This is a genomic window from Arthrobacter sp. UYCu712 (assembly GCF_040547005.1).
Taxonomy (GTDB): Bacteria; Actinomycetota; Actinomycetes; order Actinomycetales; family Micrococcaceae; genus Arthrobacter.
In genome coordinates, this window is the sequence record NZ_JBEPOZ010000007.1 from 113,123 (window position 1) to 170,029 (window position 56,907).

Below are 56,907 nucleotides of genomic sequence, written 5' to 3' on the forward strand. Positions count from 1 at the left end.
TCCACGAACGGCACCTTTTCCGGGGCCACGAGCTTGAGCGCATTGCTCATGCCGTGACCTTCCCTGACTGCGGGGTGCCGGTGACGGCGCCGGCCAGGAGTTCCTCGAGCCGCTCGTACGCTTCGGACAGTCCGTCTTCCATGCCGGACTGGGCCATCCCGTCCCGGGCCTCCAGGCTTGGATAGACAGCGTGGGCCGTCAGCCGGGTCCGCCCGCCGCCGAGATCCTGGAAGGTCGCGAACTCGATGCTGACCACGTCCGGGTAGCCGTCGAATTCGAAGGTCTGGATGGCGAAGTCGTTCTCACGGACCGTGTGGAAGATCCCGCTGAAGCGGTACGCTGCGCCGTCCGGTCCGATGTGCGTGTAGAGGTAGCTGCCGCCGGTACGGAAATCGTAGTGGTCGATCTCCATCCGGAGCCCTCGCGGGCCGAGCCACTGGGCCACAAGGGCGGGTTCCTTATGGGCACGGAAGACATCTGCAACGGGGAAGTCGAACTCCCGCGCGAAATCGATGAAGGGCAGTCCCTCCGGGACAGTGACTGTCAGGGCGTTGGTCATGATGAGTCCTTTGCCTGTGTGCCGCGTGCCGCGGCGTTGGATTGGAGCACGGCGTCAAGGCTGCGGAACTGCCCCTCGCGGACCAGCCGGTACTGGTCGATCCATGCGGTGAGCGCCTCCAGCCGTGCTGGGTTCAGATGGACGGGCCGGCGCTGGGCATCACGGGTGCGCGTGACCAGGTGCGCCTGCTCGAGGACCTGGATGTGTTTCGAGACCGCCTGCTTGGTGATCGCGAAAGGTTCCGCCAGTTCGTTCACGGTGGCCGGACCCCGGCTGAGCCGGGCGATGATGCGGCGGCGGACGGGGTCGGCGAGGGCCAGGAAGGCCGAGTCGAGCATCTCGTCGTCGCGGGCTGGCAACTGGTGTCCCACCTTTCCGTCATCCGTCGCCGTCAATCTGATCAATCAACGGACAATTCATCGTAATCAACTAATCCATTGATCAATCTATTGGTTGTTCAAGGCTACGCCTGGAGGCGCGTGTCCACAATCCCCTATCTGCCCTGAGGCTCTTGTGCTATCGGAAAAATCTTTGTTAGTATGTCAGGACAAAATAGCGAGGAGCAACGAGTGCCTCTCGTGCGAATAGACGTCAACCAGGGCCGGAGCCCCGATCGGCTCCGGGTGCTCAGCCGGAGCATCCACGACGCCATCGTGGCCGAATGCGGCATTCCGGAACGGGATTATTTCCATGTGCTGACCGAGCATCCGCAGGGCCAGATCTTGGCCCAGGGTGCCGGGCTCGGATTTGAGCGGACGCCGGACGTCGTGATGATCCAGATCTTCACCCAGGCCGGACGCGGACAGGAGGCCAAGCAGTCCCTGTTCGCCGCGATCGCCGCAAACCTGGCAGCCGCCGGGATTGCCGGCGAGGACGTGTTTATCGGCTACGTCGAAAGCACCGCGGGGGACTGGTCCTTCGGTTTCGGCCGGGCCCAATATGTCACCGGCGAACTCGCCTCGCCGGGGCGCTAACCCTGGAGTGGCCGGGGGTTCTCCCCGCCATGCGTCAGGGGCGCGCGCAGCGACGTGCGCCAGGGGTGCAAACTGCCGGGAAACCCGGCCTGTGTCAAGTTGTAAATATGTCAGTACAAACCTTTGACAGTACATGGATTGTAAGGCAGAGTAGTCGATGTGGTCCGGCTCACTGCGGGGCCGCCGGAACCCACTCCGGACCACGCATGCTGACATGCTGCCGCTGTGTAAAGGTACAGAGTTCACACCAGAAAGGTCCACGATGACCGTGACCCACGAACTGCTCACGATCGGGCGCATCAGCGTTGATATCTACCCGAATGACATCGGGGTGGATCTGGAGGATGTCACGTCCTTCGGGAAGTACCTGGGCGGTTCCCCGTCCAACGTGGCTGTGGCCGCGGCCCGCCATGGCCGCCGCGCCGCCGTCATCACCCGCACCGGCGACGACGCCTTCGGCACGTACCTGCACCGCGAGCTGCGCAAGTTCAAGGTGGACGATTCCTTCGTCACCGCTGTGAAGGAATGGCCCACCGCGGTGACGTTCTGCGCGATCAAGCCGCCGGAAGACTTCCCGCTCTACTTCTACGGGCGGTTCCCCACGGCCCCGGACCTGCAGATCAAGGCTGCCGAACTCGACCTCGACGCCATCAGGAACGCCGGCATCTTCTGGTCCACCGTGACCGGCCTCTGCCAGGAACCGAGCCGCGCGGCGCACCTCGCGGCCCACGGGGCCAGGCCCCGCACCGGGCTGAAGCCTGGCCAGCACACCATCCTGGACCTCGACTACCGGCCGATGTTCTGGGCCTCCGAAGCGGAAGCCCGGGAACAGGTCGCCAAAATCCTCCCGCACGTCACCGTGGCGATCGGCAATGACAAAGAATGCGCCGTCGCCATCGGCGAAGGCACCCCGGACGAGCAGGCCGACCGGCTGCTCGCGGCCGGCGTCATAATCGCCGTCGTGAAGCTCGGCCCCGAAGGCGTGATGGCGAAAACCCGCACCGAACGGGTCGTCTCCGCCCCGGTCCCGGTCCAGACCCTCAACGGCCTCGGTGCCGGCGACTCCTTCGGCGGGGCCTTCTGCCACGGGCTGCTCTCCGGTTGGCCGCTCGCGCAGGTCCTCGACTTCGCCAACGCCGCCGGCGCCCTCGTCGCCTCCCGGTTGTCCTGTGCCGACGCCATGCCGACGCCGGACGAAGTCACCGCGCTGCTCGCCGAGCGCGGCCGCCCGGTACCGGGCACCTACGCCACCGAAGGAGCAACCCTGTGAGCCTCCATCCCGGTTCCGCCACCGCTTCAGTGCCCGCTTCAGTCAACGATGATCCGCGCCGCTACGCGCACCTGAGCGCCATCCGGCTCGAAGACCCGGACGCGATTGCCCGCGCCGCGAAGGCGCGCCGCCGCCACCCGGGCCCGAAATCCGGAATCCAGAACTTCATTGTCGCCGCCGACCACCCGGCCCGTGGCGCCCTCGCAGTCGGCGACGACCCGGTGGCGATGGCGGACCGCCGCCAGCTCCTGGACCGTCTGCAGATCGCGCTGGCCAACCCGGACGTGGACGGCATCCTCGCATCCCCGGACATCATGGATGACCTGCTGCTGCTCGGGGTGCTCGACGGCAAGCTCCTCTTCGGCTCGATGAACCGGGGCGGGCTCTCCGGCCTGGTCAACGAGCTCGACGACCGTTTCACAGGCCACACGGCCGCGGCCCTGGAAGCGCTCGGAGCCGATGGCGGCAAGATGCTCACGCGCATCTGCCTCGGCGACCCGGACACGGTGGCGACCCTCGAAGCCACCGCCAAGGCGATCGACTCCCTGGCCGAGCGCAAGCTCATCGCCATGGTGGAACCCTTCCTCTCCGTCCGGGAACACGGCAAGGTCCGCAACGACCTCTCGACCAATGCCGTGATCAAGTCGGTGGCCATCGCTGAGGGCCTCGGCTCCACCAGCGCGTACACCTGGATGAAGCTCCCGGTCGTGGCCGAGATGGAACGCGTCATGGCGGCCACCACGATGCCCACCGTGCTGCTCGGCGGAGATCCGGACAGCAGCCAGGACGACGTCTTTGCGAGCTGGGAAGCAGCCCTCGCGCTGCCCGGCGTCCAGGGACTCACCGTCGGCCGTACCCTGCTCTACCCGCAGGACGGCGACGTCGCCGGCGCTGTGGCGACTGCAGCCTCGCTGCTGAACCGGGCCGTCCCGCGCACCCTGTCCACCCGCACCGCAGAAGTATCGGAGTAACGTCCCATGGGAATTGGATCTGCATCAGGAACCCGCAGAATGACGGTCGCCCAGGCCGTCGTCGAATACCTGTCCAAGCAGTACACCGTTGACTCGATCGGCGGCCAGGACTACCGCGAGCGGCTCATCCCGGGCACCTTCGGGATCTTCGGCCACGGCAACGTTGCCGGCGTCGGCCAGGCCCTCAAGCAGTACCAGCAGCTCGATCCGACGATCATGCCGTACTACCAGGGCCGGAACGAGCAGGCCCAGGCGCACCAGGCCGCCGGCTACGCCCGCCACACCCGACGCCGGCAGACGTTCGCGATCAGCACCTCGATCGGGCCCGGCTCCTCGAACCTCCTCACCGGTGCCGCCCTGGCGACCACCAACCGGCTCCCGGTCCTGCTGCTGCCCAGCGACACTTTCGCGACCCGAGCCGCTGACCCGGTGCTGCAACAGCTCGAGCAGCCCCACGGCTACGACATCACCGTCAACGACGCCTTCCGGCCGCTGTCCAAGTTCTTTGACCGGGTCACCCGGCCCGAGCAGTTGTTCTCCGCCTTCCACCACGGGCTGCGCGTGCTGACGGATCCGGCCGAGACCGGCGCCGTCACCATCTCGCTGCCCCAGGACGTCCAGGCCGAGGCCTTCGATGTACCCGAGGAATTCCTTGCCGAGCGCGAGTGGCGGATCCGCCGCCCGGACGCCGACGACGAGGACATCCGCCGCTCCGCCGAGGCCATCCGTGCCGCCAAACGTCCGCTCATCATCGCCGGCGGCGGCGTCCTGTACGCCTACGCCAACGATGAGCTCGCCAGGTTCGTCGGGCTGACCGGCATCCCGGTCGGCAACACCCAGGCCGGCGTCGGCGTCCTGCCCTGGGACCACCCGTTCTCACTCGGTGCGATCGGCTCCACCGGCACGACGGCGGCCAACGCCATCGCCGCCGAAGCGGACCTGATCATCGGGATCGGCACGCGCTACGAGGACTTCACCACGGCGTCCCGGACCGCTTTCCAGAACCCGGACGTGCAGTTCATCAACATCAACGTCGCCGCGATCGACGCGTACAAGCACGGCACCTCCCTGCCGATCGTTGCTGATGCCCGCAAGACGCTCGTCAAGCTGAACCAGGCCCTCGGCGGCTACCGGATCGGCGCAGACCTGGAACAGCAGATCGCGGCGGAAAAGACCCGCTGGAACACCACGGTCGACGAAGCCTTCGACACCCGCTTCACCCCGCTGCCTGCCCAGAACGAGATCATCGGCGCCACGAACCGCGCCATGGACGCCCGGGACGTGGTCATCTGCGCCGCCGGGTCCCTCCCCGGTGACCTGCACAAGATGTGGCGCGTCCGGGACCCGTTCGGCTACCACGTCGAATATGCCTACTCCTGCATGGGCTACGAGATCCCCGGCGGCCTCGGCGTCAAGCGCGCAGCCCTCGCCGAAGCCGCGAGGGGCGGGGCGCAACGCGACGTCGTCGTGATGGTGGGCGACGGCTCCTACCTGATGATGCACACCGAACTCGTCACCGCCGTCGCCGAGCGGATCAAGCTGATCGTGGTCCTGATCCAGAACCACGGCTACGCCTCGATCGGCTCGCTCTCGGAGTCCCTCGGTTCGCAGCGCTTCGGCACCCAGTACCGCGCCCTGGACGAGGAACACCACAGCTTCGACGACGGCGACCGGCTCCCGGTGGACCTGGCCCTGAACGCCGAAAGCCTCGGCGTGAAGGTGATCCGGATCGAACCGGGGGAGAAGGTCATCGCCGAACTCGAACAGGCCATCCGGGACGCCAAGGCCGCGCCCGAACGCGGCGGCCCGATCGTCATCCACGTTGAATCCGATCCGCTGCTGGACGCCCCCAGCTCCGAATCATGGTGGGACGTTCCCGTCTCCCAGGTCTCCGAGCTCGACTCCACGAAACAGGCCTTCCAGACCTACACCGACCACAAGGGCCGCCAGCGCAAGCTGCTCGGCTGACCCCGGGCCCCTGACCCCGGCCAGCGAAGGCCACCAAGACTCCAACCCCCAAGGACATTCCGATGAGCACCCTCACCACCACCAAGACCATCCATCACTTCATCAACGGCGCCGAAACCGCCGGCGTTGGTGACCGCACCCAGCCTGTCTACAACCCCGCCACCGGCGCCGTCACCGCAGAGCTGCGGCTGGCCAACCGGGCGGACCTGGACGGCACCGTCGCCGCCGCCCGCGCCGCCGCCGATACCTGGGGCGACTTCTCCCTCGCCAAGCGCACCGCCGTGCTGTTCAAGTTCCGTGAGCTCGTCGCGGCCCACGTGGACGAGCTCGCCGAGCTGATCACCGCCGAGCACGGCAAGGTCCTCTCCGACGCCAAGGGCGAAATCGGCCGCGGCCTCGAGGTCATCGAATACGCCTGCGGCGTCCCGACCCTGCTCAAGGGCGACTACTCGGACCAGGTCTCCACCGGGATCGACGTCTTCTCCTTCCGCGAGCCGCTCGGCGTCGTCGCCGGCATCACCCCGTTCAACTTCCCGGTCATGGTCCCGCTGTGGATGGCCCCGATGGCAATCGCCACCGGCAACGCCTTCATCCTCAAGCCCTCCGAACGCGATCCCTCGGCTTCGATGCTGCTGGCCAAGCTGTGGAAGGACGCTGGCCTGCCCGACGGCGTCTTCCAGGTCCTGCACGGGGACAAGGATACGGTCCACGGACTCCTGACCCACCCGGACGTGGACGGCATCTCCTTCGTCGGCTCCACACCGATCGCCCAGTACGTCCACGAAACCGCCACCAAGCACGGCAAGCGCGTCCAGGCCCTCGGCGGCGCCAAGAACCACGCCATCATCCTGCCCGACGCCGATCTCGACAACGCCGCAGACCACCTCGCCGCCGCCGCCTTCGGCTCCGCCGGCGAGCGCTGCATGGCCATCTCGGTCGCCGTCGCCGTCGGAGACGCCGCCGACCTGCTGGTCAAGAAGGTCCAGGAGCGCGCCCTCGCCGTCAAGGTCAACAACGGCACCGCGCCCGACGCCGAAATGGGCCCGGTCATCACCTCGGCCTCCAAGGAGCGCATCGTCCGGATCGTCACCGAAGCCGAAGCCGCGGGAGCGGCCATGGTGGTGGACGGCCGCGACCTCGTTGTCCCGGGCCACGAGGACGGGTTCTGGGTCGGCCCCACCGTCATTGACCACGTCAAAACCGAAATGACCGCGTACAGCGAGGAAATCTTCGGCCCCGTCCTGGTCGTGGTCCGGGTCGAGGACCTGGACGCCGGCATCGCGCTGATCAACTCCAACCCCTACGGCAACGGCACCGCCATCTTCACCTCCTCCGGCGCCAACGCCCGCAAGTTCCAGCGCTCCGTCGATGTCGGCATGATCGGTATCAACGTCCCGCTGCCCGTCCCGGTGGCACACCACTCCTTCGGCGGCTGGAAGGCCTCGCTCTTCGGCGACAAGCACATCTACGGCCCGGAAGGCGTCTCCTTCTACACCCGCGGCAAGGTGGTCACGTCCCGCTGGCCCGAACCGACCCACGCCTCGGGCGCCTCCTACAACTTCCCCTCCAACTAGTCCCCACCGCCGCCCTAGCCTCGCAAGTCCCCACCGGCTCCCAGCCTTCGCAAGCTCAGGCAGGGGCCCTCGCCGGTGGGGCCCCACGGACAGGGAACCCTGGCGGCGTGGGCCCACCCGACCAACCACGATCGATTGCTCCGTAACGGCCGTTTTGAGCGTCCAAAACGGCACTTGCGGATCAATCGATGAGAAGGAATCGACATGACTGAGAACAAGCTGATCATCGGCACCGCGCCGGACTCCTGGGGCGTCTGGTTCGCGGATGACCCGAAGCAGACCCCGTGGGAGCGGTTCCTCGACGAGGTGGCCGAATCCGGCTACAAGTGGATCGAACTCGGCCCGTACGGCTACCTCCCCGACGACCCCACCCGGCTCGCCGAGGAGCTCAAGGCGCGGGGCCTGTTGGTCACTGCGGGAACGGTTTTCACGGCCTTCCACCGCGGCCTGGACCAGTGGGAGACCGCCTGGGAGCCGGCCCGCAAGGTCGCCGAACTCACGGCGGCCATGGGCGGCGAGCACATCGTGGTCATCCCGGCGATGTGGCGCGACGACGTCACCGGAGAAGCCGTGGAAAGCGGTGAGCTTACCGATAAGGCCTGGAGCGACCTGTTCGCCGGCCACAACCGGCTGGGCAAGACCCTGCTGGAGGACTTCGGCCTGAAGCAGCAGTTCCACTCGCACGCCGACTCCCACGTCGGCGCGCAGGAGGACATCGAGACCCTGCTCGCCGCCACCGACCCCAAGTACCTCAACCTCTGCCTGGACACCGGCCACGCCGAATACTGCGGGGCCTCCAGCCTCGAGCTGATCAAGAACTACCCCGACCGGATCGGCTACCTGCACCTCAAGCAGATCAACCCGGACATCCTCAAAAAGGTCAACGAGGAAAAGATGACCTGGGCCGCCGCCAACCTGGCCGGCGTCATGACCGAACCGCCGAACGGCCTGCCGGACCTGCGCGCCGTCATCGAAGCCGTCGAGGCGCTGGACCGGCCGATCTTTGGCATCGTGGAACAGGACATGTACCCCGTCGCCTTCGACGTCCCGATGCCGATTGCCAAGCGGACCCGCAACTACCTGCTCTCCTGCGGCTCCCGCACCGCCGTCAACTAGAACCAAAGGACAAGAAACCATGACCAAGACACTCCGCGTAGCTGTCATCGGCGCCGGCCGTATGGGCGCAGACCACATCCAGCGGCTCAACACCCGCATCCACGGCGCGGAGGTTGCCGCCGTCGTCGACGTCGACCTCGCCCGTGCCCAGGCAGCCATCGAAGGCATCCCGGGCGCCGTGGCCCTGGCCGACACCGAGGAGGCGCTCAACAACGGCGACGTCAACGCCGTACTGATCGCCACCCCCGGCTTCCTGCATGAGGACATCCTGCTCAAGGCGATCGCCAAGGACATCCCGATCCTGTGCGAGAAGCCGCTCACCCCGGACGCCGCCTCCGCCTGGAAGATCGTCCAGGCCGAGGAACAGCTTGGGCACCAGCGCATCCAAGTTGGTTTCATGCGCCGCTTCGACGCGGAATACGCCGCGCTTGGCAAGATCATCCAGGACTCCGAACTCGGCGAACTGCTCATGCTGCACCACCAGCACCGGAACCCCACCACCCCGGCGGGCTTCACCAACGAGATGCTGATCAACGACTCCGTGGTGCACGAATTCGACGCCATCCGCTTCTTCACCGGCGGGGAGATCACGTCTGTCCAGGTCCGTCTCGGCAAGGCCACGAAGAACGCCCCGGCCGGCCAGCATGACCCGCAGCACGTCCTGATCGAAACCGAATCCGGAGTCCTGGCCGACGTCGAGATCTACGTCAACGCAAAGTTCGGCTACGAGGTGGCTACCCAGGCCTCCTTCGAGGACGGCATCGTCAGCATCGGTGGCGACCAGGGCCCGTACACCCGCGCTGCCGGCCGCTGGGGTGGAAACGTCACCCCCGGCTTCGAGGAACGCTTCGGCGCCGCGTACGACGTCGAAATCCAGTCCTGGGTGGACGCCGCCCTCCGCGACGAAATCGGCGGTCCGACGGCCTGGGACGGCTACGCCACCGCCGCCTGCTGCGAGGCCGGCGTCGAGGCGCAGAAGAACGGCGAAAAGGTCGCCGTCAAGCTGAACGCCAAGCCTGACCTCTACCGCTAGGAAGAACGCGAAGGGGGCCGCAGCCACCTTCGCGTTCTTTCCGGTCCCCTGCACAACCTGACTGACCCGCAATGGAGTGTTCCACGTGAAAATCGCACTTGATCCAACGCCGTTCCACCACTCGCACAGCCTGCTTGAATTTCCCCGGGTGGCGGCGGACCTGCGCTACAAGTGCATGCAGATGACCCCGCACGCCGATCTCATCCCTTTCTACAACCACCCGAAGGCCGACGACGAACTGGTGGGCCAGCTCAACAAGGGCTGCAAGGACGCCGGGATCGAGATCGCCTCGGTCCTGCCCGTGCTCCGCTGGTCCGGGCCGGACGAGGGTGCCCGCGAAGCGGCCGTCCGCTACTGGAATCGTGCCATCCAGATCACCGCCGCCGAAGTCTCCCGCTACCAGCTGGACACGATGAACAACTACATCGCTAAAGCACGGTAGCGGCCGCCCTATGAAGCAAACGGAAAACACGCTCACCAGTCCTTCCGCCCAGTCCGCAGCCGGTCCTGCCCGCACGGCCGGTGCTCCCGCGAATCCCAAGGGATTCATGCGGCGGGTTGCCCTGTTCTCAACCTTCGGCGGCCTGCTCTTCGGCTACGACACGGGAGTTATCAACGGCGCCCTGCCGTTCATGCAGCGCGACCTGGGGCTGAACCCGCTGACTGAAGGCCTGGTCACCTCGACCCTGCTGTTCGGCGCGGCCTTCGGCGCCATCACCGCCGGCCGGTTGTCCGACCGCTTCGGCCGCCGCAAGACCATCATGGCGCTGGCCCTCATCTTCGCCGTCGCCACCATCGCCTGCTCCCTCGCCCCCACGACGGAGCTGCTGGTGGCGGCCCGGACCGTCCTTGGGCTGGCGGTGGGCGGGGCATCGGTGATTGTGCCCGTGTACCTTGCGGAGATGTCCCCGGCAGCCCAGCGTGGGCGGATCGTCACGCAGAACGAGCTCATGATCGTCACGGGCCAGTTCCTGGCGTTCACGTTCAACGCCGTCCTGGGCAACGCCTTCCCGGAGGCGTCCCATGTGTGGCGCTGGATGCTGGTCATCGCGACACTTCCGGCAGTCGTGCTCTGGTTCGGAATGCTGGTCCTGCCCGAAAGTCCCCGCTGGCTGGCGGCGGCCGGGCGGTTCGGTGAGGTCCTCGAAGTGCTGCGCAAGACCCGCGCATCGGCCGATGTCTCGACGGAATTCGATGAAGTGCGGCAGGCGGCCCGGGAAGACTACCAATCCAAGCTCGGCACCGTGCGGGACCTCACCGTGCCCTGGATCCGCAGGATCTTTGTGGTGGGACTGGGCATGGCGGTCATCAACCAGATCAGCGGCGTCAACGCCATCATGTACTACGGCACCTCGATCCTCTCCAGCTCCGGCTTCGGGGACCAGGGCGCGCTGCTCGCCAACGTCGTCAACGGCGTCACCTCCGTGGCCGCCGTCATCGTCGGCATGTCCCTGATGACCCGGGTGCGCCGGAAGTCCATGCTGACCGTCGGCCTGGTCGGCACGGCATCCTCGCTGCTGGCCATCGGCCTGATTTCGATGCTGATCCCGGAAAGCATGCTCCGGGGCTACCTCGTGCTGCTGTTTATGGTGACTTTCCTGGCGTCCATGCAGTCCTGCATCGGCACGGTCACGTGGCTGACGATGTCCGAAATCTTCCCGCTGCACGTTCGCGGGATCGGCATGGGCATCTGCGTGTTCGTGCTGTGGATGATCAACTTCCTGATCGGATTCTTCTTCCCGCAGATGGTCGCCTGGATCGGCGTTTCCACGACGTTCTTCATCTTCGTCGCCCTGCAGCTGGCAGCGATCGTCTGGGTGAAACGAGTGGTCCCGGAAACCAAGGACAAGAGCCTTGAAGACCTGGAGCACTACTTCAAGAACCTGGCCGCCAAGGAACCTGTCACTGCCTAGACCTGCAAGCGCCCGCCCCCGGCACCACCCAACTAGCTCTGTTGCGAGTTAGTTGGGCCGACCCCGGGCGGGGTTTTGTGTGTCCGGGGCGCCAGGGCTGTGCCTAGACGGCGGCATGCAGGGTAGGGAGGGCGTCGACCAGTGCCGCCAGTTCCGGCACCTCCTGCGCCTCGGCCAGCGCACGCTCCAGCGTGGCGTCGTGGCTCGGCCGGGCTTCTTCCAGCAGCTGGATGCCGCTCTGCGTGAGCTCCGTGTAAATCCCGCGGCGGTCGTCGGCACACAGGATCCGGGTGAGCAGGCCCCGGTCCTCGAGGCGGTTGACCAGGCGGGTGGTGGCGCTGGCGCTCAACGCGGTGGCGCGGGCCAGCTGCTGCATCCGCATGTGCCAGCCGTCCTGGCGGCTCAGCGCATCCAGCACGGTGTACTCCACGACGGACAGCTGCGCCACGGACTGCAGCGAGCGCTCCAGCTCCGCCTCGATCAGCCCGTGCAAGGCCGCCAGGGTCCGCCAGCCTTGCGCCCGGACCTCGACGGCGTCGTCCTTGATGCCCATCAGTTCTTCCCTTCAGATCAGCCTGACCGCCCCGGAAACCCCGGAACCCAGCAGCCCATAAATTAGTTGCTTGCGCGGCATAGTTGCTTGTGCAACAATAAATAACGCGTCTGCAACTAATAGCTTACGCTTCGCTTTTCTTTCCGTACAGTTTTTGAAGGAGCTCCTCAATGCCTATTGGCCTGATAGCGCTCGCCCTCGGCGGGTTCGGGATCGGACTCACCGAGTTCGTCATCATGGGCCTGCTGCCCGAAGTGGCCGCGGACTTCCAGGTCAGCGAGGCGACGGCCGGCTGGCTCATCTCCGGCTACGCCCTCGCCGTCGTTGTGGGGGCCCTGCTCCTGACCGCCGCCGTGACCCGGTTCGAGCGCAAGCCGGTGCTGGCCGTGCTGATGGTGCTGTTCATTGCCGGCAACCTCGTCTCCGCCATCGCGCCGGACTATTTGCTGATGATGGTCGGCCGCATCATCGCGGCGCTGGCGCACGGCGCCTTCTTCGGCATCGGTGCCGTGGTTGCCGCCAGTATGGTCGCACCCACCAAAAAGGCCGGCGCGATCGCCATCATGTTCACCGGTCTGACGGCGGCCAACGTCCTCGGCGTCCCCTTCGGCACCATGCTGGGCCAGGCGGCAGGCTGGCGGTCCACCTTCTGGGCGATCACGGGAATCGGCGTCCTCGCGCTCGTGGGCATCCTGGCCCTGGTCCCCAAAACCGGGTCCGGCGACGCTGCCTCGGGCGGCTTGCGCGGGGAACTCCGCGCCTTCCGGTCCGGCCAGGTCTGGCTCTCCATCCTCGTCACCATCCTCGGCTACGGCGGCATGTTCGGTGCCTTCACCTACATCGCTTTCACCCTTACGGAGGTCACCGGATTCTCCGCCGCCACCGTGCCGTGGCTGCTCATCCTGTTCGGCGTGGGTCTCTTCATCGGCAACACCGTGGGCGGCAAGGCGGCTGACCGGAACGTGGACCGCACGCTCCTCGTGGCCCTGTCGGCGCTGGTGGTCGTCCTCGTGGTCTTCGCCCTCACTGCCGGCAACCAGCCCATGACCATCGCCTCCATGGTGCTGCTGGGCGGCTTCGGCTTCGCCACGGTCCCCGGACTGCAGATGCGGGTCATGAGGTACGCCACGACTGCACCCACCCTGGCGTCCGGCGCCAACATCGGCGCCTTCAATGTGGGCAACGCCCTCGGCGCATGGATGGGCGGTGCGACCATCACCGCCGGCCTCGGCTACACCTCGCCCATCTGGGCGGGCGCCGGAATCACCCTGCTGGGCCTGGCGGTCATGGTGTTCGCGGCAGCTGCCGCGAAGCGTCACGACACCGGACGGGGCAATGCAACCGGGGTTGCCCGCGAGCCGGAAAGTGTGGAACTCCAGCGGGCGTAGCGGCCTCCACCGCAAAGAACAACGACGACGGCGGCCAGAGGCTGCCGTCGTCGTTTTGGCGTTTCCGGATGCCGCGGAAGGGCCCGCAAGCGGGCGGTTCTTTACGCCTGATTCCGGTCAAGTTACGTGATTACATCCTAATGTCAGGACAAACTATTGACATGAGTGAGCTAAGTCACCATGATCGAGGTAGGCAATATTCCGGTAGCTGCAAGGTAGCAGCCCGGAGCTGAAATCAAAGGAGATTCACGGTGGCTAAATTTTCCTGGCGCAAGGCGACCCTGGTAGCTGCGGTTGTGCCGATGCTGGCATTGAGTGCGTGTTCAAGTACCGGAGGAAAGCCCGCAGACTCCGGCAATGCGGCCGGCGGCGGACAGGTCGCCACGACGGAACGGATTAAGATCGCCCTGATCACCCACGCCGCGGCAGGGGATACATTCTGGGATATCATCCGCAAGGGCGCCGAGGAGGCGTCGGCGAAGGACAACGTGGAACTCCTCTACACGTCCGATCCCGAAGCCGGACGCCAGGCCCAGCTCATCCAGCAGGCCATCGACCAGAAGGTGGACGGCATCGCTGTCACCCTCGCCAAGCCCGAAGCCCTCAAAGACGTCCTGAAGAAGGCCACCGACGCCGGCATCCCGGTTGTGAGCCTCAACGCCGGCGAGGATGTCTCGGCGCAGCTGGGGGCGTTCACCCACTTCGGCTCGAATGAAAAACTCGCCGGTGAGGCAGTCGGCACCAGGCTCGCCGCGGAGAACTTGAAGCACCCGGTCTGCGTGATCCAGGAACAGGGCCACGTCGGCCTTGAAGCCCGTTGCGCCGGCGTCAAGGCCAAGGTGCCTGGAACGGAGATCCTTTACGTCGACGGTAAGGACATGACCTCCGTCCAGTCCACCGCGACAGCCAAGCTCCAGGCTTCAAAGGACGCCGACGTCATCGTTGGCCTCGGTGCCCCCTTCACCCTCACTCTCCTCAAATCGGTCACGGACGCTGGCAGCGCCGCCAAGGTCGCAAGCTTCGACCTGAACGCGGACCTGGCCCAGAAGATCGTGGATGGCGCAGTTCTGTTCACCGTGGACCAGCAGCCGTGGCTGCAGGGCTACATGTCAGTCGACGCAATCTGGCAGAACAAGCGCGGCGGCTTTAACATCGGCGGCGGCCAGTCGGTCCTCACCGGCCCGAGCATCGTCGACAAGTCAACTGCTGCTGATGTCCTGAAGTTTGCCCAGCAGGGTATCCGCTAACAGCCCGCTGGCCGGGCCTGCTCACGCCGGCCCGGCAGCAAGGAGAATCATCATGACCATCACCCAGACCAAGACAACGTCAGCGGCGCCCGATGAGCGCGTCGCCAAGCGCAGTCCGTTCCAGAAACTTCTCGGACGTCCCGAAGTCGGTGCCCTGGTGGGCGCCATCGTCCTCTTCATCTTCTTCGCGTTGGTTTCCCCGACCTTTACCCAGCCCAATGCCTTCGCGACCGTGCTGTACGGCAGTTCGACGATCGGGATCATGGCGGTGGGTGTCTCCTTGCTGATGATCGGCGGGGAGTTCGACCTTTCCACCGGCGTCGCCGTGATCAGCTCGGCGCTGACGGCGTCGATGTTCAGCTGGTACTTCACTACGAATGTCTGGGTCGGCGTCGGCCTGGCCCTGGTGGTCTCCTTGTCCATCGGCTTCATCAACGGCTGGATCCTGATGAAGACCAAGTTGCCCAGCTTCATCGTCACCCTGGCCACCTTCCTGATGCTGACCGGCCTAAACCTGGGCCTGACCCGCCTGATCGGCGGCTCCGTGTCGTCCCCCTCCATCGCCAACATGGACGGGTTCGCCTCGGCCCGGGCGGTGTTCGCGTCCTCCGTGAACATCGGCGGCGTCGAGGTCAAAATCACGGTGTTCATCTGGTTCGCTCTCGTCGCCGTGGCCACCTGGGTGCTCATGCGGACCAAGGTGGGCAACTGGATCTTCGCCGTCGGCGGGGACGCGAACGCGGCCCGCGCCGTGGGTGTTCCGGTCAAGGCCACGAAGATCGGGCTGTTCATGGCCGTCGGCTTCTGTGCCTGGATCCTGGGCATGCACAACCTCTTCGCCTTCGACACCGTGCAGTCCGGTGAGGGTGTGGGCAACGAGTTCCTGTACATCATCGCCGCGGTGATCGGCGGCTGCCTGCTGACCGGCGGCTACGGTTCGGCAATCGGCGGCGCAATCGGCGCGTTTATCTTCGGCATGGCCAACAAGGGCATCGTCTATGCGCAGTGGAACCCGGACTGGTTCAAGTTCTTCCTGGGCCTGATGCTGCTGCTGGCCACCATTGTCAACCTCATCGTCAAGCGCCGCGCGGAACTCAAGTAGAAGGGGCCGGAGAAATGAACGCCAACGAGATCGACCAGCAAACGCTGCTCCAGAATGAAACAGACCCCCTGACCCACACCCCCGTGCACCTGCTCGCCCTGGAGGGCGTCGGCAAGCACTACGGTAATATCATCGCCCTGAGCGATGTCACGATGGCCGTGGACAACGGCCGCGTCACGTGCGTGCTGGGCGACAACGGCGCGGGCAAGTCCACGCTGATCAAGATCATCGCCGGACTGCACCAGCACGACGCCGGAGTGCTGAACATCATGGGCGAGGAACGGAAGTTCGGCTCGCCGCGGGACGCGCTGGACGCCGGCATCGCCACGGTCTACCAGGACCTTGCTGTGGTGCCCTTGATGCCGATCTGGCGGAACTTCTTCCTCGGCTCGGAGCTGACCAGCGGTTTCGGCCCGTTCAAGAGCATGGATGTCGAGAAGATGAAGGACATCACGCTCAAGGAACTCGCGGCGATGGGCATCGACCTCCGCGACGTGGAGCAGCCGATCGGCCAGCTTTCCGGCGGTGAACGCCAGTGCGTCGCGATCGCCCGGGCCGTGTACTTCGGCGCTAAGGTCCTGATCCTGGACGAGCCCACCGCTGCGCTGGGCGTCAAGCAGTCCGGCGTCGTGCTCCGCTACATCCTGCAGGCCCGCGACCGCGGCCTCGGGGTCATCTTCATCACCCACAACCCGCACCACGCCTTCCCCGTCGGCGACCGGTTCCTGCTGCTCAAACGCGGCAAATCAATCGGCTACTACGACAAGAAGGACATCACCCTGGACGAACTCACCGCCCAGATGGCCGGCGGCGCCGAACTCGCCGAACTCGCCCACGAACTCGAACAACTCGGCGGGCACAGCGACGTGGTGAAGGAAGTCCAGAGCGAAGTGGCCGAGGTAGCCGAGACCACCGGCAAGACCTACTAATAGCTGCCGTCCCAATTCTTGAAAGGAAAAGCCTTTGGCTTATCTGAATCACAACCCGTCCGACGTCTTCCGGCCCGTGCGGATTGGACTGATCGGCTCCGGCTGGATGGGCGCCTTCCACGCCGAGAGCATCGCCCGACGGGTCCCCGGTGCCGAACTGGCGGCCATCGCCGATCCCAATGTCGAGTCCGCCACCGCGCTGGCATCCGTCCTGGGTGCAAGCAAAGTGACGGCCGACGCCGCCGACATCTTTGCCGACCCGGAGATCGACGCCGTGATCATTGCGAGCCCGGCCCGCTTCCACTCGTCCCTGATCGCCCAGGCTGCCGGCGCCGGGAAGCATGTGTTCTGCGAGAAACCGGCCGGGCTGGGGCTCGACGAGCTCGACGCCGCCCTGGCCGCCGTGGAGGCAGCCGGTGTGCACTTCCAGATCGGCTTCAACCGCCGGTACGCGGAGGACTTCCAGGCCGCCAAGAAGGACCTTGCCGCCGGAACCGTCGGGACGCCGCAACTGCTGCGCTCGCTGACCCGGGACCCCGGCACCGGAAGCATCCCGCACGCGGCCCGGGTCCCGGCGTGGACCGTCTTCCTGGAAACCCTGATCCACGACTTCGACACCCTGAACTGGTTCAACGAAGGCGCCGAACCGGTGGAGGTCTACGCCATCGCCGACGCGCTCGTGGAGCCCGGGCTGCGGGACCAGGGCTTCCTGGACACGGCCGTCGTGACCATCCGCTACAGCAACGGTGCCATCGCCGTGGCCGAGGCAAACTTCAGTGCCCTTTACGGCTACGACATCCGCGGGGAGGTCTTCGGTTCCAAGGGCATGGTGCAGGCCGGGCGCGCCACGGAAACCGCCGCCCGCCGGTACACGGCCGAAGGGATGGCGGCCGACACGCCACGGCTCAACGTCGAGCTCTTCCGGCAGGCCTATACGGACGAACTCGTTGACTTCACCGACGCCGTGCGCGCGCGGCGGAACGGCACGCCGCCGCCGTCGGCCGGCTACGCACTCACGCCCGGGGCGGCGGATGCCCGGCGTGCGCTGGCTATCGCGCTGGCGTGCATCGAGTCGGTGAAACGCGGCACCCCGGTGGCCGTCAACGAGGCGGCAGTCCTCTGATGCGCCTGGCCGTTTGCGCGGAGATGGTCTTTACCGATCTCCCGTTCACTGAGCGCGTGCGCAGGATCCACGAGGCCGGCTTCGACGTCGAACTCTGGGACTCGCGGACCAAGGACATCGGTGCCCTGAAGTCCACAGGGGCAGTGTTTTCCTCCATGACGGGCTACACCGCCGGCAGCCTCGTCGACCCCGAGACGGCCGATGAGGTGGTGCGGACGGCGGAGTCCCTGATTCCCACCGCCCTGGCGCTCGGTGTGAGCCGGATGGTGGTGCACCCGGCTGAACTCATCGACGGCCAGGCGGCGCGTCCCGTCTACCGGTCCAACGGACACATGTGGAGCACGGGGGCGCGGACCCTGGAGCGGCTCGGCCGGCTCGGCGGGAAGTACGGGGTGACGTTCTGCCTGGAGAACCTCAACACCATCCTCGACCACCCCGGCATCCCGCTGGCCCGCGCCAAGGACACCCTGGCGCTCGTGGCAGCCGCCGGCCACCCCAACGTAAAACTGATGTTGGACCTGTACCACGCCCAGCTGGGGGAGGGGAACCTCATTGAACTGGTCCGGACCGCCATGCCGCATATCGGCGAGATCCAGGTGGCAGATGTTCCGGGCCGCTGCGAACCCGGGACCGGGGAAATCAACTACGCGGCTGTCGCCAGGGCACTCGCGGCGGCAGGCTACGACGGCACAGTGGGAATGGAAGCCTGGGCCAGCGGCGACAGCGTTGCCGCGCTGGAAGCTTTCCGGGCCGCATTCACCGTGCCCGCACTAGACATGGGAGTAGACGTATGAAAGACGTAATTCTCGGACTGGTCGGGGTGGGGCGGATCGGCGTTATGCATGCCAACAACATCGCCGGGCTCAACGACGTCCTGAATCCGCAGGGCATCAACGTCCGGCTCCGGCTCACCGACGTCGCCGAAGACCACGCCCGGGCCGTCGCCACCGGCCTCGGCGCAGAATTCCTGCCCACCGTGGAGGCGCTGCTCGCTTCCGGGCTGGACGGACTCGTCATCGCCACGGGAACCGGGACCCATCCGGACCTGATCAAGGCCGGCGTGGACGCGGAAATCCCCGTCTTCTGCGAGAAGCCCGTAGCCCTGAACGTGGCAGACGCCCTGCCCGTACTCGACTACATCCGGGACCGGCAAGGCGTTGTCCAGATCGGCCACCAGCGCCGCTTCGACGCCGGCTACCAGGAGGCCCGGCGCGCCTACCAGGCCGGGGAACTGGGCTGGATCCACTCGCTTCGCGCCGTCACCTGCGACATGGCGCCGCCGCCGGTCGAGTTCCTGGCCAGCTCCGGCGGGCTGTTCCGGGACTGCTCGGTGCACGATTTCGACATCCTGCGATGGCTCACCGGCCGGGAAATCGTCGAGGTGTACGCCAGGGGTTCCAACAACGGGGACCCCGCCATCGGAGAAGCCGGCGACGTGGACACGGCCCTCGCGCTCGTGACATTCGACGACGGCACCGTGGGAACGGTCTCGGCCACGCGGTACAACGGGGCGGGCCACGATGTACGGCTGGAGATCCAGGGCTCCAGCCGCTCACTGATGGTCGGGTTGGACGAGAAAACGGCGCTGGCCTCGGCGGAGGCCGGGATCACGTTCCCGGCCGGAGAACCCCACCGCACCTTTGCCGAACGGTTCCACCAGGCGTACCGCTCCGAGCTGGCTGCCTTTATCGAGTTGATTCTGGGCCGCCGGGAAAACCCCTGCACCCCGGAGGATGCCGTGGCCGCCTCCCGGGTGGCGGACGCCGCCCAGGAATCCCTCGCGACCGGTGTGCCGGTCCGGGTGGTCCAGACAGTGGCGCACTAAACCGGTGCTCCATCCCGGGTCCGTCACCGGGGTGGAGCGCCAGGGACGAAAGAACCCCCGGAGCCCAAGGGCCCCGGGGGTTCTTTCGTGCGGGTCGGGCCGTGCCGCGTCAGGCGTCGAACGGCAGCCGCGGGTCGAGGTCCTGGCCCGCCCAGGTCTGCCGGATCCAGCCGTGGTGCGGGTCGTCGCTGATGAGCCAGTCCCGGACCGGTCCGGGGCCAGCCATCACGTTGAGGTAGTACAGGTCATAGCCGGGGGCAGCCATTGCCGGGCCGTGCCAGCCGTAGGGCACCAGCACGACGTCGCCGGTCCGCACCTCCGCGGAGACATCGATGGGCCGCTCGTCCGAGGCGTAGACGCGCTGGTAGCCGATCGCGTCGTCCGTTCCCGGACGCGCCGGGGCGCCGGGGGCGACCCGGGTCTCGAAGTAGTAGATCTCTTCGAGGCTCGTCTCGCCGTCCTTCTCCTCGTCATGCTTGTGCGGGGGATAGGAGGACCAGTTGCCCGCCGGCGTGAGGACCTCGCAGACGATGAACCGGTCCGCCTCCAGCGCCGCGGGCGTGCCGAAGTTGTGGACCTGGCGGGAACAGTTGCCGGCCCCGCGAAGTTCAACCGGCGTCTCCGCGGCCGTGACGAGGCGGGTCGGGTAGGAGGCCTTGGCCGGGGCGGTGGCCACGGCGACGCGTCCGCCGTCGGCCGAACTGATGGTCACAGCTTTGCCGGTCCCCGTGTAGAGGACATCGCTAGGACCGCTGAAGACGCTGTCCCGGCCGGCCAGCCGGTAGTCTGCGCCGTCGACGGACACCGTGAAAGACCCGTTGAGCGGGACCACAATGCGTTCCTCGTCCGCGGCGGGAAGTTCGACGGCGGCCGCGGCCCCCAGCGTGGCGACCTTCAGCCCCGTGTGGGCCCAGCCCTCCACCTCCAGCGCGGAATCGGACGTTCCCAAGGAGACGTCCCATGTGCCTTGGGCGGCGGTGCCGAGCGGATAGACCCAGTTGGCCATGAGTTCTGCCCTTTCATTGTCGCGCCGGAGGAAGACGCGGGTGGTTACGGGGTGGGGGTGATCACGACGACGGGCCGGGCAACGCCGAACGGCAGGCGCTGTCGCCCGGCGCTGAACGCCTGCCTCTGGACTCTTATCTTTGGACCAGGGTCATTTCGAAGCTGTACGAATCCGCGCGGTAGACGTGGTGGCCGGTCTCCACCTGGCGCCCGGTGTCATCCACCGCGGTGCGCTCCATGGTGACAAGGGCGGAGCCGGGGCTGGTTTCCAGCAGGGGGGCCTGGTAGTCGTTGGCGATCATGGCGCCGATCCGCTGTGAGGCGAGCCGGAAGTTCACGCCGCCGTTGCGGAGGATCCCGTAGAGGCCTTGTGAGCTCAGCAGCGCCTCGTCGATGATGGTGATGTCATCGCGCACCCAGTTCTCCATCAGGGCCAGCGGTTTTCCGCCGACCTTCCGGAGCCGGGTGAAGTGGTACACCTTGGCGCCGGCAGGAAGCTGCAGTGCCGCCCGGGTGGCGGCGTCGGCCTCATCGTGGGAGAAGCTCAGCACCTCGGTGGTGGGCTTGCTGCCGTTGTTGCTGAGGTCATCGAAGAGGCTGGAGAGTTCGAGCGGGCGGCGGACCTGGCTGGAGACCACCTGGGTGCCGACGCCGCGCTTGCGTACCAACAGGCCCGAGCGGACCAGTTCGTCCATGGCCTTGCGCATGGTGGGGCGGGAGAGGTTCAGCTGCGCGGCAAGGTCGATCTCGTTGTCGAGACGGCTGCCCGGGGGAAGCCTGCCACCGTGGATCGCGGCTTCAATGCCTTGGACCACCTGGTGGTAGAGCGGCACCGGGGAGGACCGGTCGATGCTGATGTTTAGCGGATTAGCCACTTTTTGAATAGCCACTGTTGAAGCGCTCCCTTGTGCCCCGGACCGGAGCCCGGTGGGGCCGCCAGTCATTTGTCCGGCATATGTTCGCTTGATAGGACATACTGCCTAAGTTGATAGTAGCAGGGGACGGCCGGGGACGTCAGGAGAAATTTCGCTGCATCCCATGGCTCCGGCAGATCTCGACGAAGGCGCGGAAAGGGGCCAGCCGTTCTCCGGCCGGGAGTTCCCGGGCCTCGGGGTGCCACTGCACGGACGCCACCCAGCGCTCAGGGTCCTCCAGCGCCTCGACGGTCCCGTCCCCGGCCACAGCGGTCACCACGAGTCCTTCCCCCACCCTGGCCACGGCCTGGTGGTGGCCGGAGGCTATCTTGACCGTAACCTCGGCCGCGCCGTTCCCCGCGCCGCCGTACAGTCCGGAAACCTTGGTTCCGCCCTGCACCTCGACCTCGTGCCATGCCCACGGTCCGGCTCCGTGCACGGGGTCGGGCTCCCGGTGCGCCACCGTGCCCGGATCCATGTCCTGGACCAGGGTGCCGCCGTAGAGGACGTTGAGCAGCTGGTGTCCCCGGCAGACGCCGAGCACCGGCAGTCCGGCGTCGATCGACTGCCGGGCCACGGCCAGGTCCAGCTCGTCCTGGGCGTGGCTGACGTCGTAGCACGCACCGCCGGGCTCCTGGCCGTAGAGCCGCGGGTCCAGGTCGCCGCCGCCCGGAAGGACGACGCCGTCGAGCGCCTCGATCGGCTCATCCGGTGCGGTCAGCAGTACCGGTTCGCCGCCGCCGTCGCGCACCAGATCCACGATGTAATCGAAGAGGGCATTGGCCTCCGCCACCCGTGGATCCGCGTCCGTGGAGCTGCTGAGGCGGACGGGAATGCCGATGCGGGGACGGCTGCTGCGGGGGAGGGGCGGAGTCTGCATGCTTTATTCTGCAACACAACCTCCGTATCGCAACGCAGGTCTAGGATTGCCGGATGACCAACAGATATCTCGTGTCCCGCAGCCGCTTCATCGCGGCCGCTCCGGAAGCCATTTTCGAACTGCTCGCCACCCCGGCGCTGCACAGCGTGATCGATGGCTCGGACACCGTCAAGGGCGCCCAGCCCCGCGGTCCCGAGCGGCTGGCCCTCGGTGCGAAGTTCGGCATGGAGATGAACATGCGGGTCGACTACAAGATCCTCAACACGGTCTGCGAGTTCGAGGAGGGCCGCCGGATTGCCTGGCGGCACTTCTACGGGCACGTCTGGCGCTACCTTTTGGAGCCCGCCACGGACGACGCCGGCCGGACCGGCACCATGGTCACCGAGCAGTGGGACGCCCGCCAGGTCCGTGGCAAGTTCTTCCTTCGGCTCGCCGGCTACCTGCGCCGACACCCCGCCAACCTGGAAAAGACCCTGGCCAAGCTGGAGGCCTACCTTGCGGACTCCGGGCGGCGCGAGGCCGGCAGCGCGGGGAATTCCTGAGGCGGCGCCTCACCGGACCGTGACGCCGCCGGCGGGTCCCGGTCGGCCCCGCCGCTTCTGTAATGTGGATGGCACCGGGAGCACAAGGCAAGACTGAAGGTGGGAAGCGCGATGGGCCGCAGGACACTCGTTGACGACCTCGTCGACGGCCTGCTCGACGACATCCTGGAAGGCAAGCTGCCGCCCCACGAAGCCATACCGCCCGAAGCCGACATCGCCAAGGCCTATGACGTCAGCCGCCTCACGGTACGCGAAGCGCTCAAGGCCCTGCGGGCGCAGAACATCCTCTACGTCAAGGCCGGCCGCGGGACCTTCGTCAACCCGACCGACAACTGGACCGGGCTGGATGCGATCTTCAAGGCCGCTTCGCACGGCAGCGGAGCCGAGCAGGTCGCCGTAGGGCTGATCGAGATGCGGCGCATGGTGGAAACGGGGGCCGCCGCGCTCGCGGCCAAACGCCACACCCCCGAACATGCCCGGCAGATGCGCGAGTGCATCGCGGACATGAAGCGCTTCCATGATTCCGGCGACCTCGATGCCTTCGTGGCGGCGGACATCGCCTTCCACGACGCGGTGCTGAAGGCGTCCGGCAATCCCTTTGTCCGGGCGCTGTTCGCGCAGCTGGGCCAGCTCCTGTACGTGAAACGGCGCGAAACGTCCGCGGTCGAAGAGATCCAAGTGCATGCCATCGAGTACCACCAGAAGGTCATGGACAGCATCCTCAGCGGCGAGGCCGAGCCCGCCCGCCGTGCCATGGACGAACACATGGACCAGACCTACCGGGACTACGAACGCTACGTGCACAACGCAGCATCCTGACGTTCAGCGCACACCGGCCAGGGCTTGACGTATTCCACATCACTCTTCTATGCTTTTTCACAGTTCACCAGTCAGATGTCTGACATCTGACTCAAATAGCATCGGACCCGGTTCCCGTTGGGCTGGGCCGCCCCAAATATCCCCACGGATTCCCGCCGCCAACGCAGGCGCCGGGCTCCGTTAGACAGAAGGTCGAAGATGACTTCACTCTCCTTAAAGTCCGCAGGGCTCGGCGAGCTTGGCGAGCGTACGCTCCGCAAGGTCCGCCGCCGCGTTATGCCGCTGATCGTCCTGCTGTATTTCGTTGCCTACCTTGACCGCAACAATGTCGGCTTCGCCAAGCTCACCATGAGCGAGGACATCGGCCTGAACGCCGCCGCCTACGGACTGGGCGCCGGTATCTTCTTCCTGGGCTACGCGCTCCTGGAGGTCCCGAGCAACGCCGGCATGTACCGGTTCGGCGCACGCAAGTGGCTGGCCCGGATCCTCATCACGTGGGGCATCTTCGCCACGGCCATGTGCCTGGTGAACGGTGAAACCACCTACTTCATCATCCGTTTCCTGCTCGGCGCGGCAGAGGCAGGGTTCTTCCCGGCCATCCTGTTCTACCTGACGCTCTGGTTCCCGGCCGCACAGCGAGTGACGGTGCTCGGCATCTTCATCCTCGCCCAGCCGGTCTCCAACGCCCTTGGCGCTCCGGTCTCCGGCCTGCTGCTGCAGATGGACGGCGTTATGGGCCTGCAGGGCTGGCAGTGGCTGTACATCATCGAAGGTATCCCGGCCATCCTCCTGGGCCTGCTCACCCCCATCCTGATGACCGACCGCCCGCGGGACGCCAAGTGGCTCAACCCGGACGAGCGCGAATGGCTTGCCAGCACCATGGACAAGGAACTGGCCGTCAAGTCCAGTTCCGGCAACCACAACTTCCTGGCCGGCCTCAAGGACAAGCGCACCCTGACCTATTCCGCCCTTTACTTCGGGCTGGTCTGCGGCATCTACGGACTGGGCCTGTGGATGCCCACCATCGTCTCCGCCATGGGGAAGTTCTCCACGGCCCAGATCGGCTTCATCGTGTTGATCCCGTACAGCGTTGCCGCCGTGTTTGTGTACTTCTGGAGCAAGCGCGCAGACCGGACGGGCAAGCGTGCCTGGCACACCGCCGTCAGCATGGTGCTGGCCGGGATGGGCCTGCTGGCCGCAGGTTACCTGCTGCCGGTGAACCCGATCCTGGCCATGATCGGACTGACGGCCTCGGCCATGGGCATCTACGGCGCCATCGCACCGTTCCTTTCGATGCCCTCCGCCGCACTGACGGGGGCGGCCGCTGCCGCCGGATTGGCCCTGATCAACTCACTGGGCAACCTGGGCGGGTTCGTTGCCCCGTACGCAGTCGGGCTCCTGAACGACGCCACGGGCAACAACCAGACCGGCCTGCTGTTCCTGTCCCTCTGCCTGTGCATCACCGCGGTGGCAACCTACCTCTACGCCCGGAAACGCCCCGAAGGCGACGCCGCGCTGGATCCCGCAGTTGCCGCGACCGCCGCCGTGACCCCCGACTCCACGGACCCCGCCAAAATCTCCTGAACCCGAAATACCGAAGGAAGTCCCCATGACTACAACCAACTTCCCCTCCGAACGCACAGTTGTCCTGACCGGCGCCGCGTCGGCCCGCGGCATCGGCCGCGCCGCCGCTGACCGGATGGCCAGCGAGGGATGGTCCATCGCCATCCTCGACATCAACGCGGAGGACGCTAAGGCTGCCGCCGTGGAGATCGGCTCCAACCGTGCGGTCAAGGCCATCGGCGTCGGAGCCGACGTGTCCGACGAAGCGTCCGTTGACCGGGCCATCACCGAGATCGAAGAGGCGCTTCCCCCGATTGTTGCCCTCGCCAACCTTGCCGGAATCAGCTCCCCGACGACGTTCATGGAAACCACCGTGGCGGAGTGGGACAAGGTCTTCGCCATCAACATGCGCGGAACGTTCATCGTTTCCCAGCGGGTCCTCAAGGGCATGATCGAGCGCAAGCTCGGGCGCATCGTGAGCATCTCGTCCATCTCCGCCCAGCGCGGCGGCGGCACGTTCTCGAAGGTTGCGTACAGCGCCACCAAGGCCGGAATCCTCGGGTTCACCCGCGCCCTGGCCCGCGAGGTCGGCGAGTTCGGGATCACGGTCAATGCCATTGCCCCCGGCCCGATCGACACCGACATCATGGGTGGAACCCTCACCGATGAGCGCAAGGCACAGCTGTCCGAGGGCATCATGATGGGCCGCGTCGGCACCCGCGAGGAAGTGGCGGCCCTGATTGCCTTCCTGCTGGGCCAGGACTCGGGCTACATCACCGCCGCCACCTATGACATCAACGGTGGCCTCCAGGTTTCCTGACCCGGAGCCACGCAAAGATGCCCCCGCCGGTTTTTCCGGCGGGGGCATCTTTGCGTGGCTACAAATCCTTGCGGCACTGGGCGCGGCCCAGCTCGTGCAGGCCGTTCAGGTCGCCGTCGGCGAGGCCGTCCGGGGTGCCGATCTCCGGATACATCAGCTGCACCGGGTCATCGACGTGTTCCAACCCCATGACATGGCCCAGTTCGTGCAGGATCACGGCGGTGGCATAGGCCGCGCCCGAGGGCCGGCGCAGGTCCTCGGTGATTTGCGGAGCGTCCAGTTCGAGGCTGCCGGTGACAAAGCTCTTGGGCCCCTCGCCGTAGCTGAAGTGGGTGCTGCCCCCGGTTCCGATCACCGGGCCCTTGAGCTGGGGCGCCTGCTCGGGGTTGGTCCAGGCGATCAGCAGCGGAGCCCACCGCTCGCCGTAGGCGTCCTTCTGGTACGGAGCGCGCGACTGCGAGGGGGCCTCGGCCGTGGCGCCCTCGTTGATGAATTTGATGCCGGTGGCCCGTGACACCGTCGCGATGGCGTCCTCGACGAGGCGTTCAGCCCCCGCAGGCTCGAGCCCGTCATTCACGACGTAGTGCAGCGGGCGGCACGGGGAGTAGCCCACCGGCGTGCCGTCGTCGTTCGTGGCCAGGAATTTGTAGGAATTGCTGGCGGCGGGGGGCTCTTCCGGCCGGCCGAGCGGTTGGTCCTGCTCCTCGAACCCCGGCGGGGGAGCGTCGTTCCGCCGGCCTTCGGCAGGGACGCCGGGCTGTTGCCCGAGTTGTCCGGCTGCCGGCTCGGCGGTGTCCGGCGCCGCGGCCCGTCCGTTGGGCCCGGCGCCACGGTTGACCTCGAACAAGCCCACGAAGCGGGGATCGCCATAGACCAGGCCCGCGGCCATAAAAGCGGCACCGGCGATCAGCGCGGCAGCGGCCAGATTGCGGAAGATCCGCCAAGCGGTTCGGGAGCGGCCGTGCCGCGGCATCCGGTCCCGGAGTTCAGGACCGTCCACTAAGCGACCACCGCGCCGAACGCCAGTCCCAGCACGTACGTCACGGCGGCGGCCCCCATACCGATGGCGAGCTGCCGGAAGCCGCGGGTTGTCGGGGACGTGCCGGACAGCAGGCCGACCACGCCGCCGGTGAGCAGCAGCGCCAGGCCCACCAGCAGGGCCGAGACCACAAGGGCAGCGAAGCCGGTCATGCCCAGGAGGAAGGGGATGATCGGGATAATGGCGCCGGACGCGAAGAAGCAGAAGCTCGACGCCGCCGCGCCCCAGGCGGTGCCGACGGCCTCGTGCTGGTCCTGGCTCTCGGGGAACTCGGGCCGCAGCGAGAGGCTGGGATCGCAATCGCAGTCCAGCAGGCCCATCCGCTCGGCGACGCGGTGTTCCGCGGCTTCCCGGGACATACCGCGGGCCAGGTAGACGAGCAGAAGCTCATTGTGTTCGATGTCCAGCGACGGCGCCGCGGCCAGGGTGATCTGGGTGGGGCGGGTCGCTGCGAGCAGTTCGCGCTGGGACCGGACGGAGATGAACTCGCCGGCTCCCATGGACAGTGCGCCCGCCAGCAGCCCGGCCACACCACTGAGCAGCACCACGGAGCTGGCCACGCCGGAGGCGGCCATGCCCATAACGAGGGAGAGGTTGCTGACCAGTCCGTCGTTGGCGCCGAAGACGGCCGCCCGGAACGTGCCGGCGAGGCGGTTCCGGCCCCGGGTGGCGAGTCCGCGGACCACTTCCTCGTGGATCTGTTCGTCGGCGACCATCGCCGGAGTGGCGTACGGGTCGGTGGCGTACGGTGAGCGGCTCTCGGCGCGTTGGGCCAGGGCCAGGACGAACACCGAGCCGAAGTGGCGGGCCAGGAATCCCAGGAACTGGCTGCGGAGCGAGGCAGGGCGGGGCCGGCCGGCATGCTGGCCGAGCAGTTGCAGCCAGTGCGCCTCATGGCGTCCTTCGGCCTCGGCCAGGGCGAGCAGGATCGCGCGTTCCTCGCCGCTGCGGCTCTGCGCGAGGTCGCGGTAAACGGCGGCCTCGGCCCGTTCGTCGGCGAGGTACTGCCGCCACCGCTTGATGTCCGCGGCGCTCGGCGAAGACGCCGGCGGCTGGTCGGTTCGGCTGGCCTGGCTACCTTCGGCGACCTCGCCGGCCTCGCCAGTGGCGGGTTCGGCGGGGTGCGGGTCAGGGCTGGGCGGGTCAGATTTGGCGTGCTGGGACACGGAAACTCCTGGGCTAGATGGGGCATGGTCCGGCCCCATTGCGTACCCACCCTACCGCGTATTTCCGCGCATTTTCGGCTGGCAATCCTCAGTCAGGAGTTTAGGCAAACCGTAAAGACCCGGCCGCCGGAGAGGGCGTCAGTGCCGGCGTTTTCCTGCTGTGCCCGGACCCTTGACCGGCCGGGTTCCCGGTGTTCGAATAAAGCTCAGGGCGGGTTCCCCGGAGCCCTGCCACCACCCCAGGCACACGGAGGTTGCACCATGTCCGACACCGGATCACATCCGACGCCCCGTCCGGCACTGCCGGTGAGGGATACCCTCGAGTCCGATCCCGCCTACGACTATGCCGAGGACACCCCGGTGGGTGCTGTGGAGACCGAGGACGAGGAGCTGCTCGAGGAGGCCGGCCGGCTCGTGCCGCTGGACGAGGACGACTTCCTCGGCGACGACCAGCCCGTAGCGCCCCTGGGCGGGGACGAATTCCTCGAACCGGAAGAAAATGAGTGATGGCCCGCCATTAGCTGTAAACGAACGACGGCGGTGCCTCCCTCGAAAGGGGAGGCACCGCCGTCGTCGTTTGCTATTGCCCTAGTGGGTCAGGGCTGCGGGCTGTTCGTCCTCGGAGGCACTGCCGGCGACCCGCCGGCGCCAGTTCTGCATGACGGCAGGATCCGTGGGCTTGGTCAGGAATGACACCGTGATGTACACGACGGCGGAGGCGATGAGGCCGAAGTAGATCGGCTCGTTGGCATAGATGCCGTCGAGCGGAACCTCGGCGTTGATCTCCAGGACGGTCATGGTGCCCAGGGTGATCACCGAACCGACGGCCATGGAGGCGGCGGCGGCTAAGCCGGTGCCGCGCTTCCAGACCAGGCCACCCAGGATGGCGACGAGGAGCCCGCCGACGAGGATGTCATACGCGATGGTGAGGGCCGCGACGACGTCCTTGGTGATGATGGCGATGACGATTGCGACGATCCCGAGGCCCAGGACCCACATGCGGTTCGCCCGGACGTCGTGCTCGGGGTTGTCGGTGTCGTCGGTGTTGATGTCCTTGCCGAACCAGCTGGCAACGAAGGGCAGAACGTCCGCCCGGGCCACGGTGGCTGCCGCGATCAGGGCGCCGGAGGCCGTGGACATCATGGCGGCGACGGCAGCGGCGAGCACGAGGCCGCCGATGCCGATCGGCAGGAGCTGCGTGGCGACCTCGGCGTAGACGACGTCCTTGCCGAGGGCCTTGACGTCGATGTTCGGCAGCGCGACGCGGGCGCCGAGGCCGATCAGGGCGCCGGCAGCACCGTAGAGGATGCAGTAGATACCGGCGGTGGCGCCGCCCCAGCGGGCAACTGTCGGGGTCTTGGCGGTGAAGACGCGCTGCCAGATGTCCTGACCGATCAGCAGGCCGAGGGTGTAGACCACGAAATAGGTGATGATGGTCTGGATCCCGATGCCGTCAATCTGGAAGAAGCTGGCGTCTACACGGGCACGGATGCCCTCGAAGCCACCGGCAGCGTTGAGCGTGAAAGGCAGCATCAGGAAGAAGATGCCGACGGTTTTGATGACGAACTGGACCTGGTCGGCCAGGGTGATCGACCACATGCCGCCGATCGTCGAGTAGACCAGCACGATCGCCCCGCCGATGGCGATGGCCAGCGCACGGTCCCAGCCGAACAGCACGACGAAGATGGTGGCGTAAGCGCCGGTGGAGGTGGCGCACAGCATCAGTGTGTAGGCGAGCATCACGATGCCGGAGGTCTGGGTGGCGCGGCTGCCATAGCGCAGGGTCAGCATCTGCGAGACCGTGTAGATCTTCAGCTTCTGGATGGTGCCGGCGAAGAGCAGGCTCAGCAGCAGCACGCCGGCGCCGATCGCGACCACGAGCCACATGCCGGAGATGCCGAACTTGTAGCCGAGGCCGACGCCGCCGACGGTTGAGGCACCGCCGAGCACAACGGCGGCCATGGTGCCGGTGTAGAGGAACGGCCCGAGACGGCGGCCGGCGACCAGGAAGTCGCTATTGTTCTTGGTGCGGGATTTACCCCACCAACCGAACGCCAGCATGGCGACCAGGTACACCACCACAATGGCGATGTTGACGAAAGTTGCGTCCATAAGGGGCTCCTTGGAGCTGTTCGGTGCAGGGCCGGACCTGCCGCAGCGCACCAGCGCGCAGGGAGGTCCGCTGCTTTCTAACGTATTCATGGGGGATGGCCCCGTGGGGCTCCCGGTATTTCGCAAAAACAGTGACGCGACGGTTGTCTCATCGGCTATTGCCTAATAGACAACGCTTGTTGCCTAGACGGTAGCTTGTGATCCCGGTAACAGTCAAGGCGCGGCGCGTGCCGGAGCCGTTTCCGGCGCTCCGGGGCTCGCGCCCCGCTAGTATGGCTCCAATGATGGGGCCGAGCGGCCAGCCGTGAAAGGTTCCAGAATGAAGGCACTACCAGTTGAACCGAGCAATGTCCCCGTTGCCATCGGTTCCCGGATCCGCGCCGCCAGGCAATCGCAGCGGCTGACCATCGAGCAGGTCGCGGACGCCACCGGTCTGACCAAGGGCTTCCTCAGCCGGGTTGAGCGGGACCTGACGTCGCCGTCGGTCGCCTCCCTCGTGACGCTGTGCCAGGTGCTCTCCATCTCGATCGGCGACCTCTTTGCCGCCCCGGAAACGCACCTCACCAAACAGAATGAAGGGCCTCGGATCTCCCTCGGAGGCGAGGGGATTGTGGAGCGGCTGCTCACCGCTCGCTCCGAGCGCCGGGTCCAGATCATCCAGGCCGTGATCGAACCGCACGGCCGCGGCGAATCTGAACTGTACGCCGTGGACTGCGATGTCGACGTGCTGCATGTGATCAGGGGCAGCATCCGGCTGATCCTCACCAATGAGGAGTTTGAGCTCAGCGCCGGAGACACCGTCACGTTCCCCGGCCGGGAGCCGCACACGTGGGTGAATCCCACGGATGACGCCGTCGAAGTGCTCTGGGTGCTGGTCCCCGCCGCGAGCCGCTAGCCGTGATGAGATGTGCGTCACCTCCCGCTAGCCGTGCCGGAATGCGTATATAACCTCCGGACCTTCCTTGTAACGCCGTTGTAAAAGCCGGCAACCCCGGCTGAAGCATGCCGTGGATAGCGTCATCTGCGGGGGCGCGCAATCAGCCCGACGTCTTTATGGTCTCGCCGATCCGGCGCCGGTTAGGGGCGCCGTCACTCGAGGAAGGCTCCCGCAATGAACGTGAACGCGCTTGCAGTAGGAATGGATGTGGATCCGCAGGCCCTCGATCCGGGTGCGACGGCGTGGATGCCGGCAGCGTCCGCCATGGTCCTCCTGATGACCCCCGGCCTCGCATTCTTTTATGGCGGACTCGTACGGATGAAATCCGTCCTGAACATCATGATGATGAGCTGTGCTTCGGCTGGTTCGGATTCAATGCCGGCTCGGAACTCGCCGCCGACGCCACGGCCGGCCTGGCCTGGACCAACACGCTCCTGGCCACCAGCGCCGCGCTGCTCGGCTGGCTGCTCGTGGAGCGGCTCCGTGACGGTCATGCCATCTCCCTTGGCGCGGCTTCGGGCGCGGTGGCCGGCCTGGTGGCCGTCACCCCCGCGTGCGGATTCGTGGAGCCCGGCGGGGCCATCGTCATCGGCGCCATCGCCGGGGCGGTCTGTGCCCTCGCCGTCGGACTGAAGTTCAAGAGCGGGCCGGATGACTCCCTGGATGTGGCGGCCGTCCATTTTGTCGGGGGCCCGTGGGGCACCCTGTCGCTCGGGTTCTTCGCGATCCCGTCCGCCAAGACCGAGGGCGGGCCGTTCTGCGCGGCGGCCTGGCCCAGTTCTGGCCGCAGGCGCTCACCGCACTCATCGTCACGGCCTGGAGTGCCGTCATGACCACCTGATCGGCTACGCAATCCACAAGACCGTGGGCATGCGGGTCTCCGAGGCGGGTGCGGTCTCCGGCATCGATGTGACGGAACATGCGGAAACGGCCTACGAACTCCTGATGGTCGGCGGCAGCTTCCATCCGGGCGATCCGCACCGGGCCGCTGCCGCGGTGCTCGTCACCGAAGACGCCCGGGAGGGCGTCATGGCCGCGGTCGAGTCGGCGGCGCGCACGGGGCACTTCGGCGACGGAAAAATCTGGACCATAGGCGTCCGCGTCGCGGTCCGCGTCCGGACGGGGGAGCGGGGCGCCGCAGCGATCGCATAACCAAGGTAAACAAATGGTGCGCATTATGAAACTTCGAGTGTATGATGGCTGTCACACCCGTCGGTCAATCCTCGAAGGAGAGGCTTTCTTTTGGAAGAGCTGCGCATCGAGGCCAATGGCAACCTTGGCCCCATCGATTCATCCCGCATCCCGCGCTACGCCGGAGCGGCCACGTACGCCCGCCTGCCGCGGCTGGACCAGGTGGCCAAAGCCGACGTCACGGTGGTCGGAGTGCCGTTCGACTCCGGCGTCTCCTACCGGCCCGGCGCACGCTTCGGGTCCAACCACATCCGAGAAGCCAGCCGCCTGCTGCGCCCGTACAACCCGGCGTGGGACGTCAGCCCCTTCGAGAACATCCAGGTTGCCGACGCCGGAGACATGGCGGTCAACCCCTTCAACATCAATGAAGCCATCGAAACCATCCAGCAGAACGCGCTGGACCTGACGGCCTCCGGCAGCAAGCTGCTGACCCTCGGCGGAGACCACACCATTGCGCTGCCGCTGCTGCGTGCCGCCGCGGAGCGCGCCGGCGCGCCCGTCGCCATGCTCCACTTCGACGCGCACCTTGACACCTGGGACACCTACTTCGGCGCCGAATACACCCACGGCACCCCGTTCCGCCGCGCCGTCGAGGAGGGCATCCTCGACACCGAGGCCATCAGCCACATCGGCACGCGTGGCCCGCTCTACGGCAAGAAGGACCTCGACGACGACCACCGCTTCGGCTTCGGCATCGTTACCTCCGCCGACGTCTACTACCAGGGCGTGCTGGAAACCGTCGCCAAGGTCCGTGACCGGATCGGCAACCGTCCCCTCTACATCTCGGTCGATATCGACGTCCTGGACCCGGCGCACGCACCGGGCACCGGAACGCCGGAGGCCGGCGGCCTCACGAGCCGCGAGCTGCTGGAAATCATCCGCGGCTTCCGCGGGATGAACCTCGTGGGCGCCGACGTCGTCGAGGTTGCCCCGGCGTACGACCACGCCGACATCACCGGTGTGGCCGCCAGCCACGTCGCCTATGAACTGGTCACCCTGATGGCGGACAGTGCCCAGGCGGGCGACCGGTTCGGCGCTCCGAACGGCTACGCGGCCCAGGCCCTCGGCCAGGAATCCCACCGCCCCGCCGGCTTCGCGGCGCCGGCTGCCCGGAGCGTCGAGACCGGGGTCTCCCAGTGAGCGGCGTGCGCAACGGCGGGGACCTCGTCGTCGAGACCCTCGAGGCGCTCGGCGCCAAGACGGTCTTCGGCATCCCGGGCCAGCACGCCCTGGGCCTCTTCGACGCCATGGGCCGCGGAAACCTGCACTTCGTCTCCTCCCGGGTGGAAAACAACTCGGCCTTCGCCGCGGACGGCTATTCCCGCGCCACCGGCGAAGTCGGCGTCCTCTTCCTCTCCACCGGTCCGGGCGCGCTGACCTCCCTGGCCGGGCTGCAGGAAGCGTACGCCACCGGCGTGCCCATGGTGGTGGTGGCCAGCCAGATCCCGCTCGAAGGACTTGGCGCCCGCCGCAAGGGCATGCTGCACCAGCTCGATGACCAGAAGGCCTCGGCAGCGAACGTCACGAAGAGCCAGCGGCTCATCCAGCATGCTTCCGGCATCCCCTCCGCCATCCAGGACGCCTGGACCGAGGCGATCTCCTCGCCGCAGGGTCCCGTCTGGCTGGAAATCCCGCAGAACGTCCTGCTGGATCCCATCATGGTGCCTCCCGTGGAGGACGCCCTCGCCGAAGCCGCCGACAATCCGCCCCGCGTGGAGCTGGTCCGCGAAGCCGTCAAATGGCTTTCGACGGCGGAACGTCCCGCCATTATCGCCGGCGGCGGCACACGCCGTGGCCGGGCGGAAAAATCGCTGCTCTCCATCGCGGAGAAGCTGCGCGCGCCGGTGATCTGCACCCCGGGCGGAAACGGCGCCTTCCCCTGGAACCACGAGCTCTCGCTGCAGTCCTGGATCGAGGACCAGTACATGACGGAGGTGCTTGAGGACGCGGACGTGCTGATCGTCATCGGTTCCTCACTGGGCGAAGTCACGTCCAACTACTTCACGTTCGCGCCGCGCGGCCGGATCATCCAGATCGACGCCGAACCCCGCGTCCTCGAATCCAACCGGCCCGGCCTCGGCATCCGGGCCGACGCCGGCCAGGGCCTGGCCGCCCTCGACGAGGCCCTGACCGAGCCGCACGGCGAACGCGCCGACTGGCACGGCACCGCTCCCGAGACGCTGGTCAAGGAATCCCTGGCCAAGGTCAAGGCGCGGCTGGACTCCCAGGATCTGGGCAAGGAACTGAAGTTCATGGCGGACATCCGCGAGGCCGTTCCCGCGGACATGCAGACGTTCTGGGACATGACGATCTCCTCCTACTGGGCCTGGAGCTGCTGGGATGCCCGCGAGGGCCAGTTCCACTCCGCCCAGGGCGCCGGCGGGCTGGGCTTCGGCTTCCCCGCGGCGATCGGCGGCGCCGTCGGCCTCGAAACCACCGGCAATCCCGGCGGTTCCGCGAGGGTCCTCGCCGTCTCCGGTGACGGCTCCGCGATGTACTCGATTTCGGAGCTGGCCACCGCCAAACAGCACAACGTTCCCGTCACGTGGCTGATCGTGGACGACGGCGGCTACGGCATCCTGCGCGAATACATGGTGGGAGCCTTCGGCAAGGCCACCGCCACCGAACTGGCCCGTCCCGACTTCGTCAAACTGGCCGAGTCCTTCGGCGTGCCTGCCACCCGGGTGGCTCCCGAGGACGTGGGGGAGGCGCTCAAGGCGGGCTTCGCCGCGGACGGCCCGAACGTCGTCGTCGTCGAAACCCTGCTCCAGATGTTCGCCCCGACCCACATGGACGTCTAAGAACAACTCAACAAAGCGGACACCAAACGCGAACCGGCAGCCCTGGCTGCCGGTTCGCGTTTGGTCTTTAACGAGCAGGTCGGCACCCCTCCAGTCCGATTAGTTTCCCGAAGTAACCATTTTGCGATATAGTTGCCTTGGGCAAGCAAAAGGGGTCACCATGTCAGTTGCACCGAATACTGCAGCCAATCTCGTCTATCAGATCTTCGATCTCCAGCGCGCCGTCCGCTGTGTCGCCGCCATCAATATCCGCGGCCAGGACACCGGAGTGGCGCTGCAGGGGGTCCTGCGCTTTGTGGGGGAGGGCGAATCGAGGGCCACGCATCTGGCGGAGCGGCTAGGCGTCAGCGCCCCAGTCCTCAGCCGGCACATCGCCGAACTCGAGGAGCTGGGCCTGGTGGTCCGCCGCCCGGACCCCGAAGACGGGCGCGCCCAGCTGATCGCCCTGTCCGCGTCCGGGGTCGAGAAGCTGCGCTCCATCGAGGACCAGCGGACCTCCGCGCTGCAGGGACTCCTGCAGGACTGGACCGAGAGCGACGCCGAAGAGACGGCGCGGACCCTGAAAAAACTTGCTGAGTCCCTGCGGACCACAGCCCGGGCAAAGACGGCCGGACCCACCACTACGACCACCGTTGCTGAGGAGTAAACATATGGCAAGCCACGCTGCCGCCACCGGGCCGTCGCCGGTCCCCGCCCCACATCCGCACGCCGCGCCCGCGCCCGCGATGACCCACCGCCAGATCATGGAAGCGCTGACCGGGCTGCTGGCCGCATTCTTCACCGCGATCATCAGCAGCACCATCGTTGCCAACGCGCTGCCCACGATCATGTCCGAGCTCAAGGGCACCCAGACGGACTTCGCCTGGGTCATCACCGCGGCGCTGCTCGCCAACGCCGCGACCACGCCCATCTGGGGCAAGCTGGCGGACCTTTTCAACAAGAAAATCCTCGTCCAGCTCAGCATCGTGATCTTCGTGGCCGGCTCCGTCATGGCGGGCCTGTCCGAGACCATCCCGCTGCTGCTCACCGCCCGGGTCATCCAGGGCATTGCGATGGGCGGACTGACCGCCCTGGCCCAGGCCATCATCGGTTCGATCATTCCGCCGCGTGACCGCGGAAAGTACTCCGGCTACATGGGCGGCGTCATGGCCGTCGGTACCGCGGGCGGCCCGCTGCTCGGCGGCTTCATCGTGGACAGCCCGCTGGGCTGGCGCTGGACCTTCTTCGTCTGCGTCCCGCTAGCCGTCGTCGCACTCATCCTGCTGCAGATCACCCTGAAGCTGCCACACGTCAAACGGCCGGCCAAGATCGACTGGCTCGGTTCCATCCTGCTGACCTCCGGCGTGAGCCTCCTGCTGATCTGGGTTTCCTTCGCCGGCAACCCCGACTACTACGACTGGTGGTCCTGGCAGACCGCCGCCATGGTCGGCGGCGGTGTTCTGCTCCTGGCCCTGCTGGTCGTGGTGGAATCCCGGGTGGCGCAGCCCATCATCCCGCTGAAGATCATCTCGGAGCGGACCACCGCCCTGGCCATCCTGGCCTCGGTGGCCGTCGGCGTCGGCATGTTCGGCTCGTCCGCGTTCCTGGGCCAGTACTTCCAGGTGGCCCGCGGCGCCAGCCCCACCGAAGCCGGGCTGCTGACCCTGCCCATGATCGCCGGCAACCTCATCGGTTCCGTCGTCTCCGGCCAGCTCATCAGCCGCACCGGCAAATGGAAGCGCTACCTCGTCGCCGGCGCCGTCTTCCTGATCGGCGGGCTCGGCCTGGCCGGGACCATCGACCACACCACCGACCTCTGGCTGACCGGCTTGTACACCGGGATCCTGGGGCTCGGTCTCGGGCTGCTGATGCAGAACCTGGTCCTGGCCGTGCAGAACACCGTCCGGGCAACCGATATCGGCACCGCCAGCGCATCCGTGGCGTTCTTCCGCTCGGTCGGCGGCGCCATCGGGGTTTCGGTCCTCGGCGCCATCCTCGGAAACCGGGTCAAGGAGCTCGCCACGGAAGGGCTCGCCGCGGCCGGGATTCCCGTCTCCGGCGGTTCCGCGGGCGCCAGCCTGGACCTGCAGGACATGCCGGCTCCGGTCCGCGAGATCATGCGCGCCGCCTACGGCGATGCAACGGCGGAGATCTTCCTGATCTCGGCGATCATCGGCATCGTGGCGCTCGTGGCGATCCTTTTCATCAAGGAACAGCCGCTGCGCCGCACCGTGGACATCCAGCCGGAGGCGGCCGCCGCTGCAGCCGTTCCCGGTGCGGGCGGGGACCTCGACGGCGCCGCACTGGCAGGGGGCGCACTGGCCGCCGGCGGGAGCGCAGCAGGCGGGAACGCCGACGGCGGGAGCGCTGCCGTCCGGAACACGGGCGCCGACGACGGTGACCGCGTTCCTGCAACGGGGATCGTCGATCTTGACCGGGAGTTCATCGAGGTCCTCAGCCGCCAGCGGGCCGGCGAGACCCGGACGGCCGACCGGGACGGTGCCCGGACCCGGGCGCGCACCATGCTGGCCGATACCCGGACGGAAGCCGACGACGTCGTCCCCGTGCTGCTCCACACCCAGCAGCTGCTGGCCGAACAGCAGCTCCAGCTGGCGGAAGCACTGCGGGCCGTGAACCAGCAGGCAGAACTGCAGCGCGACATTGCCGCCGGGCAGACCAGGGTCAGCGCCGAGCTGACCACCCTGCGCCGCCAGCTCGCGAAGGAGCGGAAACTGCAGCGCGCGGCGGCCGACTACATCGCGACGCACGGCCGGCACCGCGGCGAATAGCCGCCTGCCCGCAGCTCCGCTGACAGGCCCCGCGGCCCCCGGAACGCGGGGCCGCGGGGCCTGTCAGTCGGTGGCCGTTTGCGTCACAGGCGGTGTCCGTACGCCGTTTGGATGATTTTTAGGTCTCGGAGTTCCCGGCCCGCAAGCGATTCCGTAGAGTTGGAGCGCTAAGGCTGTCGGACCCACCTGCTATTACTGGGAGCATCATTTCGATGTTCCCTCTTCAGTCTTCACTCCGGCCTCAACTATTCGGTATTCCTAAGGACTCGTGGGCATGCTTGTCACCCTCATACGGCGCTATTCCAAGCCGTATCTGCCGTACATCGCGGCCGTCATCATCTTCCAGCTGGCCTCGACCATCGCGGCCCTGTACCTCCCCAGCCTCAACGCGCAGATCATCGATGAAGGTGTCTCCCGTGGCGACACCGACTACATCTGGCGGACCGGCGGGCTGATGCTCGTCGTCGCGTTGGTCCAGGTCGCCACTGCGATCGCCGGTGTGTACTTCGGCTCCAAGGCTGCGATGGCGTTCGGGCGGGACCTCCGCCGCGGCGTGTTCCGCAAGGTCAGCAGCTTCTCCGCCAAAGACGTCAACGTCTTCGGCGCCCCCACGCTGATCACCCGCGGCACCAACGATGTCCAGCAGGTGCAGATGCTCATGCTGATGGGGCTGAACTTCATGGTGGCCACGCCCATCATGTGCATCGGCGGCATCTTCATGGCCCTCCGCGAGGACCTCAACCTGTCCTGGCTGGTCTGGGTTTCGGTGCCCTTGCTGGTAGTCGTCGTGGGCTACCTCGTGGTCCGGCTCATGCCGCTCTTCCGCTCCATGCAGACGAAGATCGACCGGCTCAACGGGATCCTCCGCGAGCAGATCATCGGCATCCGCGTGGTCCGGGCCTTCGTCCGCGAACCCCACGAGACGGGACGCTTCGGCGCCGCGAACAAGGAACTCACCGACGTCTCGCTGAAGATCGGCTCCCTGTTCGTGCTGATGTTCCCCGCCATCGGCATGATCCTGCACGTCTCCACCGCCGCTGTGCTCTGGTTCGGCGGCCAGCGCGTCGACGCCGGGGACATGCAGGTCGGCTCGCTGACGGCCTTCCTGCAGTACCTGCTGCAGATCCTGATGGCTGTCATGATGGGCACGTTCATGGCGATGATGATTCCGCGCGCCTCCGTCTGCGCGGACCGCATCGCTGAGGTGCTCGACGTCGAACCCTCCATCCACGAGCCGCTTACCCCGGTTGCCCCGACCCGCAAGGCCGGCCGGGTGGAGTTCCGGAACGTGTCCTTCGCCTACCCGGGCGCCGAGGCGCCGGTGCTGAGCGACATCAGCTTCACCGCCGAACCCGGCCAGACCGTGGCGATCATCGGCTCCACCGGTGCCGGCAAAACGAGCCTGCTGGCCCTGCTGCCGCGGCTTTACGACGCCGCCTCCGGTGAAGTGCTGCTCGACGGCGTCCCCGTCACCAACCTCGACCGCGCGGACATCACCCAGCGCGTCGCCATGGTGCCGCAGCGTCCCTACCTCTTCTCCGGAACCATCGAGCACAACCTCCGCTTCGGAAGGCCCGAGGCCACGGACGAGCAACTGTGGGACGCCCTGACCGTGGCGCAGGCCGCGGACTTCGTGCGGGAAAAGCAGAACGGGCTCGGTTCACGCATCGCCCAGGGCGGCACCAACGTCTCCGGCGGCCAGCGGCAGCGGCTCTGCATCGCACGGGCGCTCGTCACCGAACCCAAGGTGTTCCTGTTCGACGACTCGTTCTCGGCCCTCGACGTCGCCACCGACGCCAGGCTGCGCCGGGCACTGAAGGCAAAAACCGCGGACGCCACAGTCATCATCGTCGGGCAGCGCGTTTCCACCATCGCCGACGCCGACCAGATCCTGGTCCTGGACAACGGACGGATCGTCGACCGCGGCACCCATGAAGAACTCCTGGAGAGCTCCAGCACCTACCAGGAAATCGTCGAATCCCAGCTGAGCGCGGAGGCAGTGGCATGAGCACCAACGAAAAGATCGCCAAAGCCCCGGACGCGGCACCGGACGACGACTTCTATGAGGAGGAATACAAGCCCGGCGAGGCCGACGGCGGTATGTTCGGCGACATCCCCGCCAAGAAGGCCGAGCACTTCTGGCCCTCCGCGAAGCGGCTGATGGGGCTGCTCAAGCCGGAGCGGACCGGCATCATCGCGGTCCTGGCCATGGTGACGGTCGCCGTCGTCCTCAATGTGATCGCGCCCCGGATCCTGGGCCAGGCGATGGACGTGATCTTCGGGGGAGCGGTGGGCAAGCAGTTGCCTTCCGGGGGCACCAAGGACCAGTTCGTTGAGGGCCTGCGGGCCCAAGGCGAGAACAACTTCGCCGACATGATCTCCAAGATGGAACTCATCCCCGGCGTCGGCATCGACTTCCAGAAACTCGCCTACCTCATCAGCGTCGTCCTGGTGATGTACTTCGTCGCCAACATCTTCCTCTGGCTGCAGGGCTACGTCCTGAACATCCTGGTCATGCGGGTGGTCCGCCAACTGCGCGACGACACCGAGAAGAAGCTGAACAAGCTGCCGCTGAACTACTTCGACACCCGCCAGCGCGGCGACATCCTTTCCCGGGTCACCAACGATGTGGACAACATCCAGCAGGCGCTCCAGCAGGCCTTCGCCCAGCTGGTGAGCTCCGCGCTGACCGTGATCGGCATCGTGATCATGATGTTCATCGTGTCCTGGCAGCTGGCCCTGATTGCCCTGATCGCGCTGCCGCTTTCCGGCGTCGCCGCCGGCATCATCGGCTCCCGCAGCCAGAAGCTCTTCGCCGCCCAGTGGAAGAACACCGGCGAGCTCAACGGCCAGATCGAGGAATCCTTCTCCGGGCACGACCTCGTCCGGGTCTTCGGCCGCGACGCGGACATGCTGGCCCGGTTCGACGAACGCAACGAAGCCCTCTACAAGGCCAGCTTCGGCGCCCAGTTCGTCTCCGGCGTGATCATGCCGGTCATGCAGTTTGTGTCCTACCTCAGCTACGTCGGCATCGCGGTCGTCGGCGGACTGCGCGTCGCCTCCGGCGGCATGAGCCTGGGGGATGCCACCGCCTTCATCCAGTACTCCCGCGAGTTCACCCAGCCGCTGGGCCAGATGGCAGGCATGGCCAACATGCTGCAGTCCGGTGTCGCCTCCGCGGAACGGGTCTTCGAATTCCTCGACGCCGACGAACAGGATGCCGAGACCGCCACCGAGCACCTTCCGGCCAAGACGGACGGCCATGTGGACTTCCGGCACGTCACGTTCAGCTACACGACGGACAAGCCCCTGATCGAGGACCTCTCCTTCACGGCCGAACCCGGGCATACCGTCGCGATCGTCGGCCCCACCGGCGCGGGCAAGACCACCCTGGTCAACCTCGTGATGCGCTTCTACGAGCTCCAGGGCGGCAGCATCACGCTCGACGGCGTCGAGATCACCCAGCTCAGCCGTCCGGAGCTGCGCTCCAAGGTTGGCATGGTGCTGCAGGACGCCTGGCTGTTCGGCGGCACCATCTACGACAACATCCGCTACGGCAAACTGGACGCCACCGAGGAACAGGTGATGGAGGCCGCGAAAGCCACCTTCGTGGACCGCTTCGTCCGCGCCCTCCCCGATGGCTACAACACCATCATCGACGAGGAAGGCAACAACGTCAGTGCGGGCGAGAAGCAGCTCATCACCATCGCCCGTGCCTTCGTGGCAAACCCCTCGCTGCTGATCCTGGACGAGGCCACGAGTTCGGTGGACACCCGCACGGAAGTCCTCGTGCAGAAGGCCATGGCCGCGCTCCGGACCGACCGCACCAGCTTTGTCATCGCCCACCGGCTTTCCACCATCCGCGACGCCGACACCATCCTGGTGATGGAAGCCGGCCGGATCGTGGAGCAGGGTCGCCACGCCGAACTGCTGGAGCTGAAGGGCGCCTACTACCGCCTGTACATGTCCCAGTTCGCCGGCGAGGACGCCGAGGCGGCCTTTTCGGAAGACACGGCAGACGATGCCACGGCGGTGCACAGCTGAGCGCCGCACCGGCCGGGCAGGTCGCCGCCGTGGACCCCCGGCGCATCGAGGTGCAGGTGCCGACGCGCTGGAGCGACATGGACGCCTATGGCCACATCAACAACGTGCAGATCGTCCGGATCCTGGAGGAAGCCCGCATTGCGGCGTTCGGCCCGCCCCGCGGTGCCGGCCTGCCCGGGACCGAGCCGCCGGTCCCGCTGTTCAGCGAGGTCCCGGAAGGCACCCTGGCCTTAGTGGTAGAGCACAAGATCCGCTATGTCAGGACGCTCGAATACCGCAACGTGCCGGCGCTGGTCCAGCTCTGGATCGGCGCGGTGAAGGGGGCAAGCTTCGACATCCACTACGTGGTGCAGGACCCCGTGACCCGGGAGGAATGTGTCCGCGCCACGAGCCACCTGGCCTTCGTGGAACAAGCCACCGGGCGCGTGCTGCGGCTGACCCCGGAACAGAAGGAGAAGCTCGCCCTGTTCACTCCGGCGCATCCGGGCCCTGCCGTCCAGCACCGTTAACCCCTACCTCGGTGCTGGGATCGCCCCTAAAATGAATCACCTGCAGTCGATGAGTCCAGGTAGTCCAGGAAATCCAATGAGCCCAGGAACAAGGAGCAGCGATCATGGTGAACCGACAGAAGAAGAACGCCCGCAAGAAGGCGTGGAAAGACCTCTCGCCGACGGCGAAGTTTGGCACCATCGCCGCCGCCATCGTCCAGCTCTCGCTGTTGGTCGCGGCCCAGACGGACATCACCCGACGCCCGGCTGATCAGATCCGCGGCAGCAAGGCCATGTGGCGGGTGGCCACCCTGGTCAACTTCGTCGGCCCCGGCAGCTATTTCACCTTTGGCGTCAAGCGGCGTCCCGCCGTCAAATAGCCGCGGCCGGGCCGGGGTTCTATGCCTACTTGTCAGTAGCATCCGGACGTCCCATGATGCGGGCGTTCAGCTTAAGCCTGTAAATTGAAGGCATGACCCCATCCAAAAAGCCTGCCATGCACCGCGCCCTCGGCATCTCCAAGGAGATTGAGGACGCGGCGTGGTTTGTTTTGGGGCCCGGTCTGCTGGGCAAGGCGTCGGCCCTGGACGGCCGGACCAAGACGTGGTCGGTACAGGCTGCCGCGGAGTTGCTCGAACGCCTCGAACGCGGTGTCCCGGACTCCAAGGCGCCCATGATGACCAACCTGCGGGAGAACCTGGCTGGTGCCTCGCGGGGGGCCAAGCAACTGGCGGTCGAGCTGCTCTTCCTCCAGTCCCTGCCGCTGGCCCACGAGGTGAAATCGCTTAAGGTCAAACGCGCCAGGGTGGCCGAGGCCGCATCATGGCTCGAACCGCCGCTCGAACTTCCGGACGAGCTCTACGCCGGCATGACGGACCACGGCGTCATCCGGGACCGCACGGCCGAATTCAACTGGACCATCTGGGACCACCTCAAATGGCAGTGCCGCTTCGTGCAGCACGTCGCCCAGCGGCCCGCCGGCGTCGTCGCTGCTGCGGTCAAGGACCCGCTGGCGTTCCACCAGCTGGTCGCGGGCACTCCCGGAGACCAGCCCGCGATCCGCCGCAGCATCGAATTCCTGGTCTGGCCCAGCTACTTCGAACCGGTGGTGGCCGACGTCGAACGCCAGGAAATCCGCGACGCCTTCGCCTCCCTCGTGGGCGGCGCCAAGGGGAGCAGCGACGAGGAAATCTCCGCGGACATCCACCGGATCCGGCTGCACCTCGACGAGCAGGCAGGCCAGCGGATCGACTGGTACTCCCGGCAGCTCGTGAGCCAGTGGCGCAAAGTCGGCGACCCCGGGCGCCGCGCCTGGCTGCTGCGCACCCACCAGGACAACGCGGACCTGCTCGGCCACTGGCAGACCGACGAAACGGTGACGCTCGACGTCGAACACCTCCGTCTGCTGGATCCCGGCGTCACCGCCGGGCTGGTCCAGCACGCAGTGGATGAGGATTACAAGCACCTCGGCTATGTGGAACGCGAGGACACCAAGACCGCCGTCTTCGCGTTCCTGACCGTGATGAAGCCCGGCGACCTGACCCTGTACCAGCACTCCGGCGCTGTCCGGGTGGGTGTGGTCCTGGGCGAACCGGAGCACCATGAGGACAACCGGCGGCTGCGCCGCAAGGTCCGCTGGTTCGACGAAACGCACAACATGACCGAGCTGCCCCGGCACGTGCAGCGGCAGCTGGCCACCTCCGGGATCATTGTGGACATCACCCGCGTCATCCAGGCGCTCGAGGCCCTGCTGCCGACCGAAGCGGAAGCCGATGCCGGCGACGGCACCGAACCCGACGCCGTCGTCGAACCTGCCTGCGAGGGATTCCGCCCCCTGACGCCGGAATTCGCCGCCTCCCTGCACATGGACCTGGATCCGCTCCAGGAGATCGCCGAGCTCCTGGAGGAGAACCGGCAGCTGGTGCTTTACGGCCCGCCCGGCACCGGCAAGACCTACCTCGCCAAGCACCTCGCGGCGCAGCTTGCCGGCGACACCACGGACGAGCGCGTGAAGCTCGTGCAGTTCCACCCCTCCTACGCCTATGAGGACTTCTTCGAGGGCTTCCGCCCGGACAAGACCGATGAGGGGCAGGTGTCCTTCAAGCTCGTGGCCGGTCCGCTGCGCCGGATCGCCGAGGAAGCCGCCAAACCCGGCAACGAGAGCAAGCCGTACTTCCTGATCATCGACGAGATGAACCGGGCGAACCTCGCCAAGGTCTTCGGCGAGCTGTACTTCCTGCTCGAATACCGGGACGACAGAATCTACCTCCAGTACAGCCCTAACGAGCCGTTCACCCTGCCGGACAACCTGTACATCATCGGCACCATGAACACCGCGGACCGGTCCATCGCCATGATGGACGCCGCCATCCGCCGGCGTTTCTCCTTTATTGAGCTGCACCCGGAGACGGAGCCGGTGAAGGGCTCGCTGCTGCGGTTCCTGCAGGCCCGGGAGCTGGACACGACGCCTGCCCTGCTGATGGATGCGCTCAACGACGCCATTGACGAGTGGGACCGCGACCTTATGATTGGGCCGTCCTACTTCATGAAGAAGTCTGCCCAGACGCCCAAGGGGCTGCGCCGGATCTGGAAGTACGAGCTGATGCCGCTGCTCGAGGAGCACTACCACGGCCAGCTCAACCGGGCCCAGCTGGAGGAACGGTTCGGACTGGACCAACTGCTCGCCCGCCTTGCGCACGCCTAGCACTGGGGCTGCCGGCGCGTCTGGCGCGCGGCCCGCGGCGGGTGCCGGCGGGGGCCCGCGTCCCGGGGCGGCGCCGCTGCGCCGGGTGGTGCTGGATGAGCTCTCCATCGGCGTGGCGGAGCGGCTGGACGCTGCCAGCGCCGCCTACATCAACGGCAGCGGGCTCGCGAAGGCCTCGCCAATGGGCATGGGCCTGTACCGGATCGAGCCCGTCGGGAAGGTGGGCTCGGTCCGCACGCCCACGGTGCAGCTCGAGGTGCGCCCCAAGGAGCGGCTGGGCCTCGGGCGGCTGTTGTTCCTGCTCGGCTACGCGGGGGACCAGGGCTTCCGCGAGGATTCCGTCGCCGCCGTTGAGGACACGGAGCTGTGGAGTGCCCTCGCCGAATCGCTGGCGCAACTCGCGGACCGTGCGCTCAGCCGGGGGGTGCTGCAGGGCTACCTGAACGTCGACGAATCCCTCCGGACGGTCAAGGGCAGGATCCGCATCTCGGACCAGATTTCCCGCCGGCCCGGCATGTTGGTCCCGCTGGAAGTTTCCTATGACGAGTTCACCGAAGACATCGCGGAAAACCGCATCCTGAGGGCCGCGCTGGAGCGGATGTCCCAGGTCCCGGGCGTGCGCCCGGACGTCCTGAGCCGTTTGCGCCAGTTGAAGGGGAAACTCGCCGCCGTCACCCGGCTGCAGTCCGGTGCCCCGCTGCCGGTATGGCGCGCCAGCCGGATGAACACCCGCTACCACACGGCCCTCCGGCTCGCCGAGGTGATCCTCCGCAACGCCTCCGCGGAGGCCGGCGACGGAAAGCAGCAGTCGGCGTCGTTTGTGGTCGACATGTCCAAGGTGTTCGAGGACTTTGTCGGGCTGGCGCTGCGGGAGGCCATGGCCGCGTTCCCGGGGGAGATGCGCCTCCGGTACAACGCCTTGCTCAATGAGGCAGTCCGCGACTCGGACCGGATCGTGGTGCAACCGGGCGCCGTGCATCTGCTGGGCGGCCGGCCGGTGATGGTCTACGACGCCAAGTACCAGGCGGCGGCCGACGTCGGCGCTTCGCTGTCCGGGGACCACTACCGGATGCTGGCCTACTGCACGTCACTGCGGGTCCCGACGGCGTGGCTCATCTATCCGGGAGCCGGCGAGGTGAAGCTGCGTCGGATCCTGAACACGGACATCGACATTGTGGAATTCCCGCTGGATCTGTCCAAGCCGCCGTCGGAGATCCTGGCCTCCGTGGCGGACCTGGCGCAACAGTCCTGGGGCGAAGTCGTACGGCAAGCCACCATCAGCCGGTGACGTCATGTGACGGCGCGGCGGGTCGTTCCGCCGGACTCGCGTGCCCGAGCCAGTTCGGCCGCTTCTAGCCGGCTTCGTCCCGCCGGGCTGACATGGAGTGCAAGTGGCCCAGGAGGGCCTTTTCCGGCCTGCCGGGATTGGCGTAGACATGCCGGCGAAGTTTTTCGCGCACCTCCGCGTCTTCAGGCGCAGTGTCGGCGAGAATTTCATCAATGATCGCCGACACCTGCCTGCGCAGGGGTTCCAGATCCGCACCGACCTCGTGGGCCCGCCGGTAATCCTGGAGCCGGGTGACGGCGGACGGTGTGGGGTGTGGCATGTCGGTGGTCAGAGACTCATTGGACATCAGCGAGTGCGGCATCTTGCGCTCTCCCGTGGGTCTAGTAGTAATCGAGCAATTGCGGACCGAAAAGCGTCCAAGTCCCCGGATTCGAATTTTACCTGAGACAGACAATTCTGTCTTGTATTGGGATAGACTATTTTTGATGTCACTTTCGACTAATCCCGCTCCCAAGGCGTCCACGCTGGAAGGTCCAAGCGGCGACGCTCTTCCCGCGACCGGCGTGCGTGGGCGGATTCTCGACGTGGCCTACGAATTGTTCTCCCGGCGTGGCGTCCGCGATGTAGGCGTCAATGAACTGATTAGCCGGTCCGGAGTGGCCAAAGCAAGTTTCTATCGGCATTTCGCCTCCAAGGACGAGCTCGTGCTCGCCTTCCTGGAGCGCAGGGACCAGCAGTGGACCGTGGACATGATCGTCTCCGAGGCCCGTCGCCGGGGGGATACTGCGGAATCCCAGCTGCTCTCGATCTTTGACGTCTTTGCCGACTGGTTTGCCCGTGATGACTTCGAAGCCTGCTCGTTCATAAACATCCTGCTTGAGATGGGAGCTGGCCATCCCCTCGGTCAGGCCAGCATCGACTACCTCGCCAAAATCCGGGGCCATGTACAGCAACTCGCCGAGGAAGCCGGGTTGCGGGACCCGGAAGGCTTCTCCCGCTCCTGGCACATCCTTATGAAGGGGTCGATCGTTTCCGCAGCGGAAGGGGACCGGGCTGCCGCCGGACGTGCCCGCGAGATGGCTGGCTGGCTGATTAGCAGTCACCGCCGCGGCTGAGTTCCTGCCCGTCGGGGACTGTTCCGGCACCTAGGCCTAACCGGTAGTTTCGGTCCCGCAGAGGAAAGCGTTCAGGTGTTGTTCCAGCGCTTGCGGATCCTTGAGTTCGCACTCCCAGACGGTGAGCGCTTTCCAGCCTGAGGTCTCAAGCTGGCGCAACTGTTCGGCGTCGCGGGTTCTGGTGCGTGTCCGCTTGGTCTCCCAGAATTCGGCGTTGGCCTTGGGTGCATGTTGCCCCACCCTGCAGTCGTGGAAGTGCCAGAAACAACCGTTGACGAAAATGACCTTGTGGCGGCTGGCAAAGACCAGATCGGGGCTGCCTGGGAGCCTTCCGCCGCCGGCCGAGCCGTGCAGCCTGTAGCGGTATCCCTTGGAGTGCAACAGTTTGCGGACCAAGAGTTCAGGCTTGGTGTTCTTACCCCGGATGCGGGACATATTCCAGCTGCGCCGCTCCGGTGTCAGCTTGTCCGCCATGGTTTAAGTCTAGGCGGCGGCCGGGTCGTCGCTGCCTAGATTTCCCGCTCCGGCTGTTCGCCAAACTCGAAGTGGCGGCCGGTGACCGACGTCGGTTCGATCTCAACGTAGAAGTCCTTCAGCGTGGGAACCCAGGACTTCAGATCCAGCGCCTCCGCCGCGGCAATGTCCGCGGACAGCTGCAGGATGCGTGCGTTGCCCCGGAGGACCACGGACCAAGCTTCCTCCGACAGGATGCCGTCGGTTTCGAAGAGCACCTTCGAGTTGATGGTCAGTTCGGCCAGTTTGTTGCCTGGCGCCGTGCGGAGGTACAGCTTCCTGCCGCCCACCGCGTAGTTCACCGGGAAGATGTCCGGCTCCCCGGCGACGGTGACCACCAACCTGCCGTGCCTCGTGCCCTCGAGGAGCTTCCAAGACTGCTCTTCGTCCAGATTGAGGATGGGATTGCCGTCTGCATGTTCGAACATCATGGCCTTATTGTTCTGTCCTCGTGAGGCAAAGCGCTAGAGGCCAACGGGACTATGACGGCGTGCGGACGGGGCTCCTTCCGCCTGTGGACAACCCTGACGGTCAAAATGTGATGTCGGTTACCCTTAAGCCATTGTTTGGCTTCAAGCGTCTTGATTTTCTATCGGGGAGTAGCTGACCATGACATCTCGCACCTTGTTCTCCAGCAGCACACGAATCCGCGCGGCCGCCCTCGCTGCCGCATTGCTGATGTCGGTCACCGCCTGCACCGGGGGAGGTCCAGCCCCGAGCGATTCACCGTCCGTCGGGTCCCCAAGCCCGTCGCAATCGTCGACGCCGAGCGTCACCCCGAGCCCTGCTCCCAGTTACAAACCGGCCGATGCCTCAGGAAGAGCCCAGAACGTCCCGGTCCCGGTGCTGCCCGAGGCGGCGAAGACGGAGACGAAGGAAGGCCTGGAGGCCTTTGCGCGGTACTGGTTTCAACTGCTCAGCTACGGGTACGAGACCGGCGATACATCCAGCTTGGATTTGGTCACGGCCCCGGGATGCGAGCTATGTGTGAATGTGACCCAGGCAATCAGTTCCAGCTACGACGGGGAGAACTGGCTCGCAGGTGGACGAATCGAGACACCAACCGTTAGTACAAATTATGTGGCGCAACCAGATGGTCATTACCAAGTCATAGCGCAAGTGCAGCAGGCGACGATCAACTACTACAGGCCGGGAGGAATCGAGTTCCGGAAGCCGACACCGCGGTCAGATACTGGAAACGTCATGGTCGGTGCGTTCGAGGGAGGAGCCTGGCAACTTACCGGGCTGCATCCAATCCGATGAACCAATCAACCTTCCGTCGTTGGAGTCACGTCCCTAGAATTGCCGCCACCTTACTTGTCGTGGTTGGCCTTCTATTCGTACCGGCCCTAGGATTCGCCGAGGACAGCGGTGTCGACGCGGGTTTCGGAAATCAAGGAGTCAACGTTGGCGGGTGGCGGCTGGATCCCGCCACAGGCAAATTTGTTGCCCTCCAGCCGGGAGCGCCCTCCGCCGACCCCCTCCAATACAAGTACGAACTTCAATGTCACTTGGGCGGAGGCGACTTCGATACGGATTGCCTGGCGGTCCTCGTCGATTGTAAGAACGGGCCAGACGGCAAAGAAGGTATCCCGGTCGTTTGGCTCAAGGCGCCAGCTGGGATCGCGAACCCCTCGTGGACCTACCACTCCGGCCCCACCTGCCTCTTTGATCCCCGGCCAGAGGAATTGCTGCCCCGTATCGCTGCCATGATCCAAACCGAGTTTCAGAGGCTTCCAATCGCGGCAGGAACCGTGACGGCCCAGCCGAGCCCGCACACCCTGCGGGGAGCGGAAACCAACTTCTATGCGGACGCAGCGGAACAGCAGTTCGACGTCACGATCCTGGCTCAACATGTCCACGTCGTCGCAAAGCCCGCGGAATACACCTGGAGCTACGGCGACGGGTCTGCGCTCGGTCCCCAGACGGCGGCCGGCGGACCGTTGCCACAGGAACGCTGGGGCGAAAAGACCCTGACCAGCCACGCGTACACGCAAACAGGGGACTTCTCGGTGGTGCTGACAACCCATTTCCGGGGTACGTACTCCGTGAACGGCGGCCCGCCCCTGCCCATCCCCGGCCAGGGCTCCTTCAGTTCGGCGCCGCAGCCGGTAAGCGTGTGGCGCTCGATCACCAGGAATTACGCTGACGACTGTCTCCGCAACCCCCAAGGCCAGGGCTGCCCCGGCGTCGCCGCGCCAACTCCCTAGAATCGTCCGAATGCCCCATACCGCCGGCCCTATTCCGGCCAATCACTACAGGTGACGGTCGCCGTCGTCGTCCTGCCCACGTCCGCCGATCCCTTAGTGATCCGAGTCTCAGATGGAATAGTTGCAAGCGCTGTGCAGTTTCCGACAGTGAACTAATCCACTGTGAAAGGAACTGCGCATGCTGTTTTCCCCGATGACCCTCGGCGAGCTGGAGCTGCCCAACCGACTCGTGATGGCGCCGCTTACCCGCGTTCGCTCCGGAAAAGAAGGAATCCCCGGCCCGTTGGTAGTCGAACACTACCGTCAGCGCGCCTCGCTCGGCTTGATCGTCAGTGAGGGCACCTACCCCAGCCGCGCAGGCCGAGGCTTCCCGGGCCAGCCCGGGCTCGTGACCGATGAACAGCTCAAGGGCTGGGCCGACGTCACGTCGGCCGTGCACGCCGAGGGCGGCCGAATTTTCGCCCAGGTCATGCACGCCGGCCGGGTGACCCACGAGGACACCACGGGTGGCTACGAAGTAGTGGCACCCAGCGCCATCGCCATCGACGGCGAGACCCGCACCTACGAGGGAAAGAAGCCGTTCCCTGTTCCCCGCGCCCTGACCACGGATGAACTGCCGGCCATCCTCCGGGAATTCGTGACGGCGTCCCGCAAGGCCATCGATGCGGGGTTCGACGGCGTGGAGCTGCACTCCGCCAACGGTTACCTGCTGCACGAGTTCCTCACCCCGGCCGGCAACCAGCGCGACGACATCTACGGTGGCTCGCCGGAGAACCGCGCACTCTTCGTGATCGAAGTTGCCAAGGCCGTGGTCGATGCCATTGGCGCAGACCGCGTGGGCATCCGCATCTCGCCCGAGCACAACGTCCAGGGAGCCCTGGAGCTCGACGCGGCAGACGTCCGGGAAACCTACGGGATTCTGGTGGACGCGCTGGCTCCGCTGAAGCTGGCCTACCTCAGCATCCTGCACAAGGACCCCACCAGCGAGCTGGTCCAGGACCTGCGCGCACGGTTCAACGGCACGTTCCTGATCAACACCGGCTTCGGCATCGTCACTACGCGCGACGAGGCCACCGCGCTGGTCGCAGACGGCCACGCTGACGCCGTCGTCGTCGGACGCCCGGCCATCGCCAACCCGGACCTGGTGCGCCGCTGGCGTGAGGGCCTGCCGGTCAACGAGGCGGATCCGGCGACGTTCTATACCGAGGGTGCAGTGGGCTACACCGACTACCCGGCCTACCAGAACTAGGGCAGAGCAGCAGCACCTCCACCGCTGGACATGTCCAGCCTTGGCCACAAAGAGTGGGCAGAACACCATTCTGCCCACTCTTTGCGTCAAAGAATGGGCATGTCCTCTCCTATAGGATCTGAACATGCAACTAGCTTCCTCCGGGAACCGCCCCGAGGGCCATTTCGCGGGACGACCTGTCAGCCGCCAGGTCCTCGCTGACCACGTCTATGAAGAACTTCTGGCGTCGCTGATGGACGGCCGGCTCGAGCCCGGGGCCGCGGTAAGCATCGATGGAACCGCGAGGGAGCTCAATGTTTCGCCCACACCGGTGCGCGAGGCGCTTGCCCGGCTCGAGCACACCGGAATGGTTCGGAGAGTGGCGCTCAAGGGGTACCGGGTTGCGCCGATGTTCACCCAAGAGGACTTCGCCGAGCTCATGGAAGCGCGGCTGGCCATCGAGCCCGTCAACGCCCGCTTGGCGTGTGCCCGGCTGACGCCGGCGCACTATGCCGAGCTGGCCAAGGCTGTCGCGGACCTCGAGAAGGCGCCGCGGGGCCCGTCGTTTGCCGAATACCGGGACTATCTGGAAGCAGATGAGCGCTTCCACCGGCTGATCGCGGAACAGACCGGCAATCAGTTTATGGTGGCCGCCTATGCTGCCCTCGGGGGACAGGTCCAGCGCTTCCGGCTCTTTGGCGGCGCGGGCATCACGGACGCGGACCAGGCGATCGCCGAGCACCAAGCGGTCCTCGACGCGCTCTCTTCGGGCGACCCGGAGAGGTCCGCGGCCGCCATGGCAGAGCACGTGCAGAAGGTGCGCGGCCGCGCCATCGCGGACGCTCCCGCAGACTAATCTCCCTCCCGCGGGTCGGCCGCAACGGGCCCCCGCAACATTATTTTGTGACCCCCTTCACAGCGGATCAAGGACCCTATAGGATCTTCGATTGTGGCGTCTATGGTGCCGGCCTAGGGAGTCACAAGGGAGTGAAGAGTGTAAACGGAAACTTTGGCCGCTGGGCCCAAGGAATCAGCAACACGCCGCACCATCAAAAATCTGCGGTGGTGGATCCTCGGCTGGGCGCTGGCCGCCGGCATCATCAACTACATGGACCGCAGCGCGATCTCCATCGCCGCGCCGCAGCTCATCAAGGAATTCGGCATGACCCGGACGGACATTGGCCTCCTGGGCACCGTGTTCTCCTGGACCTACGCTTTTGCCCAGCTGCCGGCCGGCTGGCTCGTGGACAAGCTTGGCGCCCGCCGGATGTACTTCTTCACCATCGCGGGCTGGAGCATCGCTACCGCGCTGATGGCCATCGGCGGCAAGATGTGGCAGTTCATCACCTTCCGCTTCCTGCTCGGCGTCACAGAAGCACCCAACGGACCGGCCATTGCCCGCCTGTCCTGACCGCCATCGTGCTCGCCTTCGGCTGGCAGGCCATCTTCCTCTTCCTCGGCGTCGCGGGCCTCGTTCTGGCACTGCCTTCGCCGCGAAGCAGGCGCAAGCTGACATGTGATCTTGACAACATCACTTCAGATAGTAGATCCTATAGGAAACAGGATTCCACAAAGGAGTGAACCCCATGGCTTACGCAGCCGAAAACTGGCCCATCACCGCGGCCCTGCTGCAGTTCCCGGGCACCGACGCGCTGGGCACCCACGTCAACGACGCCGATGCCTCCGCCTGGGCCGAGGTCTTCACTGAGGTCAAGGACGCCGGTTTCGCCGACGCGGACCTCACGGACAGCTGGGTCCGTCCCGGTGACCTGAGTCCGGCCCGGCTTGCCGAGTTCAAGCGGACCGCCGAGACCGTGGGCATCGGTATTCCGGTCATCTCCGCGATCCGGCGCAGCGTGATCGAGGAAGGGAACTGGGAGGCGAACCTGGCCTACAGCCACCGCACCATCGACGCCGCGGCCGAGCTCGGCTGCGAGGTGGTCTCCTTCGGCCTGCACCAGGCGCTCACTCCGGAGCAGCAGAAGCAGCTCTGGTTCTGGACCCTCGAGGGGCACAAGGACCCGGTAGGCGACAAGGAAACCTGGGGCAAGGCAGTAACCCGGCTGCGGGAACTGGGCCGGCACGCGGCCGACGCCGGTGTGCTGCTGTCCCTGGAGATGTATGAGGACACCTACCTTGGCACCGCGGACCAGTCCGTGCAGCTGGTCCAGGACATCGGCCTGGACAATGTGGGCCTGAACCCGGACATCGGGAACCTGATCCGGCTGCACCGCCCCATCGAGGACTGGCGCGAAATGGTCGCCAAAACCCTGCCGTACTCGAACTACTGGCACATGAAGAACTACATCCGCGACGAGGACATCGCCCGCGACACCTACGTCGCTATGCCCGCCCCGATGGAGTCCGGCCTGATCAACTACCGCGAGGCGTTCAAGGTCGCCCTCTCCGTGGGCTTCCAGGGCATCCTCTGCACCGAGCACTACGGCGGCGACGGCCTGTCCGTCACCGCCTCCAACCAGGACTACCTGCGCCGCCAGATCCTGCCCAAAACCGACGGCTACGCCCTCGGCCAGAGCCGGGTGGCCCAGGGCCGCCAACAGCCCGCAGCCTCGGCGCTCAGCAGCGTCTGACCCGGCGTCTGACCCGGCGTCTGACCCGGCGTCTGACACCGGGGCCCGGTGCGGCCGTCAAGCTATTTGGGGGCGGCCGCACCACCCCAGCTCCAACTCAGCTCTCTACCCAAAGCATTAGTTCTCCAACACGGATTCAATGAGGAACCATGACCCAGATCTTCGATAATCCCGCTGATTTCGCGGATGAGGCACTGGACGGCTTTGTGGCCGCCAACCGCGGCTATGTCGCCCGGGTGGACGGCGGCGTGGTCCGCTCCACCGAGGTCCCCGCCGGGCAGGTCGCCCTGGTCATCGGCGGCGGCTCCGGGCACTACCCGGCCTTCGCCGGACTCGTCGGGCCGGGCCTGGCCGCCGCCTCGGCGTGCGGGAACATGTTCGCCTCGCCCGCGGCCGGGCAGGTCTACCGGGTGGCAAAGGCCGCCAACGCCGGCGGCGGGGTGCTGCTGAGCTACGGGAACTACGCCGGGGACGTCCTGCACTTCGGCCAGGCCCAGCTGCGCCTGAACGCCGAGGGCATCGAGACCCGCACGGTCCTGGTCACCGACGACATCGCCTCCGCAGCGCCGGAACAGATCGAAAAGCGCCGCGGGATCGCCGGGGACCTGACGGTCTTCAAGATCGCCGGCGCCGCGGCCGAGGCCGGCCAGGCCCTGGACGACGTCGAACGCCTCGCCATCAAAACCAACCACCGCACCCGCTCCCTCGGCGTCGCGTTCGGCGGCTGCACCCTGCCCGGCGCGGACGCACCACTGTTCACCGTCCCGGAAGGCCAGATGTCGCTGGGCCTGGGCATCCATGGCGAACCCGGCATCTCCGAACACCCGATGCCAACCGCCTCCGAACTCGCCGACCTCCTGGTCACCAAACTCCTCGCGGACAAGCCGGAGGACGCCGGCACCCGGGTCGTCGCGATCGTCAACGGCCTCGGCACGGTCAAATACGACGAACTGTTCCTGCTCTTCGGCAAGATCGAGAAACTCCTCACCGCCGCGGGACTGACCGTGGTGGAACCCGAATGCGGGGAACTGGTCACCAGCCTGGACATGTCCGGGCTCTCCCTGACCCTGCTCTGGCTCGACGCGGAACTCGAACGGTACTGGGCCGCCCCCGCGGACACTCCGGCGTTCCGCAAGGGCAACCTCGCGCCCCGGGCCCGCCGCGAACTCGCCGCAGCCGACGAGACCGCCGCCGAGGAGCTTGAATACACCACCGCAGCGGCGGCAGCCCTCGGCCGGCTGGCGGCCGACCTGCTTGGCCAGACGCTGAACGTGATCATGGAGCATGAGGAAGAACTCGGGCGCCTGGATGCCATCGCCGGGGACGGGGACCACGGGATCGGCATGCGCCGCGGTGTGGACGCGGCAGTCGCCGCCGCCGAGCTGAGAGCGGGGGCAGGAGCATCCGTGGAACGCATCCTGACCGCAGCCGGGGAGGCCTGGAGCGAACGTGCCGGCGGTACCTCCGGCGCGCTCTGGGGATCGGCGGTCATCGCGGCCGGCCTCGCCCTGGGCAACCGCGAGTCCTACTCCGGCCAGGACGCCGCCGCGGCGGTCACGGCCTTCGTTGACGCCATCACCGAACTCGGCAAGGCCGAACCGGGGGATAAGACCATGGTCGATGCGCTCCTGCCGTTCCGGGACGCCTTCCTCGGCGCGCTCGACGGCGGCGCGTCCGTGGGCGGCTCGCTCGCAGCAGCAGCGGAAGCCGCCACTGCCGCCGCAGACGGGACCTCCGGGTTGCGTCCGCTCAAGGGCCGCGCCCGCCCGCTCGCCGAAAAGAGCCTCGGCCACCCTGACCCCGGCGCGGTGTCCTTCGCGCTCATCGCCACACGGATTTCTGCACACACCAAAACTTCCAGCACAGGAACCCGGCTCGCTCACTTCGAGCCGTCGGAACTAGGAGCAAAAGCATGAGCACAACAACAGGCTGGCGCATTGTCGTCGGCAACGATGAGGCCGGGGTCGAATACAAGAACGCCCTGAAGGCGCTGCTCGAGGCGGATCCCCGTGTGGCGTCCGTGCTGGATATTGGCGTCGGACCTGACGACTCCACCGCCTACCCGCACCTCGCAGTCACCGCGGCCAGGAAGGTGGCCGAGGGCGACGCCGACCGGGCGCTGCTGATCTGTGGCACGGGCTTGGGCGTGGCCATCGCGGCCAACAAAGTCCCCGGCATCCGGGCCGTCACCGCGCACGACAGCTACTCGGTGGAACGCTCGGTCCTGAGCAACAACGCCCAGGTCCTCACCATGGGCCAGCGCGTCATCGGGCTGGAACTGGCCAAGAAGCTCGTCGGCGAATGGCTCAGCCACCGCTTCGACGAAAACTCCTCCTCCGCCGCCAAGGTGGACGCCATCTGCTCGTACGAACCCGAATACACGAAGGCAGTCTGAACATGACCGAATCAACAGAAACCGCAGCCGCCATCAACTCCGCCCGGAAGATCGCCGTCGTCGGCTCCGGTTACATGGGCGGCGGGATCGCCCAGGTCCTGGCCCTCGGCGGGGCCCGGGTAGCGCTGGCCGACGTGTCGGCCGAAGTGGCGCAGAAGAACTACGAGCGGCTGCTGGCCGAATCCGATGAATTCGTTGCCGCGGGGCTCTTCCCGGCAGGCTCCACCGC

General features: G+C 66.6%; 55 protein-coding genes and 2 pseudogenes (1 of these 57 running past the window's edge). 44 read left to right on the forward strand and 13 right to left on the reverse strand.

The genetic code is table 11. The annotated features are described in order from the left end of the window. Positions 1-46: 46 nt before the first annotated feature. Together ABIB51_RS09375 and ABIB51_RS09380 are read right to left on the reverse strand one after the other, a co-directional pair. Positions 47-559, reverse strand: coding sequence for an SRPBCC family protein (locus ABIB51_RS09375; protein ID WP_354187671.1), 513 nt, complete (start codon positions 557-559; stop codon positions 47-49). Beyond that, a complete protein-coding gene (locus ABIB51_RS09380) occupies positions 556-897 on the reverse strand; it encodes an ArsR/SmtB family transcription factor (RefSeq protein ID WP_354187738.1) in 342 nt (113 codons plus the stop codon). Before ABIB51_RS09380 ends, ABIB51_RS09375 begins: the two co-directional genes overlap by 4 nt. Before the next feature lie 231 nt (positions 898-1,128). Between ABIB51_RS09380 and ABIB51_RS09385 the strand changes: the two genes are divergently transcribed. From ABIB51_RS09385 to ABIB51_RS09425, 9 genes and pseudogenes are all read left to right on the forward strand, one after another. After that, complete coding sequence (locus tag ABIB51_RS09385) at positions 1,129-1,533, forward strand: tautomerase family protein (RefSeq protein WP_354187672.1); 405 nt, start codon at positions 1,129-1,131, stop codon at positions 1,531-1,533. 268 nt (positions 1,534-1,801) lie between these two features. Then, positions 1,802-2,803, forward strand: a complete 1,002-nt coding sequence (gene iolC / locus ABIB51_RS09390) for a 5-dehydro-2-deoxygluconokinase (RefSeq protein WP_354187739.1) — start codon at positions 1,802-1,804, stop codon at positions 2,801-2,803. Continuing rightward, a complete protein-coding gene (locus ABIB51_RS09395; RefSeq protein WP_354187673.1) occupies positions 2,800-3,774 on the forward strand; it encodes a Cgl0159 family (beta/alpha)8-fold protein in 975 nt (324 codons plus the stop codon). Before iolC ends, ABIB51_RS09395 begins: the two co-directional genes overlap by 4 nt. Before the next feature lie 39 nt (positions 3,775-3,813). Then, a complete protein-coding gene (gene iolD / locus ABIB51_RS09400; RefSeq protein WP_354187674.1) occupies positions 3,814-5,742 on the forward strand; it encodes a 3D-(3,5/4)-trihydroxycyclohexane-1,2-dione acylhydrolase (decyclizing) in 1,929 nt (642 codons plus the stop codon). Positions 5,743-5,804: 62 nt separating this feature from the next. Next, complete coding sequence (locus tag ABIB51_RS09405; RefSeq protein WP_354187675.1) at positions 5,805-7,316, forward strand: CoA-acylating methylmalonate-semialdehyde dehydrogenase; 1,512 nt, start codon at positions 5,805-5,807, stop codon at positions 7,314-7,316. 204 nt (positions 7,317-7,520) lie between these two features. Further along, positions 7,521-8,432, forward strand: a complete 912-nt coding sequence (locus tag ABIB51_RS09410; RefSeq protein WP_354187676.1) for a sugar phosphate isomerase/epimerase family protein — start codon at positions 7,521-7,523, stop codon at positions 8,430-8,432. Between the two features lie 19 nt (positions 8,433-8,451). Next, positions 8,452-9,465, forward strand: coding sequence for a Gfo/Idh/MocA family protein (locus tag ABIB51_RS09415; RefSeq protein ID WP_354187677.1), 1,014 nt, complete (start codon positions 8,452-8,454; stop codon positions 9,463-9,465). An 85-nt stretch (positions 9,466-9,550) separates the two neighbouring features. Beyond that, positions 9,551-9,841: pseudogene (locus ABIB51_RS09420) on the forward strand (sugar phosphate isomerase/epimerase); the annotation flags it as partial. Between the two features lie 76 nt (positions 9,842-9,917). After that, a complete protein-coding gene (locus tag ABIB51_RS09425) occupies positions 9,918-11,378 on the forward strand; it encodes a sugar porter family MFS transporter (RefSeq protein ID WP_354187678.1) in 1,461 nt (486 codons plus the stop codon). A gap of 103 nt (positions 11,379-11,481) precedes the next feature. Here ABIB51_RS09425 and ABIB51_RS09430 read toward each other — a convergent pair whose 3' ends face one another. Further along, positions 11,482-11,931, reverse strand: coding sequence for a MarR family winged helix-turn-helix transcriptional regulator (locus ABIB51_RS09430; RefSeq protein WP_354187679.1), 450 nt, complete (start codon positions 11,929-11,931; stop codon positions 11,482-11,484). A gap of 170 nt (positions 11,932-12,101) precedes the next feature. On the opposite strand from ABIB51_RS09430, the gene ABIB51_RS09435 reads away from it, so the two are divergent. The 7 genes from ABIB51_RS09435 (at position 12,102) to ABIB51_RS09465 (ending at position 19,545) form a co-directional block, all read left to right on the forward strand. Further along, positions 12,102-13,319: an MFS transporter gene (locus tag ABIB51_RS09435; protein ID WP_354187680.1), complete on the forward strand. Its 1,218-nt coding sequence runs from the start codon at positions 12,102-12,104 to the stop codon at positions 13,317-13,319. A gap of 251 nt (positions 13,320-13,570) precedes the next feature. After that, complete coding sequence (locus tag ABIB51_RS09440) at positions 13,571-14,566, forward strand: substrate-binding domain-containing protein (protein WP_354187681.1); 996 nt, start codon at positions 13,571-13,573, stop codon at positions 14,564-14,566. A 52-nt stretch (positions 14,567-14,618) separates the two neighbouring features. Beyond that, complete coding sequence (locus ABIB51_RS09445; protein WP_354187682.1) at positions 14,619-15,668, forward strand: ABC transporter permease; 1,050 nt, start codon at positions 14,619-14,621, stop codon at positions 15,666-15,668. A gap of 14 nt (positions 15,669-15,682) precedes the next feature. Next, positions 15,683-16,597, forward strand: coding sequence for an ATP-binding cassette domain-containing protein (locus ABIB51_RS09450; RefSeq protein WP_354187683.1), 915 nt, complete (start codon positions 15,683-15,685; stop codon positions 16,595-16,597). Between the two features lie 34 nt (positions 16,598-16,631). Further along, on the forward strand, positions 16,632-17,720 hold the full coding sequence (locus tag ABIB51_RS09455; RefSeq protein ID WP_354187684.1) for a Gfo/Idh/MocA family oxidoreductase: 1,089 nt from the start codon (positions 16,632-16,634) through the stop codon (positions 17,718-17,720). After that, positions 17,720-18,514, forward strand: coding sequence for a TIM barrel protein (locus ABIB51_RS09460; protein WP_354187685.1), 795 nt, complete (start codon positions 17,720-17,722; stop codon positions 18,512-18,514). Before ABIB51_RS09455 ends, ABIB51_RS09460 begins: the two co-directional genes overlap by 1 nt. Then, positions 18,511-19,545 carry a Gfo/Idh/MocA family oxidoreductase gene (locus ABIB51_RS09465; RefSeq protein ID WP_354187686.1) on the forward strand — a complete coding sequence of 345 codons (1,035 nt, stop codon included), beginning with the start codon at positions 18,511-18,513 and terminating at the stop codon, positions 19,543-19,545. The genes ABIB51_RS09460 and ABIB51_RS09465 overlap by 4 nt, the downstream gene beginning before the upstream one ends. A 109-nt stretch (positions 19,546-19,654) precedes the next feature. Here the strand turns inward: ABIB51_RS09465 and iolB are convergent, their stop codons facing one another. The 3 genes from iolB to ABIB51_RS09480 form a co-directional block, all read right to left on the reverse strand. Continuing rightward, complete coding sequence (gene iolB, locus ABIB51_RS09470) at positions 19,655-20,551, reverse strand: 5-deoxy-glucuronate isomerase (RefSeq protein WP_354187687.1); 897 nt, start codon at positions 20,549-20,551, stop codon at positions 19,655-19,657. 133 nt (positions 20,552-20,684) lie between these two features. Next, positions 20,685-21,425, reverse strand: a complete 741-nt coding sequence (locus ABIB51_RS09475) for a GntR family transcriptional regulator (RefSeq protein ID WP_354187688.1) — start codon at positions 21,423-21,425, stop codon at positions 20,685-20,687. 139 nt (positions 21,426-21,564) lie between these two features. Continuing rightward, entirely contained in the window at positions 21,565-22,344 is a 780-nt protein-coding gene (locus ABIB51_RS09480; protein WP_354187689.1) for a gamma-glutamyl-gamma-aminobutyrate hydrolase family protein, read from the reverse strand. Between the two features lie 53 nt (positions 22,345-22,397). On the opposite strand from ABIB51_RS09480, the gene ABIB51_RS09485 reads away from it, so the two are divergent. The 4 genes from ABIB51_RS09485 (at position 22,398) to ABIB51_RS09500 (ending at position 26,088) form a co-directional block, all read left to right on the forward strand. Further along, positions 22,398-22,886: an SRPBCC family protein gene (locus ABIB51_RS09485; RefSeq protein ID WP_354187690.1), complete on the forward strand. Its 489-nt coding sequence runs from the start codon at positions 22,398-22,400 to the stop codon at positions 22,884-22,886. Positions 22,887-22,997: 111 nt separating this feature from the next. Continuing rightward, the gene (locus ABIB51_RS09490) at positions 22,998-23,705 is read left to right on the forward strand and encodes a FadR/GntR family transcriptional regulator (protein ID WP_354187691.1); all 708 of its coding nucleotides are present in this window, start codon (positions 22,998-23,000) and stop codon (positions 23,703-23,705) included. 198 nt (positions 23,706-23,903) lie between these two features. Continuing rightward, the gene (locus ABIB51_RS09495) at positions 23,904-25,289 is read left to right on the forward strand and encodes an MFS transporter (protein WP_354187692.1); all 1,386 of its coding nucleotides are present in this window, start codon (positions 23,904-23,906) and stop codon (positions 25,287-25,289) included. Between the two features lie 25 nt (positions 25,290-25,314). Continuing rightward, positions 25,315-26,088 (forward strand): SDR family NAD(P)-dependent oxidoreductase, encoded by a 774-nt coding sequence (locus ABIB51_RS09500; RefSeq protein WP_354187693.1) that lies wholly within the window; start codon positions 25,315-25,317, stop codon positions 26,086-26,088. A gap of 58 nt (positions 26,089-26,146) precedes the next feature. On the opposite strand, the gene ABIB51_RS09505 is transcribed toward ABIB51_RS09500, so the two are convergent. Further along, positions 26,147-27,088, reverse strand: coding sequence for a matrixin family metalloprotease (locus ABIB51_RS09505; protein ID WP_354187694.1), 942 nt, complete (start codon positions 27,086-27,088; stop codon positions 26,147-26,149). Continuing rightward, the gene (locus ABIB51_RS09510; protein ID WP_354187695.1) at positions 27,088-28,293 is read right to left on the reverse strand and encodes a VIT1/CCC1 transporter family protein; all 1,206 of its coding nucleotides are present in this window, start codon (positions 28,291-28,293) and stop codon (positions 27,088-27,090) included. Before ABIB51_RS09510 ends, ABIB51_RS09505 begins: the two co-directional genes overlap by 1 nt. A 261-nt stretch (positions 28,294-28,554) precedes the next feature. Between ABIB51_RS09510 and ABIB51_RS09515 the strand changes: the two genes are divergently transcribed. Continuing rightward, entirely contained in the window at positions 28,555-28,800 is a 246-nt protein-coding gene (locus tag ABIB51_RS09515) for a hypothetical protein (protein ID WP_354187696.1), read from the forward strand. An 81-nt stretch (positions 28,801-28,881) separates the two neighbouring features. Here ABIB51_RS09515 and ABIB51_RS09520 read toward each other — a convergent pair whose 3' ends face one another. Beyond that, positions 28,882-30,405, reverse strand: coding sequence for a sodium:solute symporter family protein (locus ABIB51_RS09520; RefSeq protein ID WP_354187697.1), 1,524 nt, complete (start codon positions 30,403-30,405; stop codon positions 28,882-28,884). Between the two features lie 319 nt (positions 30,406-30,724). Here ABIB51_RS09520 and ABIB51_RS09525 point away from each other — a divergent pair, with 319 nt between their 5' ends. The 13 genes and pseudogenes from ABIB51_RS09525 (at position 30,725) to ABIB51_RS09590 (ending at position 46,626) form a co-directional block, all read left to right on the forward strand. Continuing rightward, positions 30,725-31,300, forward strand: coding sequence for a helix-turn-helix domain-containing protein (locus ABIB51_RS09525; RefSeq protein ID WP_354187698.1), 576 nt, complete (start codon positions 30,725-30,727; stop codon positions 31,298-31,300). A gap of 392 nt (positions 31,301-31,692) precedes the next feature. Further along, positions 31,693-32,094: pseudogene (locus tag ABIB51_RS09535) on the forward strand (ammonium transporter); the annotation flags it as partial. Positions 32,095-32,212: 118 nt separating this feature from the next. Continuing rightward, the gene (locus tag ABIB51_RS09540; RefSeq protein ID WP_354187700.1) at positions 32,213-32,494 is read left to right on the forward strand and encodes a P-II family nitrogen regulator; all 282 of its coding nucleotides are present in this window, start codon (positions 32,213-32,215) and stop codon (positions 32,492-32,494) included. Positions 32,495-32,584: 90 nt separating this feature from the next. Next, a complete protein-coding gene (speB, locus tag ABIB51_RS09545) occupies positions 32,585-33,673 on the forward strand; it encodes an agmatinase (RefSeq protein ID WP_354187701.1) in 1,089 nt (362 codons plus the stop codon). Further along, positions 33,670-35,334 carry a thiamine pyrophosphate-binding protein gene (locus tag ABIB51_RS09550; RefSeq protein WP_354187702.1) on the forward strand — a complete coding sequence of 555 codons (1,665 nt, stop codon included), beginning with the start codon at positions 33,670-33,672 and terminating at the stop codon, positions 35,332-35,334. Before speB ends, ABIB51_RS09550 begins: the two co-directional genes overlap by 4 nt. A gap of 160 nt (positions 35,335-35,494) precedes the next feature. Further along, positions 35,495-35,980 (forward strand): MarR family winged helix-turn-helix transcriptional regulator, encoded by a 486-nt coding sequence (locus ABIB51_RS09555; RefSeq protein ID WP_354187703.1) that lies wholly within the window; start codon positions 35,495-35,497, stop codon positions 35,978-35,980. Between the two features lie 79 nt (positions 35,981-36,059). After that, positions 36,060-38,102 carry an MFS transporter gene (locus tag ABIB51_RS09560; RefSeq protein ID WP_502916102.1) on the forward strand — a complete coding sequence of 681 codons (2,043 nt, stop codon included), beginning with the start codon at positions 36,060-36,062 and terminating at the stop codon, positions 38,100-38,102. Positions 38,103-38,376: 274 nt separating this feature from the next. Beyond that, the gene (locus ABIB51_RS09565) at positions 38,377-40,110 is read left to right on the forward strand and encodes an ABC transporter ATP-binding protein (protein ID WP_354187705.1); all 1,734 of its coding nucleotides are present in this window, start codon (positions 38,377-38,379) and stop codon (positions 40,108-40,110) included. Then, positions 40,107-42,146: an ABC transporter ATP-binding protein gene (locus tag ABIB51_RS09570; protein WP_354187706.1), complete on the forward strand. Its 2,040-nt coding sequence runs from the start codon at positions 40,107-40,109 to the stop codon at positions 42,144-42,146. Before ABIB51_RS09565 ends, ABIB51_RS09570 begins: the two co-directional genes overlap by 4 nt. A gap of 77 nt (positions 42,147-42,223) precedes the next feature. Then, positions 42,224-42,655, forward strand: a complete 432-nt coding sequence (locus ABIB51_RS09575) for an acyl-CoA thioesterase (protein ID WP_354187740.1) — start codon at positions 42,224-42,226, stop codon at positions 42,653-42,655. Between the two features lie 104 nt (positions 42,656-42,759). Then, positions 42,760-43,014, forward strand: a complete 255-nt coding sequence (locus ABIB51_RS09580) for a hypothetical protein (RefSeq protein ID WP_354187707.1) — start codon at positions 42,760-42,762, stop codon at positions 43,012-43,014. Between the two features lie 92 nt (positions 43,015-43,106). Then, the gene (locus ABIB51_RS09585; RefSeq protein ID WP_354187708.1) at positions 43,107-45,338 is read left to right on the forward strand and encodes an McrB family protein; all 2,232 of its coding nucleotides are present in this window, start codon (positions 43,107-43,109) and stop codon (positions 45,336-45,338) included. A 91-nt stretch (positions 45,339-45,429) separates the two neighbouring features. Further along, positions 45,430-46,626 carry a 5-methylcytosine restriction system specificity protein McrC gene (locus tag ABIB51_RS09590; RefSeq protein ID WP_354187741.1) on the forward strand — a complete coding sequence of 399 codons (1,197 nt, stop codon included), beginning with the start codon at positions 45,430-45,432 and terminating at the stop codon, positions 46,624-46,626. A 64-nt stretch (positions 46,627-46,690) separates the two neighbouring features. Here the strand turns inward: ABIB51_RS09590 and ABIB51_RS09595 are convergent, their stop codons facing one another. Next, positions 46,691-46,972: a hypothetical protein gene (locus ABIB51_RS09595; protein WP_354187709.1), complete on the reverse strand. Its 282-nt coding sequence runs from the start codon at positions 46,970-46,972 to the stop codon at positions 46,691-46,693. A 139-nt stretch (positions 46,973-47,111) separates the two neighbouring features. On the opposite strand from ABIB51_RS09595, the gene ABIB51_RS09600 reads away from it, so the two are divergent. Then, entirely contained in the window at positions 47,112-47,741 is a 630-nt protein-coding gene (locus tag ABIB51_RS09600; RefSeq protein ID WP_354187710.1) for a TetR/AcrR family transcriptional regulator, read from the forward strand. A 36-nt stretch (positions 47,742-47,777) separates the two neighbouring features. Here the strand turns inward: ABIB51_RS09600 and ABIB51_RS09605 are convergent, their stop codons facing one another. From ABIB51_RS09605 to ABIB51_RS09615, 3 genes are all read right to left on the reverse strand, one after another. Next, on the reverse strand, positions 47,778-48,215 hold the full coding sequence (locus ABIB51_RS09605; protein ID WP_354187711.1) for a very short patch repair endonuclease: 438 nt from the start codon (positions 48,213-48,215) through the stop codon (positions 47,778-47,780). Between the two features lie 35 nt (positions 48,216-48,250). Further along, the gene (locus tag ABIB51_RS09610) at positions 48,251-48,685 is read right to left on the reverse strand and encodes a pyridoxamine 5'-phosphate oxidase family protein (protein WP_354187712.1); all 435 of its coding nucleotides are present in this window, start codon (positions 48,683-48,685) and stop codon (positions 48,251-48,253) included. A gap of 141 nt (positions 48,686-48,826) precedes the next feature. Beyond that, the gene (locus tag ABIB51_RS09615; protein ID WP_354187743.1) at positions 48,827-49,030 is read right to left on the reverse strand and encodes a hypothetical protein; all 204 of its coding nucleotides are present in this window, start codon (positions 49,028-49,030) and stop codon (positions 48,827-48,829) included. On the opposite strand from ABIB51_RS09615, the gene ABIB51_RS09620 reads away from it, so the two are divergent. The 9 genes from ABIB51_RS09620 to ABIB51_RS09660 form a co-directional block, all read left to right on the forward strand. Further along, complete coding sequence (locus ABIB51_RS09620; RefSeq protein WP_354187742.1) at positions 48,933-49,517, forward strand: DUF6318 family protein; 585 nt, start codon at positions 48,933-48,935, stop codon at positions 49,515-49,517. The genes ABIB51_RS09615 and ABIB51_RS09620 overlap by 98 nt on opposite strands. 491 nt (positions 49,518-50,008) lie before the next feature. Beyond that, positions 50,009-50,464, forward strand: a complete 456-nt coding sequence (locus ABIB51_RS09625) for a hypothetical protein (protein WP_354187713.1) — start codon at positions 50,009-50,011, stop codon at positions 50,462-50,464. 178 nt (positions 50,465-50,642) lie between these two features. Beyond that, complete coding sequence (locus tag ABIB51_RS09630) at positions 50,643-51,713, forward strand: alkene reductase (protein WP_354187714.1); 1,071 nt, start codon at positions 50,643-50,645, stop codon at positions 51,711-51,713. Positions 51,714-51,837: 124 nt separating this feature from the next. Beyond that, positions 51,838-52,548, forward strand: a complete 711-nt coding sequence (locus ABIB51_RS09635) for a GntR family transcriptional regulator (RefSeq protein ID WP_354187715.1) — start codon at positions 51,838-51,840, stop codon at positions 52,546-52,548. A 153-nt stretch (positions 52,549-52,701) separates the two neighbouring features. Further along, a complete protein-coding gene (locus tag ABIB51_RS09640) occupies positions 52,702-53,103 on the forward strand; it encodes an MFS transporter (RefSeq protein WP_354187716.1) in 402 nt (133 codons plus the stop codon). Between the two features lie 175 nt (positions 53,104-53,278). Then, the gene (locus ABIB51_RS09645) at positions 53,279-54,283 is read left to right on the forward strand and encodes a sugar phosphate isomerase/epimerase family protein (RefSeq protein ID WP_354187717.1); all 1,005 of its coding nucleotides are present in this window, start codon (positions 53,279-53,281) and stop codon (positions 54,281-54,283) included. Between the two features lie 149 nt (positions 54,284-54,432). Continuing rightward, a complete protein-coding gene (locus tag ABIB51_RS09650) occupies positions 54,433-56,199 on the forward strand; it encodes a dihydroxyacetone kinase family protein (protein ID WP_354187718.1) in 1,767 nt (588 codons plus the stop codon). Continuing rightward, positions 56,196-56,678, forward strand: coding sequence for a ribose-5-phosphate isomerase (locus ABIB51_RS09655; RefSeq protein ID WP_354187719.1), 483 nt, complete (start codon positions 56,196-56,198; stop codon positions 56,676-56,678). The genes ABIB51_RS09650 and ABIB51_RS09655 overlap by 4 nt, the downstream gene beginning before the upstream one ends. 2 nt (positions 56,679-56,680) lie before the next feature. After that, positions 56,681-56,907, forward strand: the start of a protein-coding gene (locus ABIB51_RS09660; RefSeq protein WP_354187720.1) for a 3-hydroxyacyl-CoA dehydrogenase family protein. It continues 760 nt past the right edge of the window; only the first 227 of its 987 coding nucleotides appear in the window; it begins with the start codon at positions 56,681-56,683; its stop codon lies beyond the right edge, outside the window.

Coding starts and splice junctions, on each gene's coding strand:
- ABIB51_RS09520 (WP_354187697.1), bottom strand. CDS start 30,405: ATGGACGCAACTTTCGTCAACATCGCCATTGTGGTGGTGTACCTGGTC.
- ABIB51_RS09485 (WP_354187690.1), top strand. CDS start 22,398: ATGACCAACAGATATCTCGTGTCCCGCAGCCGCTTCATCGCGGCCGCT.
- ABIB51_RS09630 (WP_354187714.1), top strand. CDS start 50,643: ATGCTGTTTTCCCCGATGACCCTCGGCGAGCTGGAGCTGCCCAACCGA.
- ABIB51_RS09605 (WP_354187711.1), bottom strand. CDS start 48,215: ATGGCGGACAAGCTGACACCGGAGCGGCGCAGCTGGAATATGTCCCGC.
- ABIB51_RS09525 (WP_354187698.1), top strand. CDS start 30,725: ATGAAGGCACTACCAGTTGAACCGAGCAATGTCCCCGTTGCCATCGGT.
- ABIB51_RS09405 (WP_354187675.1), top strand. CDS start 5,805: ATGAGCACCCTCACCACCACCAAGACCATCCATCACTTCATCAACGGC.
- ABIB51_RS09415 (WP_354187677.1), top strand. CDS start 8,452: ATGACCAAGACACTCCGCGTAGCTGTCATCGGCGCCGGCCGTATGGGC.
- ABIB51_RS09635 (WP_354187715.1), top strand. CDS start 51,838: ATGCAACTAGCTTCCTCCGGGAACCGCCCCGAGGGCCATTTCGCGGGA.
- ABIB51_RS09620 (WP_354187742.1), top strand. CDS start 48,933: ATGTCGGTCACCGCCTGCACCGGGGGAGGTCCAGCCCCGAGCGATTCA.
- ABIB51_RS09490 (WP_354187691.1), top strand. CDS start 22,998: ATGGGCCGCAGGACACTCGTTGACGACCTCGTCGACGGCCTGCTCGAC.
- ABIB51_RS09555 (WP_354187703.1), top strand. CDS start 35,495: ATGTCAGTTGCACCGAATACTGCAGCCAATCTCGTCTATCAGATCTTC.
- ABIB51_RS09515 (WP_354187696.1), top strand. CDS start 28,555: ATGTCCGACACCGGATCACATCCGACGCCCCGTCCGGCACTGCCGGTG.
- ABIB51_RS09430 (WP_354187679.1), bottom strand. CDS start 11,931: ATGGGCATCAAGGACGACGCCGTCGAGGTCCGGGCGCAAGGCTGGCGG.
- ABIB51_RS09575 (WP_354187740.1), top strand. CDS start 42,224: ATGGACGCCTATGGCCACATCAACAACGTGCAGATCGTCCGGATCCTG.
- ABIB51_RS09580 (WP_354187707.1), top strand. CDS start 42,760: ATGGTGAACCGACAGAAGAAGAACGCCCGCAAGAAGGCGTGGAAAGAC.
- ABIB51_RS09450 (WP_354187683.1), top strand. CDS start 15,683: ATGAACGCCAACGAGATCGACCAGCAAACGCTGCTCCAGAATGAAACA.
- ABIB51_RS09445 (WP_354187682.1), top strand. CDS start 14,619: ATGACCATCACCCAGACCAAGACAACGTCAGCGGCGCCCGATGAGCGC.
- ABIB51_RS09595 (WP_354187709.1), bottom strand. CDS start 46,972: ATGTCCAATGAGTCTCTGACCACCGACATGCCACACCCCACACCGTCC.
- ABIB51_RS09480 (WP_354187689.1), bottom strand. CDS start 22,344: ATGCAGACTCCGCCCCTCCCCCGCAGCAGCCGTCCCCGCATCGGCATT.
- ABIB51_RS09570 (WP_354187706.1), top strand. CDS start 40,107: ATGAGCACCAACGAAAAGATCGCCAAAGCCCCGGACGCGGCACCGGAC.
- ABIB51_RS09375 (WP_354187671.1), bottom strand. CDS start 559: ATGACCAACGCCCTGACAGTCACTGTCCCGGAGGGACTGCCCTTCATC.
- ABIB51_RS09655 (WP_354187719.1), top strand. CDS start 56,196: ATGAGCACAACAACAGGCTGGCGCATTGTCGTCGGCAACGATGAGGCC.
- ABIB51_RS09645 (WP_354187717.1), top strand. CDS start 53,279: ATGGCTTACGCAGCCGAAAACTGGCCCATCACCGCGGCCCTGCTGCAG.
- ABIB51_RS09380 (WP_354187738.1), bottom strand. CDS start 897: ATGCTCGACTCGGCCTTCCTGGCCCTCGCCGACCCCGTCCGCCGCCGC.
- ABIB51_RS09410 (WP_354187676.1), top strand. CDS start 7,521: ATGACTGAGAACAAGCTGATCATCGGCACCGCGCCGGACTCCTGGGGC.
- ABIB51_RS09500 (WP_354187693.1), top strand. CDS start 25,315: ATGACTACAACCAACTTCCCCTCCGAACGCACAGTTGTCCTGACCGGC.
- ABIB51_RS09585 (WP_354187708.1), top strand. CDS start 43,107: ATGACCCCATCCAAAAAGCCTGCCATGCACCGCGCCCTCGGCATCTCC.
- ABIB51_RS09495 (WP_354187692.1), top strand. CDS start 23,904: ATGACTTCACTCTCCTTAAAGTCCGCAGGGCTCGGCGAGCTTGGCGAG.
- iolD (WP_354187674.1), top strand. CDS start 3,814: ATGACGGTCGCCCAGGCCGTCGTCGAATACCTGTCCAAGCAGTACACC.
- ABIB51_RS09565 (WP_354187705.1), top strand. CDS start 38,377: ATGCTTGTCACCCTCATACGGCGCTATTCCAAGCCGTATCTGCCGTAC.
- ABIB51_RS09460 (WP_354187685.1), top strand. CDS start 17,720: ATGCGCCTGGCCGTTTGCGCGGAGATGGTCTTTACCGATCTCCCGTTC.
- ABIB51_RS09465 (WP_354187686.1), top strand. CDS start 18,511: ATGAAAGACGTAATTCTCGGACTGGTCGGGGTGGGGCGGATCGGCGTT.
- ABIB51_RS09560 (WP_502916102.1), top strand. CDS start 36,060: ATGACCCACCGCCAGATCATGGAAGCGCTGACCGGGCTGCTGGCCGCA.
- ABIB51_RS09650 (WP_354187718.1), top strand. CDS start 54,433: ATGACCCAGATCTTCGATAATCCCGCTGATTTCGCGGATGAGGCACTG.
- ABIB51_RS09610 (WP_354187712.1), bottom strand. CDS start 48,685: ATGATGTTCGAACATGCAGACGGCAATCCCATCCTCAATCTGGACGAA.
- ABIB51_RS09435 (WP_354187680.1), top strand. CDS start 12,102: ATGCCTATTGGCCTGATAGCGCTCGCCCTCGGCGGGTTCGGGATCGGA.
- ABIB51_RS09600 (WP_354187710.1), top strand. CDS start 47,112: ATGTCACTTTCGACTAATCCCGCTCCCAAGGCGTCCACGCTGGAAGGT.
- ABIB51_RS09425 (WP_354187678.1), top strand. CDS start 9,918: ATGAAGCAAACGGAAAACACGCTCACCAGTCCTTCCGCCCAGTCCGCA.
- ABIB51_RS09540 (WP_354187700.1), top strand. CDS start 32,213: ATGCGGGTCTCCGAGGCGGGTGCGGTCTCCGGCATCGATGTGACGGAA.
- iolB (WP_354187687.1), bottom strand. CDS start 20,551: ATGGCCAACTGGGTCTATCCGCTCGGCACCGCCGCCCAAGGCACATGG.